The 57,671-nt window shown below is 35.7% G+C and carries 50 protein-coding genes (1 of these 50 running past the window's edge); 18 read left to right on the forward strand and 32 right to left on the reverse strand.

The genetic code is table 11. From position 1 onward, the window contains the following. Positions 1-163: 163 nt before the first annotated feature. Complete coding sequence (locus J7604_RS03995; RefSeq protein ID WP_293891401.1) at positions 164-1,477, forward strand: YgcG family protein; 1,314 nt, start codon at positions 164-166, stop codon at positions 1,475-1,477. A gap of 53 nt (positions 1,478-1,530) precedes the next feature. On the opposite strand, the gene J7604_RS04000 is transcribed toward J7604_RS03995, so the two are convergent. Beyond that, on the reverse strand, positions 1,531-2,292 hold the full coding sequence (locus tag J7604_RS04000) for a tRNA(His) guanylyltransferase Thg1 family protein (RefSeq protein ID WP_293891404.1): 762 nt from the start codon (positions 2,290-2,292) through the stop codon (positions 1,531-1,533). Continuing rightward, positions 2,282-2,728 carry an ATP-binding protein gene (locus J7604_RS04005; protein WP_293891407.1) on the reverse strand — a complete coding sequence of 149 codons (447 nt, stop codon included), beginning with the start codon at positions 2,726-2,728 and terminating at the stop codon, positions 2,282-2,284. The genes J7604_RS04000 and J7604_RS04005 overlap by 11 nt, the downstream gene beginning before the upstream one ends. 195 nt (positions 2,729-2,923) lie before the next feature. Between J7604_RS04005 and J7604_RS04010 the strand changes: the two genes are divergently transcribed. Both J7604_RS04010 and J7604_RS04015 read left to right on the forward strand, forming a co-directional pair. Continuing rightward, on the forward strand, positions 2,924-6,157 hold the full coding sequence (locus J7604_RS04010; protein ID WP_293891410.1) for a gliding motility-associated C-terminal domain-containing protein: 3,234 nt from the start codon (positions 2,924-2,926) through the stop codon (positions 6,155-6,157). A 28-nt stretch (positions 6,158-6,185) separates the two neighbouring features. After that, positions 6,186-6,944 (forward strand): 5'-methylthioadenosine/adenosylhomocysteine nucleosidase, encoded by a 759-nt coding sequence (locus tag J7604_RS04015; protein ID WP_293891413.1) that lies wholly within the window; start codon positions 6,186-6,188, stop codon positions 6,942-6,944. A gap of 39 nt (positions 6,945-6,983) precedes the next feature. On the opposite strand, the gene J7604_RS04020 is transcribed toward J7604_RS04015, so the two are convergent. From J7604_RS04020 to J7604_RS04030, 3 genes are all read right to left on the reverse strand, one after another. After that, on the reverse strand, positions 6,984-7,331 hold the full coding sequence (locus J7604_RS04020) for a four-helix bundle copper-binding protein (protein WP_293891416.1): 348 nt from the start codon (positions 7,329-7,331) through the stop codon (positions 6,984-6,986). 172 nt (positions 7,332-7,503) lie between these two features. After that, positions 7,504-8,001: a hypothetical protein gene (locus tag J7604_RS04025; RefSeq protein WP_293891419.1), complete on the reverse strand. Its 498-nt coding sequence runs from the start codon at positions 7,999-8,001 to the stop codon at positions 7,504-7,506. A gap of 118 nt (positions 8,002-8,119) precedes the next feature. Beyond that, positions 8,120-10,321, reverse strand: a complete 2,202-nt coding sequence (locus J7604_RS04030) for a PAS domain S-box protein (protein ID WP_293891422.1) — start codon at positions 10,319-10,321, stop codon at positions 8,120-8,122. Between the two features lie 220 nt (positions 10,322-10,541). Between J7604_RS04030 and J7604_RS04035 the strand changes: the two genes are divergently transcribed. The 3 genes from J7604_RS04035 to J7604_RS04045 all read left to right on the forward strand — a co-directional run bounded on the left by J7604_RS04035 (position 10,542) and on the right by J7604_RS04045 (position 13,058). Then, positions 10,542-11,786 (forward strand): ATP-dependent DNA helicase RecQ, encoded by a 1,245-nt coding sequence (locus J7604_RS04035; RefSeq protein WP_293891426.1) that lies wholly within the window; start codon positions 10,542-10,544, stop codon positions 11,784-11,786. Continuing rightward, positions 11,787-12,590: a M90 family metallopeptidase gene (locus J7604_RS04040; protein ID WP_293891429.1), complete on the forward strand. Its 804-nt coding sequence runs from the start codon at positions 11,787-11,789 to the stop codon at positions 12,588-12,590. It abuts the gene before it with no gap. Positions 12,591-12,815: 225 nt separating this feature from the next. Then, the gene (locus tag J7604_RS04045) at positions 12,816-13,058 is read left to right on the forward strand and encodes a hypothetical protein (protein ID WP_293891432.1); all 243 of its coding nucleotides are present in this window, start codon (positions 12,816-12,818) and stop codon (positions 13,056-13,058) included. Positions 13,059-13,079: 21 nt separating this feature from the next. On the opposite strand, the gene J7604_RS04050 is transcribed toward J7604_RS04045, so the two are convergent. The 6 genes from J7604_RS04050 to J7604_RS04075 all read right to left on the reverse strand — a co-directional run bounded on the left by J7604_RS04050 (position 13,080) and on the right by J7604_RS04075 (position 18,351). Further along, complete coding sequence (locus tag J7604_RS04050; RefSeq protein WP_293891434.1) at positions 13,080-13,895, reverse strand: hypothetical protein; 816 nt, start codon at positions 13,893-13,895, stop codon at positions 13,080-13,082. Positions 13,896-13,964: 69 nt separating this feature from the next. Continuing rightward, positions 13,965-14,714, reverse strand: a complete 750-nt coding sequence (locus tag J7604_RS04055) for a LytTR family transcriptional regulator DNA-binding domain-containing protein (RefSeq protein WP_293891436.1) — start codon at positions 14,712-14,714, stop codon at positions 13,965-13,967. Next, positions 14,711-15,766: a sensor histidine kinase gene (locus J7604_RS04060; protein WP_293891439.1), complete on the reverse strand. Its 1,056-nt coding sequence runs from the start codon at positions 15,764-15,766 to the stop codon at positions 14,711-14,713. The genes J7604_RS04055 and J7604_RS04060 overlap by 4 nt, the downstream gene beginning before the upstream one ends. Before the next feature lies 1 nt (position 15,767). After that, a complete protein-coding gene (locus J7604_RS04065) occupies positions 15,768-16,505 on the reverse strand; it encodes a LiaF domain-containing protein (protein WP_293891442.1) in 738 nt (245 codons plus the stop codon). 133 nt (positions 16,506-16,638) lie between these two features. Further along, entirely contained in the window at positions 16,639-17,142 is a 504-nt protein-coding gene (locus tag J7604_RS04070) for a DUF2721 domain-containing protein (RefSeq protein WP_293891445.1), read from the reverse strand. A gap of 45 nt (positions 17,143-17,187) precedes the next feature. Further along, positions 17,188-18,351: a metallophosphoesterase gene (locus tag J7604_RS04075; protein WP_293891448.1), complete on the reverse strand. Its 1,164-nt coding sequence runs from the start codon at positions 18,349-18,351 to the stop codon at positions 17,188-17,190. A 116-nt stretch (positions 18,352-18,467) separates the two neighbouring features. Between J7604_RS04075 and J7604_RS04080 the strand changes: the two genes are divergently transcribed. Then, positions 18,468-19,238, forward strand: coding sequence for a HepT-like ribonuclease domain-containing protein (locus J7604_RS04080; protein WP_293891451.1), 771 nt, complete (start codon positions 18,468-18,470; stop codon positions 19,236-19,238). A gap of 74 nt (positions 19,239-19,312) precedes the next feature. Here J7604_RS04080 and J7604_RS04085 read toward each other — a convergent pair whose 3' ends face one another. From J7604_RS04085 to J7604_RS04095, 3 genes are all read right to left on the reverse strand, one after another. Continuing rightward, positions 19,313-19,648, reverse strand: coding sequence for a hypothetical protein (locus tag J7604_RS04085; RefSeq protein ID WP_293891454.1), 336 nt, complete (start codon positions 19,646-19,648; stop codon positions 19,313-19,315). Between the two features lie 112 nt (positions 19,649-19,760). Next, positions 19,761-20,618, reverse strand: a complete 858-nt coding sequence (locus J7604_RS04090; RefSeq protein WP_293891457.1) for an RNA polymerase sigma factor RpoD/SigA — start codon at positions 20,616-20,618, stop codon at positions 19,761-19,763. A gap of 271 nt (positions 20,619-20,889) precedes the next feature. Next, positions 20,890-21,351: a YbhB/YbcL family Raf kinase inhibitor-like protein gene (locus J7604_RS04095; RefSeq protein WP_293891460.1), complete on the reverse strand. Its 462-nt coding sequence runs from the start codon at positions 21,349-21,351 to the stop codon at positions 20,890-20,892. 149 nt (positions 21,352-21,500) lie between these two features. On the opposite strand from J7604_RS04095, the gene J7604_RS04100 reads away from it, so the two are divergent. After that, complete coding sequence (locus J7604_RS04100) at positions 21,501-21,872, forward strand: hypothetical protein (RefSeq protein WP_293891463.1); 372 nt, start codon at positions 21,501-21,503, stop codon at positions 21,870-21,872. Between the two features lie 109 nt (positions 21,873-21,981). Here the strand turns inward: J7604_RS04100 and J7604_RS04105 are convergent, their stop codons facing one another. Beyond that, entirely contained in the window at positions 21,982-23,301 is a 1,320-nt protein-coding gene (locus tag J7604_RS04105) for an alkaline phosphatase (RefSeq protein ID WP_293891466.1), read from the reverse strand. Positions 23,302-23,427: 126 nt separating this feature from the next. Here J7604_RS04105 and J7604_RS04110 point away from each other — a divergent pair, with 126 nt between their 5' ends. The 5 genes from J7604_RS04110 (at position 23,428) to J7604_RS04130 (ending at position 31,163) form a co-directional block, all read left to right on the forward strand. Next, on the forward strand, positions 23,428-23,682 hold the full coding sequence (locus J7604_RS04110; protein ID WP_293891469.1) for a hypothetical protein: 255 nt from the start codon (positions 23,428-23,430) through the stop codon (positions 23,680-23,682). Between the two features lie 256 nt (positions 23,683-23,938). Beyond that, on the forward strand, positions 23,939-25,678 hold the full coding sequence (locus J7604_RS04115) for a DNA polymerase III subunit gamma/tau (protein ID WP_293891472.1): 1,740 nt from the start codon (positions 23,939-23,941) through the stop codon (positions 25,676-25,678). 109 nt (positions 25,679-25,787) lie between these two features. Then, a complete protein-coding gene (locus tag J7604_RS04120; RefSeq protein ID WP_293891475.1) occupies positions 25,788-28,739 on the forward strand; it encodes a pitrilysin family protein in 2,952 nt (983 codons plus the stop codon). A gap of 133 nt (positions 28,740-28,872) precedes the next feature. Beyond that, positions 28,873-29,673 carry a hypothetical protein gene (locus J7604_RS04125; protein WP_293891478.1) on the forward strand — a complete coding sequence of 267 codons (801 nt, stop codon included), beginning with the start codon at positions 28,873-28,875 and terminating at the stop codon, positions 29,671-29,673. 257 nt (positions 29,674-29,930) lie between these two features. Next, positions 29,931-31,163, forward strand: coding sequence for an isocitrate dehydrogenase (NADP(+)) (locus tag J7604_RS04130; protein ID WP_293891481.1), 1,233 nt, complete (start codon positions 29,931-29,933; stop codon positions 31,161-31,163). A gap of 135 nt (positions 31,164-31,298) precedes the next feature. Here J7604_RS04130 and J7604_RS04135 read toward each other — a convergent pair whose 3' ends face one another. The 7 genes from J7604_RS04135 to J7604_RS04165 all read right to left on the reverse strand — a co-directional run bounded on the left by J7604_RS04135 (position 31,299) and on the right by J7604_RS04165 (position 43,584). Next, positions 31,299-31,703: a response regulator gene (locus J7604_RS04135; protein WP_028981888.1), complete on the reverse strand. Its 405-nt coding sequence runs from the start codon at positions 31,701-31,703 to the stop codon at positions 31,299-31,301. Between the two features lie 23 nt (positions 31,704-31,726). Beyond that, a complete protein-coding gene (locus tag J7604_RS04140; RefSeq protein ID WP_293891488.1) occupies positions 31,727-34,456 on the reverse strand; it encodes a PAS domain-containing sensor histidine kinase in 2,730 nt (909 codons plus the stop codon). Positions 34,457-34,481: 25 nt separating this feature from the next. Continuing rightward, positions 34,482-38,207, reverse strand: a complete 3,726-nt coding sequence (locus tag J7604_RS04145) for a PAS domain S-box protein (protein WP_293891491.1) — start codon at positions 38,205-38,207, stop codon at positions 34,482-34,484. A 66-nt stretch (positions 38,208-38,273) separates the two neighbouring features. Next, complete coding sequence (locus tag J7604_RS04150) at positions 38,274-40,127, reverse strand: LysM peptidoglycan-binding domain-containing protein (RefSeq protein ID WP_293891494.1); 1,854 nt, start codon at positions 40,125-40,127, stop codon at positions 38,274-38,276. Continuing rightward, positions 40,124-40,765 (reverse strand): O-methyltransferase, encoded by a 642-nt coding sequence (locus tag J7604_RS04155; protein WP_293891497.1) that lies wholly within the window; start codon positions 40,763-40,765, stop codon positions 40,124-40,126. The genes J7604_RS04150 and J7604_RS04155 overlap by 4 nt, the downstream gene beginning before the upstream one ends. A 4-nt stretch (positions 40,766-40,769) precedes the next feature. Then, complete coding sequence (locus tag J7604_RS04160) at positions 40,770-42,002, reverse strand: pitrilysin family protein (RefSeq protein WP_293891500.1); 1,233 nt, start codon at positions 42,000-42,002, stop codon at positions 40,770-40,772. Positions 42,003-42,042: 40 nt separating this feature from the next. After that, positions 42,043-43,584: a S8 family serine peptidase gene (locus J7604_RS04165; RefSeq protein WP_293891503.1), complete on the reverse strand. Its 1,542-nt coding sequence runs from the start codon at positions 43,582-43,584 to the stop codon at positions 42,043-42,045. Between the two features lie 40 nt (positions 43,585-43,624). Here J7604_RS04165 and J7604_RS04170 point away from each other — a divergent pair, with 40 nt between their 5' ends. Together J7604_RS04170 and J7604_RS04175 are read left to right on the forward strand one after the other, a co-directional pair. Beyond that, on the forward strand, positions 43,625-44,920 hold the full coding sequence (locus tag J7604_RS04170) for an aminopeptidase P N-terminal domain-containing protein (protein WP_293891506.1): 1,296 nt from the start codon (positions 43,625-43,627) through the stop codon (positions 44,918-44,920). A 132-nt stretch (positions 44,921-45,052) separates the two neighbouring features. Continuing rightward, positions 45,053-45,925 carry a leucine-rich repeat domain-containing protein gene (locus J7604_RS04175; protein ID WP_293891509.1) on the forward strand — a complete coding sequence of 291 codons (873 nt, stop codon included), beginning with the start codon at positions 45,053-45,055 and terminating at the stop codon, positions 45,923-45,925. A 76-nt stretch (positions 45,926-46,001) separates the two neighbouring features. Here the strand turns inward: J7604_RS04175 and tsf are convergent, their stop codons facing one another. The 10 genes from tsf to J7604_RS04225 form a co-directional block, all read right to left on the reverse strand. Further along, on the reverse strand, positions 46,002-46,832 hold the full coding sequence (tsf, locus tag J7604_RS04180) for a translation elongation factor Ts (protein ID WP_293891512.1): 831 nt from the start codon (positions 46,830-46,832) through the stop codon (positions 46,002-46,004). Between the two features lie 112 nt (positions 46,833-46,944). Further along, complete coding sequence (gene rpsB, locus J7604_RS04185; RefSeq protein WP_028981880.1) at positions 46,945-47,703, reverse strand: 30S ribosomal protein S2; 759 nt, start codon at positions 47,701-47,703, stop codon at positions 46,945-46,947. A gap of 30 nt (positions 47,704-47,733) precedes the next feature. Beyond that, a complete protein-coding gene (gene rpsI, locus J7604_RS04190) occupies positions 47,734-48,120 on the reverse strand; it encodes a 30S ribosomal protein S9 (protein ID WP_293891517.1) in 387 nt (128 codons plus the stop codon). Between the two features lie 16 nt (positions 48,121-48,136). Next, entirely contained in the window at positions 48,137-48,580 is a 444-nt protein-coding gene (rplM, locus tag J7604_RS04195; RefSeq protein ID WP_293891520.1) for a 50S ribosomal protein L13, read from the reverse strand. A gap of 149 nt (positions 48,581-48,729) precedes the next feature. Then, complete coding sequence (locus J7604_RS04200; protein ID WP_293891523.1) at positions 48,730-49,446, reverse strand: RluA family pseudouridine synthase; 717 nt, start codon at positions 49,444-49,446, stop codon at positions 48,730-48,732. After that, the gene (locus J7604_RS04205; RefSeq protein ID WP_293891526.1) at positions 49,433-50,494 is read right to left on the reverse strand and encodes an ATP-binding protein; all 1,062 of its coding nucleotides are present in this window, start codon (positions 50,492-50,494) and stop codon (positions 49,433-49,435) included. Before J7604_RS04205 ends, J7604_RS04200 begins: the two co-directional genes overlap by 14 nt. Beyond that, positions 50,494-51,180, reverse strand: coding sequence for a response regulator transcription factor (locus J7604_RS04210; protein ID WP_293891529.1), 687 nt, complete (start codon positions 51,178-51,180; stop codon positions 50,494-50,496). Before J7604_RS04210 ends, J7604_RS04205 begins: the two co-directional genes overlap by 1 nt. Before the next feature lie 15 nt (positions 51,181-51,195). Next, positions 51,196-52,542, reverse strand: a complete 1,347-nt coding sequence (locus J7604_RS04215) for a TlpA disulfide reductase family protein (protein WP_293891532.1) — start codon at positions 52,540-52,542, stop codon at positions 51,196-51,198. 57 nt (positions 52,543-52,599) lie between these two features. Continuing rightward, a complete protein-coding gene (locus J7604_RS04220; protein WP_293891535.1) occupies positions 52,600-53,400 on the reverse strand; it encodes a DUF3108 domain-containing protein in 801 nt (266 codons plus the stop codon). A 53-nt stretch (positions 53,401-53,453) separates the two neighbouring features. Further along, the gene (locus J7604_RS04225; RefSeq protein WP_293891537.1) at positions 53,454-54,503 is read right to left on the reverse strand and encodes an aminopeptidase; all 1,050 of its coding nucleotides are present in this window, start codon (positions 54,501-54,503) and stop codon (positions 53,454-53,456) included. Positions 54,504-54,802: 299 nt separating this feature from the next. Here J7604_RS04225 and recA point away from each other — a divergent pair, with 299 nt between their 5' ends. The 3 genes from recA to J7604_RS04240 form a co-directional block, all read left to right on the forward strand. Further along, positions 54,803-55,909: a recombinase RecA gene (gene recA, locus J7604_RS04230; protein ID WP_293891539.1), complete on the forward strand. Its 1,107-nt coding sequence runs from the start codon at positions 54,803-54,805 to the stop codon at positions 55,907-55,909. A gap of 248 nt (positions 55,910-56,157) precedes the next feature. Further along, complete coding sequence (queA, locus tag J7604_RS04235) at positions 56,158-57,204, forward strand: tRNA preQ1(34) S-adenosylmethionine ribosyltransferase-isomerase QueA (RefSeq protein ID WP_028981870.1); 1,047 nt, start codon at positions 56,158-56,160, stop codon at positions 57,202-57,204. Positions 57,205-57,257: 53 nt separating this feature from the next. Further along, positions 57,258-57,671 carry the 5' portion of a 2-C-methyl-D-erythritol 4-phosphate cytidylyltransferase gene (locus J7604_RS04240; RefSeq protein ID WP_293891544.1) on the forward strand. The gene runs 270 nt beyond the window's last position, so the window shows 414 of its 684 coding nt (coding positions 1-414); the start codon lies at positions 57,258-57,260; its stop codon lies beyond the right edge, outside the window.

A 57,671-nucleotide genomic window follows, 5' to 3' on the forward strand; every position in this document is an offset into this window, starting at 1 on the left:
TCTGAATTTATTATATCTCTAAAATTTCTCTAATTTAGAGATACAATATTCAATCATGACCAAATACATTTTTCTATTATTGCTTGCTTTACAATCTTTTCAACTTAAAGCTTAATACACCATTGAAACTGTCCCCAACCCTAAGGACATAGACGGAGGCTGGGTGAGCAATCCCGATGGACTTCTTAGCTCTGACGATGTTAATTCCATTAACCAATTGATTACAGATATAGAAAATAAAACTACCGCCCAGATTGCAGTAGTTGTGGTGCAATCCATCGGCGATCAGGTACCTAAGGAATTTGCGAACAGACTGTTTAACTATTGGGGAATCGGACAAAAAGATAAGAATAATGGTCTTCTGCTTTTGATAGTAATGGACCCCAAAAGATGGGAGTTTGAAACAGGATACGGACTGGAAGGAACACTTCCGGATGTAATACTTTTCAGAGTCGGACAACAGGAAATGGTTCCTCATTTTAAAGAAGGAGATTTTGGCGGTGGCATCCTTGCAGGCCTTACCAAAGTAAGCGAAATTCTTTTAAAACCAGAGGCAAAACAAAATGATTTAAAGAATGATGCAGCTACTGACCTATCAAATTTTTTTTATACTTTTTTTGGAATAATATCATTTATTATCACAATTCGCTCTTTTTTGGCCAGATACCGTTCGAAAAAGAAATTTAAAAAAGAAGGTAATAAAGTGGATATACCGATGAATAGTATACTTTACTATTTTCTGTTACTTTCAGTTCCGGCATTGTTAATAATAAACTATTCGTTTTCTGACTTTCTTTTTAAAAGTCAAAATCCTCTGAAGTTTATTTTAATCTTATATCTGCAGTCGCTTCTCCTGGCATTGGCCTCAAGAATAAACAGGAATATTCGTTTAAAGAAATCTGATCCTTGCAGGGAGTACAATGCACTTAGAGAAGATCACTCTTCAATCTCGCGTCACATACTCCTTTTTCCTTTTGCATTTATTCCTTATTACATCTGGTATCTGTTTCATCGAAGAGCTCTTAGACTTTCCCCGGTATTGAGTGCAACAGGAATGGTCATGAAAAGATTAAGGGAAAAAGCCGATAATGCCTATCTTGATGAAGGGCAAAGACTTGAGGAAAAGTTTGGATCTGTTGATTACGATGTTTGGATCACAGAAGATAAGTCTCAACATATTATTAAGTCATATACTAATCCATCCAGTAAATACACTATTTGTAGATCCTGTAACTATCATACTTTATATACGAAGAATGACATTATCACAGCTAAGTCTCCGAAATACGGATTGGCATGGGGTATAGAAACAGTCGTATGTAAAAACTGTAACGACGCCTATGAAGAAGAATATACTAAACCAATTAGAAAGCGAGGAACGTTTTTCGGGTTTTCCAGTGGTGGCAGCGGAGGTGGCTCCGGAGGTGGTTTCGGAGGTGGATCATCTGGAGGTGGCGGTGCTGGAGGAAGCTGGTAATACTAAAATGACAAAGCCCTGATAATAAACAGGGCTTAATCATTTTAACCTACTTAATTTAGTTCAATAATATCCGAAATGAAATTTGAATATTCATCTTTCATTGGAAGGTCCATATCTACCTTTAACTGTCGTCTTGGGGAAATCACCTGCTCATTTGTCTTGGGATTAAAGCCTTCTTTATTGATTATTTCCCAATAAAACCCAATCCCCCTCTTCTGCCATACTGGCAAATCATTGAAATTTATATTATAAGAAAATAATAATTCATTCTTTTCGGCAACACTTATACCTTCTATCCTTTTAGTAGCTACGCTCTTAGAAAAATTATCTTTTCTCAGCCTCCAGTAACAGTGGGCATTCAAAGAGTTTCTATAAGCATCTTCATTTCTCCATCTGAAATAATCTATCACCAGTTGTTCATTTGGTAACTCGCAGATCCTACAATCGAACGCTGCAAGATCACCAAGAAGCAGAGAAAATTTAGCACTTGCTTCACCTGCAAGAATTGAATTATACTTTCTGTGTTTACGTGAAAACAAAGATTCGTTTAAATCAAACAGCAGCGATATTTCATCACTTTCGGTATATCCGTAAACAACCTTAAAGCCACAGTTCATAAGGTGCTTCACCGTTTCAATCATATAATCTCTAAACCTCACATCAAAAGGAGCTTCAAATTGATGTACTTCTTTGGTAAGTTTGGTAAAACCTCTTCCGTCAATTCTGGCAACCATGTAGATGCCAGGCAATACGCAAACATCATGAGTAGTTTCATAAACTCTCATCTTACTATCCAATTCATCAAACTTCATCTGACCAATCTTTTATTATAAATTCACCATTAATAATCTCAACACAATACAACTCATCAAAGCCTTCATCAAGTAAAGGTAGTTCAAACTTTTTCAAAGTGGCTTTTATACCTACCTCAGGCACACACTCCTTCCCATCTCTGCAATTGTTCCTTTCCAGAGCATCTTTCAAGTTTGTTTTGAAATAATAACCTATGACCTTATAGTTTCTTTCTTTTGACATTGATATATACTTCTCTCTTTCTAACCTTGTAGGATTAGTATTTTCAACCACAAAAGGCTGTTGCGTTTTCAAACAGACCTCCAGAAAAAGCCTTTCTCTGTTTCTTGTTCTGAGCAAATCCATTGAAATGCGGACATGCGTTTTAAAAAACTTTTCCTTGAAAAAAGTGGATTTTCCAGAAGCCTGAATACCACAAAATATAACTGCTTCCATTTACTTTAATTCAAAAAACTCTTGAAGTCTGTCCCTCACAAAACATAAAACACTACAAATCAACAACAAAACCCTCTAATCTTTCCAAAATCAATCTTTGAAGACTCTTTATAAATCTCATTGTCAAGCGGTCTAAAAATCGTATTTTTGAATATATAAAAATAGTAGATTTTTCTAATGACATTGCCTTTACAAATGAAAAGTAGATTTTTCTTAATCATCCTATTACTGCTTACCATTACAGGATTAAAAGCTCAACATAGCAAGTTTGACTGGGGATTCTCCATTTATGAAGGTCAGGGCTTACTTCAGCAAACAAATGACTTTGTACTTGATACAGATGGAAGTATTATAGCAACAGGCTATTATACAGGTTCCGGACTTGATTTTGATCCGGATAACACCAATAAATTTTTAGTAGGACGTGGTGAGAAAGATATCTTTGTTGCCAAATATAATCAGGATGGAAAATTAATCTGGGCCTTTGGAATCGGGTCTTCCCAAGATGATGAAGGTAAAAGTATTTGCATTGATAAAGAAGGAAATATTTACGTCACCGGTTATTTCCAGGGAAGTAATATAGACGTCGATCCTGGAGAAGGCATCCATAGCCTCTTTGGTGAATTTAATATCAAACAAACTTTTGTCGCTAAATATAAAGGAACCGATGGTTCATTAATCTGGTCTGGCGTGGTAAAATCCTCTTCAGATAATATGGGAATTGGTATATCATACGAGGAGTCCGGCAACATTACTTTAACCGGAAATTGGATATCTAAAAATCAGTTAAACCAGATTGATTTAGACCTTAACAGCAAAGGTTATTATAAACAAAGTAGAGGACAAACTTCTTCTTTCATTTCAATGTACAGCGGAACCACGGGAGAAATTAAATGGGGCGGAGTAATCACCGGTTTTAATGCAGAATGTGAAATTACAGCTCACACTTCAGATTCTAAGGGAAATATCTATACTACAGGATACTTTTCACAATCAGTAGATTTTGATATTAATGAAACTGTGAATGATCAAAAAAGCAACTATGGTTCTGTCTTTCTGGCAAAGTTTTCCCAGACAGGAACTTTAGAATGGATCAACACTTTCCAGAATAATTTTTCCGACAAGACCAACATGATCCATGATCTTTGTATTGATAATTCTGGTTACATTACCATTACAGGATCATTGGAAACACAGACAGACATAGATCCATCATTTGTTACTAATAACATCAGTCCAAAATCTTCCTGTAATATCCTCCTTGCTCAGTTTGACGCACTTGGAACTTATAGGTGGTCACTTGTCATTGGAAGTGGTGCAGTGACTCGTGGATTAAATGTGACTGCTTCATCATCAGGTACCATTTACCTTGCCGGAGTTTTTCAAAACAGATTAGATCCGGATCCGGTCAATTCAAATTCAAGTACATTAGATGGTTTAGCAACAGATATAGTAATGGCTAAATATTCTCAGGAAGGCAAATTTATCTGGGCTGAAAATATTGGAGGTAATCTCAATGATACTGTATCTGCTATTGCTGTTAACGGCAAAGGAAAAATATTTATCGGTGGAGCTGTCAATGGCAGCGGGAACTTCGATCCTGATCAGCAAAAACAGGCTTTTTTCTCTGGAAACAATGGTGACCTATTTATTGCAAAGTACGATAGCAGAATTGAACCTGTGTTTACTTTCAATCAACTTTTACAAATGACATATGGGGATAAGCCTTTTACACTGGAAGCTTCAGTTAATTCAGGTTTGCCTATAACTTTTACAAGCTCTGATACTTCTGTTGTGAAATTTTCAGGAGCAACAGCAAATATTACAGGAGCAGGCTTCACTATGTTAACAGCAAATGCAGGAGGCGATGAAAATTATTTTCCTGGTTCATCATCACCCAGAGATTTTACAGTTAACAAGGCACAACAAGAATTAACCTTCCAAGATATTCCCACAAAAACATATGGTGATGCTCCATTTGTACCTGATTTCAAGTCGAGTGCTGGTCTTCCTATTACCCTTTACAGCGAAATTCAAAGTATAGCTACTACCTCTGGAAGTGTTATTACAATTACCGGAGCAGGTTTTGTTACAATCAGCGCTTGGTGCGACGGAGACAAGAATTATTTTCCATCAAATGTTGTTTATAAAATCTTAAATGTAAACAAAGCTAATCAAATAATAACCTTTGAGCCACTGGCAGAGCGTACTTATGGCGAACCGCCTTTTAACCTTGTTGCCAAAGCTACATCAGGCCTTCCTGTTGTCTTCAAAAGTTCAAATAATACTATCGCTACCATTGAGGGTTCTGTAATTACATTAGTTGGAGTAGGCACTGTTGAGATTATTGCATCTCAACAAGGGAATGGGAACTATCAGGAAGCTGTTTCTGTCAGACAAACCCTAACAATTAAAGGTCCTGTACTATCAATTTACGGAAGAGAAACTGTAGCTGAAAACACATTACAAGTATACTCTGTTGGTCCTCTTTTAAGCGGACATACATACAAATGGAGTTATTCTGATAAAAACGTAATATTCACAGATTCCACGGGACCGAGCGTGGTTATCGGCTTTAACAAATCATCTGTTGACGGCACACTAAGTTGCTATATTTATGATCAGGAGGGCATTCCTTATGATACAGTGAAATATGCATTGAGAATAAACAGAGGATCAACAGTAATTCTTCCCGGAACCTCTTGCCCTACTTCTACAGCATTTGAGCCTTGTGCCGGAGGGCAGATTGACTATTTCAGCCTGGCATCCATAGGCAACAAAGATTCAGGATGCAATCCCACCGGATATTCAGATTATACCCAGTCAGAGATAAGTACAAAAATCTTCCTCGGAGATATTTATAGTGCAGAGATACATTCATCAAGTTATAAACTATCCTCACCTACTTACTACACTGCCATCTGGATTGATTATAACAACAATGGTGAGTTTGATGATGCAGGAGAATTTCTTACTTCATCTTTCGGTAAAGATTCAGTGATTACACTTCAGAATCTTTCTATCTCCAGCAATGCAGATTTTGCAGGAGCAAGAAGGCTCAGAGTGCGTATGCGTACCACCGGTGCATTCACTTCTTCACAGGGTTGTATCTCACAAGGTGAAACAGGAGAAACAGAAGACTACTTGGTACACCTAACCAGCCACGATCGTTTGGAAGCTCCGAGTATAATTACTCCGAATAACGATGGAATGAATGATTTTTTCGTTATTCGTGGAATCAATAACAAAGAAGAAAACAAACTGGAAATATTTGATCGTTTTGGCCAGGTGTGGTATAGCAGAAAGAGCTACGCAAACAACTGGAACGGCACAACTGATGAGGGACAGCAGCTTCAGGCCGGAACCTATTATTATGTTTTCTACAATGGAGACAGTATCATCAAAGGATTTGTTGAATTGAAATATTAATTTTTAAATTATTTAAATATAATTGACTATGCTAACGGGAATACTTGTACCAATGCCTGAGGAAATAGAGCTGATCATTTCCAATATGAATATAGAATCAGTGTATGAATCGGGCCGTAGAAATTTCTATAAAGGAACACTTAATGGCCATGAATGTGTGGTAGCACTTTCTCGTATTGGTAAAGTTGCCTCATCTGTAACTGCTGCAATTATGATTGAGCGTTTCGGAATAGATCGTCTTATCGTTGCAGGTGTGGCAGGCGCTATTAATACAAAATTAAAAGTCGGAGATATAGTAGTAGCAACAGAAGCAACCCAGCACGATCTTGATGCACGCCCTTTGTTTCCTCAATTTGAAGCACCTTTGCTAGATAAGGCAATATTCCCATGCCATGATTCCCTTGTCTGCTCTGCTGTTTCCTGTTGCGAAGAGTTCCTTCAGGATGATTTTCAAAAGTATATTGACAGGGAATATATCGATCAATTTTCACTTAGCAGCCCTGCTGTTTATAGTGGACAGATATGTTGCGGAGATCAGTTCATTGGTTCTGCACAACAATTGAACAAGATACAAAAGGAGTTGCCAGATGCTTTATGTGTTGAAATGGAAGGCGGTGCTGTAGGACAAATTTGTTATGAATTCAACATTCCTTATATCGTCGTAAGAACCATTTCAGATTCAGCTAATGACCATGCTCCAATAGATTTCTCCAAATACATTGAAAATGTTGCCAAGTATTATACTCTAGGAGTAGTAAGCAAGATTCTTTCAAAGATAAATGAATAAATAAAGGCTGTTTAAATCATTAAACAGCCTTTCATACATTTACTTTTGCAAAATAGGTTCATGCAGCTCATGGCAGGCTTCTGCACAACGCAGACATTCTTCCGCGCATTCTTTGCAATGACGCATGGAAGAGTGTTTGCTGCATTCAGCAGCACACATTCTGCAGATTTCCTCACACAATAAAAGATATTGATGTGCAATCGTAGAGTCTCTTCTTAAAAGTGCTGCTGCGGTTCTGCATATATCCGCACAGTCTCTGTCAAGCTCAACGCATTTTGTCAGCATTTTTACACTATCTTCTCTCAGGCAAGCTGTTGCACACATTTCACAGACTGCTCCGCAGTCATTTAAAATTTCTATTAAAGCAAGGTCATTTTGATTTAACATATTGTTTTTCCATTGGTGGCTTACTAGATAAACCATCAATACTTGGTAATGTTAACTTTGCGTTAATGAGACCTTATGCGATTTATAAATTCAAAAGCATTGAAAATCCGGATATCATAAAAAAAGCTCAATGCCTTTTAGCATTGAGCTTAATAACTTTTATTTTATAACATTATCTCCGTCTTCCCTTTCCCTTACCATTTCCATGGCCATTCCCTTTACCTCTCCCATTTCCCTGATAATCTCCGTCTTCATTACGATCTTTATTCCCCTTGCATTTATACTTTAGATTCTTTTTCATGGCATGGAATTCAGGTGATCCAGGTTTAATGCCTAAGCCTTTAGCTATTTCCCCCCAACCATGCCCCTTATTTCCCTCATAGCATTCGATTACTTTTTCAACAGGTTTACTACAATGACGGGAGGTCTCTAAAACTAGTAATAAATCGGATGGTTCCATTTTATAAGAAATCAGCAAATGATCTATTCGTCCTTCAGACAAACCAAAGTCAACACTGATTTTCCTCTTAAACAAACTCAAATCAGTCTTTGAGTGAATATTAAAATCTCTTAAAGCTGCATCTATATTTGCATCTCCAGTCTGAAAACTTTGGGCATCAGCAAATTGAACTATCAAGCAAAATAAAACGAACAGTTTAAAAACTCTCATAATCGTATAAATTAATTATTGAATTATACGATTATCTTTCAAACCGGTTTACTCACTGTAATCCAAACGCTTAGTATTAATCATTCAATAACACCGACTCAAAATTGTCCTTCTGATATTAAGATCTGTTTACATCTCTTGGAAGGATTATATGAAATTCTGCTCCACCGGATTCAATATTTCGGACAGAAATACTTCCGTTAAACTTCTCAATCCCATTCTGAACAATATATAACCCTAATCCTGACCCTTTGGAATCAGAATCTCCACGATAGAACATATCGAAAATCCTGTTTATAATATTTGAATTAATCCCACGTCCATTATCTTCAACGAATATCTCAATACCATCATCATTAGTGTCTCTCACTGTTACCTTAATCAGTAACTTCCTCAGCAGAGATTTATATTTTATGGAATTTTCAAATAGGTTCTGAAAAATAGATACCAGTAATTCTTCATCAGAAAAAAAAGGAGCTTTAAGATTTACATTCAGCTCAAATTTAGGAAGATCATACGCCTGCTGATAAATTAGAGTATCCAGCACCTCCGGCACCAGCTTGTTGAAATCAATTTCTACAAACTCAAATACATTCCCTTTTATCCTTATTATCTTCATCAGGTTAAGCAAAGAGCTGTCAAGCTTTTTAGTACATTTTTCTATAAGTGAAAAATATTCAATAGCTTTTGCATCTGTTACTTCACCTTTAGCGACCATGGTAAGGCCAATCACAGACGCCAGCGGGCCTTTAAGATCATGAGAAGCCATGTACAAAAACTTTGAAAGCTCCTCCGCAATCTTATTAGTCTCTTCTCTACTTTTCTTTAACTCCGAAACATCTATTACAAACCCTACACCAAGATTCTTGATGCCTTCAAGTTTAGCAGAGGCTATAAGTACTGGAACCTTGCTACCATCTCTGCGAATATATACTTTTTCATAAGGAGTAATAAAACCGTTTTTCATAAACTCTTCCACCGCAAGTTCATCTCTCCACAAGTATTCTGTTGGAGTAAGATCCATCCAATACATTTCTTTCTCATGAAACTGTTCCTTCGTGTATTTGATAATTTCCAGGAACTTTGCATTTACTTCCACAATCTTTTGCTGTGAATCCGCGAATGCAATTCCAATCATCTGTGTATTAAATAAGCTGCGAAACTTGGCCTCACTATTCTTTATCTCCTCTTCTGCTAACTTTTGAACCGTGATATCCTTTATTGAGATATGTGTGGATTTTCCGTCCTCCAATTCAAAATATGTAATTTCAACCTCTCCGGGAAATTCTACACCAGCCTTATCGGAAAAAATCAATTCAAACGTTGGTTCAACTTCTTCCTGATTATCTATTTTGGTGATTCTTTCATTGATCGTTTCTACTGACTGTGGAGAAAGAAGGACAGTCGGTGATTTTCCCCTAAGCTCATCGATTGAGTCGTATCCAAACTTCTTCAATAACGCATCATTTACAAGAGTAATCTTCCTGTCTTTTGATATCAGATTTGCTCTGTGAGATTTTTCAAAAAGCATTCTAAATCTTTCTTCAGAATTTTTTAACTCTCTTTGATAGTTAATTTTGGAAGTAATATCCGTAAATGTTCCAATATACCCCTTTACCTTTCCACAGCTATCAAATATGGGTGAACCGTGGATCATCACATTTAAAATATCGCCATTCTTCGAAATCAGCTCTCCCTCAAAAACAGAAGCAACATCAGATAACCTTGCCTGATGTTGGCTCCTCATAGCTTCAATACTCCTTTGAGTAAAGAATTGATAATATGTTTTTTCCTTTATATCATCAATAGACGAAAGATTTAACATGGCACACATACTTTTATTGAGATATAATGTATGCCCCGTCATATCCACCTCCCAAATCCCTATATCTATTTCATCCATCATAAATTCAAACTTTTTTCCAGCAGGATTAATGGCTTCTTCAGCTTGTGTCAGATTCTTGACAAGCATAAGAACACCTGTTCCCTCATCATTATCAGCCATAAATGGAAGATAAGAGAATCTGAATACCTTGCGGGAATTAATTGAAAATGGATTTAAATTGGCTTCTGTTAATTCTTTAGAATTACCATTTAAAGCTTCATTGATACAAATAAAATGTTCCGAATCCCTGAGAGAAGGAAAAAGATCTGTAATCAAGCACTCCAATACGTTATGCTTTGCAATACAGAAAATATCCTCTGCCTCTGAATTTATATTATAGATTCTCAAATCTGAATCCAATAAAAGGTATCCTAATTGCTCATGCCTGGCAAGCATTTCAGCCAATTGTACTGAGGCATTGTTATTTCGGATCATTGAATTCTCGTATCGTTAGAGGAGTTTTAAACAGAAAAGCTTTGGAAGTATTAATACATTTCAATTTACTTTTCAACTAATGCAAATATAAACAACTGCAAATCAATAGAAAAAACACCTTACAATTGTTAATAAGTTGTTCAAAATTAGCTATGTTAGCAAACAAAAAAAACTCTTATTTTTAAAATTAGCATTTATAATTTTCTTTTGATTTTCACAGATGGATTCATTGCAGGTTCTCCAGGAAGTATTTGGGTATTCCAGTTTCAGATTTGAGCAGGAAAATGCAATCAGGAGTATATTGTCGGGAAGAGATACATTTGTCCTCATGCCTACTGGTGGTGGCAAATCCCTTTGTTATCAGGTACCTGCGTTAGTATTTAAAGGATTAACAATTGTTGTTTCTCCCTTACTTGCTCTTATGAAAGATCAGGTAAATACGCTTAGGGCTAAGGGCGTGGAAGCTGCCTGCCTGAATTCCACGATTGGCGTAAGTGAACGATTGGATACCCTTGAGAAAATCGAAAATCAGCAATTAAAAGTTTTATATCTGGCTCCTGAAAGGTTCTTTGGCGAAGAAAACGAACTGATGGAGTTATTGAAGTCGGTAAAAGTTTCCCTTATAGCCGTAGATGAAGCGCATTGCATTTCCCAATGGGGACATGACTTCAGACCTGAATTTCTGCAACTAGGAGAACTTCGTAATAAATTTCCCGGAGTGCCTGTGATAGCTTTAACTGCTACAGCTGACGAACTTACAAGAAAAGACATCATTCAGCAGCTGCAACTAAGAGACCCTGAAATACTGGTGGCCGGATTTAACCGGCCCAATATTAAATACCACGTAAGAGCAAAAAAAGACGGCTATGCCAAGCTCGTTTCTTACCTGAGACCAAGGAGGAATGAATGTGGAATCATTTATGTTTTCTCAAGAAAATCAGCGGAAGAACTTGCTGCTAAACTTCGCCTTGAGGGATACAATGCAAGGCCTTACCACGCCGGACTTGACAAATGGGTAAGAGATCAGAACCAGGATGCATTTATAAAGGGAGAAGTAAAAATCATTGTTGCTACCATTGCCTTTGGAATGGGAATAGACAAATCAGATGTCAGATATGTGGTACATATGGATTTGCCTAAAAATATTGAAGGGTACTATCAGGAAACCGGAAGAGCCGGACGAGACGGTAATCCAAGTGAAGCAATACTTTTTTACAGCAGCGCAGATGTGTCAAAAATGAAACGTTATGTTGAAGTTGAAAACAACTCAGAACAAACAGCTCTTATGTTTAAGAAATTGGGTAGAATGGCAGAGTTCTGTGAGATAAATACCTGCAGAAGAAAATACCTTCTGGAATACTTCGGAGACACATACAACACCGAAAATTGCGGTTCCTGCGATGTTTGCATGAATGCAAATGAAAACCCCCAAACACAACTATTTTCGCCTTATACAGCTCAATAAATGGTTCCTACTTTTTATCTGTTCCTCTTTCTTTTTCTGGTTCTTGCAATTTCGGGGATTGTTTTTTTTATTTCTTATTGGATAAAAAGTGAGAAAAAGAAAAAGGAGAAAATTCTGAATGCGCCTTTTCCTGAAAGCTGGAAGAAATACCTGATTAAAGAAATATCATTCTATCGTGACCTTGACGAAATTCAAAAAGTAAGATATGAAAACAAGGTTAAATTATTCCTCAACGACATCAGAATTACAGGGGTTGAGGTAAAAATAACTGATGAACTCAGGCTGCTGGCTGCTTCCAGCGCTATTATTCCTATTTTCTATTTTGATGAATGGGATTATTTCAACCTGGTTGAAATTTTGATTTATAATGAAGAAGTCAACCCCAATCAGGCAAACGACCCGGAGCGTGGCGGCACTTTACTCGGACAGGTTAGACCCTTTCAAAGCAGACATGTGATGCTTCTGTCTATGCAGTCTCTCATTCGTGGGTTCGCATACATGAATGGCAAAGACAATCTAGGCTTTCATGAATTCGCACATCTGATTGATGAGACAGATGGATCTATTGATGGAATTCCAAAATCCATTTTGCCCCCTTCCCTAGTCAGACCCTGGACAGACCTTATGTTTAAGGAAATCGAAAAAATTAAAAAGGGTCGCTCGGATATCAATCCTTATGGAATTACTAATTCTGCTGAATTCTTCGCTGTTGTGTGCGAATACTTCCTTGAAAATCCAGATAAGTTTAAGGTTAAACATCCTGAACTTTATTCTATTCTAAGCACGGCTTTTAAAAGATCATGAATATGAGTTAAATACAGATTTGTCCCCTAAAATTTATTTTTTCAAGAACACCATCTTTGTATAATCCAAACAAAAAGTATTTCATACCGGTTATTTACACACATGGTTAATCAAGCCAGAGAGGGGTTTGATTTCCTGAATATTAAATCTGAATAATTACAGAAGACTAAGCTCAGGAGACTCATCTCAACCTTCATAATGACTAACAGAAATGATATTACTAAAATGGAAGAGAAAATTTTAATTACCGAAGCAATTGAACTGAAACCTGAAGATATATTAAGAAATCCTAAAGGAAGGGTATATAGGATTAATTCATACCATCAAAATAAAACCAGTTTCAGACTTAGCCCTTACCCAGTCGAGCAAGAGAATGAAAATCCGGTCAGCCTTATCATTACTAAAGAAGCACTGATCGCGAAAAAATGGGAACTAATAACAGAAAAAGACATCAAGCTTTCAGCCTAATGAAAGCTTGATTTTTTTCAATCACTCCTTTTTCTTTTCAACGTCCTTTTTTAATTCGATCAGACTTTCCTGACTCACCCTTATCAACCCTCTCCTCGGCCTGTCCAGATCCATTATCACTAAGAGAATGGTACACACACAAAAGGAAAATATAATGGTGAAAAAGATATGTCTGTCTGCCGCTATTCCGCAACTATAGCCGACCGCAACATTAGTTAGTACAGATATGAGAAACAATAGAAAAAATATCAGTTCGGGAACATGATTTTCCATTGCTATATACCGTTTATTGCTTACGTTGATAAGATGATTCAGAGATTCCAACACACCTGCTGCCAGATAGTCAGGAAGCCCCTTTGTAATCTCAGGTGCATAGGACCATAATCTATTCTGAATTTTCCTGGTCTGCCTGTTGACGTTCAAAACCTTAGATTCATCAAGTCTGGGCTGATAAAACAAAAGTCGAATATCAATATATTCTCTGAGTACATTGTGCAATTTCATCCTTGTGGAATCAGGCAAAAGATCGCATCTGAAATAAGCTGTTTCCAATGCATCAGTTTCTTCTGCCATAAGAGTACGTCCATCATCAAATCTCGCCACTGCCATAGCAAATGTAAATGCAATCATAAGTCCAAGGAGGCTTATCAAACCTACCTGAAAATTTGTAACCACATTTCGCCTCTTTTCATCGTTCACTGCAAGACTTTTAATACCCATCCTGAAACCTGCTTCAAAACCAGCAAACATTAGTATCAACACAACCAATGCTATATACCATTCGCCAATCCAGAACAGAAACATTTTAGTCAAAAGAATAAAATCATCTGGCATCATAAGCATCACAATTACATCAATGAATACTCATTGTATTTACTGATGTTTAAAAGAGACTGATAAAACAGACTAAAAATTGAGCGTCTTTTTCAATTCGGAATAATTGCTTCTGCTTACAGGTATCTTTGCACCATTGCGTAAAACGATAAGGTGACTATCCTTTTCATAAGGTTCAATCTGAGTAATTTCATTAAGGTTGACGATGTAGGACCTGTGAACTCTCATGAACATTTCAGGATCGAGAGCATCTTCGAAATACTTCATCCTTTGCTGCTTTAAAAATTTTCCAGCAGAACAATAAATCATAACGTAATCATCCTGTGCTTCAAGGTAAAAAATATCTTCTACCTGAAGGACATTGATTTTATTGCCTGTTTTAACCGCAATCCTTTCTAGCGTCCCTTCCCTTTGTTTTAGGCTGTTGTTAATTCCTGAAGGATCATTGACTGATTCATTATGCTTAAGTCTTGCTTTTGCTTTTTTAACAGCCTGTTCAAATCGCTCTCGGGAGTAGGGCTTCAGAAGATAGTCAGCAGCATTCATTTCAAAAGCTTTCAATGCATATTCGTCATATGCAGTTGAGAAAATAATCAAAGGAGGATTTTCCATCAGCTCAAGCATTTCAAAGCCTGTAAGCTTGGGCATTTGTACATCCAGAAAAAGAAGATCAGGATGCAGTTCCTGAACGGATTTTAATGCTGAAAAACCGTCACCGCACTCAGCTATTATTTCCACGTCAGGATCATCTTTCAGATATGATCTGATAAGACTTCTTGCGAGAGGCTCGTCATCCGTAATAATTACTTTATATTTAGTCATATTTGCTTTTGTGGAATAAGAACATCTACACGGAATGTATGATATTCTCTATGAATTTTTAACAGATCAGATCTACCAAAGCTGAGATATAGTCTTTGTGCCACGTTCCTCAATCCTATTCCTTTGCGGCCTTCTTTTTTTATTTCCTGATCACATGAATTCTCAATTGATATATGTAAGTCACCATTTTTTAATTCTGCATTGATTGATATTTTAATATTTTCAAGACTTTCATATACACCATACTTTACAGCATTTTCAACCAAAGGCTGAAGCAACATAGGAGGTATTAAAGTACCATTCACAGAATCATTAATATTTAATTCTATTTGTAACTTTTCACTGAAACGTATCTTTTCAATATCAAGGTATAAATTTATAGTTTCAAGCTCTTCTTCAATATCCACAAGGGGAGTTTTACCTTGATCCAGGGACTTTCTAAGAAAGGTTGATAGTTTAACAATCATTTCACCCGCTGCTTTGGGATCCAGTATTGTCAAGGCATTAATAGAATTGAGACTATTGAATATAAAATGAGGATTGAGCTGAGACTTAAGCATAGACAGCTCTGTTTCCTGAATTGCTGACTTCAGCTCAGCTTCTTTTAATTGTTTTTCCTTTATTGTCCTGGAAAACATGATCAGATAATAAGTCAATATGAATGCCAGGAAATAAAAGACAGCCAGTATACACCTCCAGGGTATTGAAGCATCAAGGAAGTCTAGATATTCATAATTACCATCGCTTACTGCATTCAATACTAAATAACCAGAGCCTACAGAAAATAATACATATATCAGCGCGGCTCCCAGATAATTCGTACAGATGAAATAAAAAGTCTGGTTTTCAAAATTAAGATATCTGACCATATACCAGAGGCTCAAGCCAGTGAAGGAAAATAAAAAATTAAAAACCACCGCGTCCAATAATGCCGGGGGAAGAGGCTGGTCATATAAAAAGAACAATATCTTTGTATGGGCAACTGTAATAAGTACCCATACAGAGATATAAAAATAAAGCTGCTTAAGTTTTCCGGTAAAGGGATGAATCATCTTATCCTCTTTTAATTTCTACTCCTCCCATTACCAGAGTGCCTTTGAGCACAATCTCAGCGGCTGGATCTATGTATGCATTTTTATCTTTAGAAGCTGCTTTATCTTCAAAGCCAGCCAAAATTGTCACCAATTCAGAACGAACATTCCATTCATGTGGCACAACCAGTGTTACTCCTCCGCAAACTACTTCAACGTTAATAACGTTGTTTTCTTTTGACAGATAGCAATTGGTAAGATCTATTTCAGCACCTCCGAAGATTGCAGTAACTTTTCCACCTTTAAAATCATATGAGCTAATTTGCTTTTCAGCTCCGCTAAAGATTACAGTTGTTTCCATATAATTTTCCTCTGTTATTTCTATTGTTGAATCTCGTTTAAAATCTATTAATACTTTTTTTTTGGGAAAGATCATTTTAAAGAAAATGCCTAAGCCTATTAGTATAAGAATCGCTGGCCATACTTTACCAAATTCTAACTTAGGAATGTTCAATGCTTCAGGCAATATAAAGAATGTTCCTATTGCTGCCACAGTAAGCCCAAACATCCAGTTTCTAAGAAGAATATTATACACACCAAATGCGATCAATAGCATTTTCCATGTATATACATAAGGAGGCAGTATCAATAATTCGAGGTTCTTAAATAACAGAACTGCTCCGATACCAATAAAAAACAATGCTGACCAAAAAGCATCTATAGATGAGTTTTTCATATTTGAATAATTATTTTTTTTCATATCTTTTCTGCTTGATGATTCAAAAATAGAAAGCACCAAAAAAAATAAAAATTAAAAATCGGTGAGCTGCAAAAAAATACCGGTAAATGGAATAAAAATATACTTAGTACTGAACACCAAACATTAATGACATTCAGATATCTTCTTCCTCATGTCTGGAGTTGAATTTTTCAGTTCCCACATCTAAAACATAGTTCATTTCTTCTCTTACCGCAATCAATGCGATGCCTGATTCTGAGATCAATAACAATGTTGCATAGAATACAAGTCCTGAACCAAATATTCCAAGAACCAGAGGTAACCATGTAAAGCGGATATTCAGTATTTCCACAACACCTATGCAAATACTGGTAGCCACGAAATCACTGAGAGCTACATAGAGTATAGTCATAGCTCTCTGCAGCAATCTGGTTCTTCTTGTAACCTTATTTAACTGATTATAAACATGTTCTTTTTCCGAAAGTGCTTTTTTGCTGAATAAATTTCTGATAAGTCTTTCGGACAAGTTTCGAGCTCGATCAATATTCCTTCCCAAACGCTGGCTCGTGGCCACAATGAGCGAAGTTGTAGCCAAGATCAACACCGCAGGTGTGATCATAGCTGTAAGTATAGTTAATGCAAGAGATACATCTTTCATAAGATTCAGCCAAACTCTCTTTTCTCTTTTAATTCAAACTAAAATTTAATCCTGCAAATTCCACTCTTTTCTAAAGTCCACAAAATCAACTCCGGGATAATATGGATCAAAGGAATTTACTGATATGAGCTCATTCTCCGGGTATCTTAATGCAGTAAGCTTTCCTCCGAAAACACATCCACTATCTATATCTATTGAGTTATTAACCCAAAAAGGTTCTTTTACAGGCGTATGTCCATATACAACTTTAGCCTTCCCTCTATAATTGCGGCCCCAATCTCTCCGCTCAGGAAGGCCATCATACTTTTTCTTTTCCCCCGGCTCGCCAAAAACACAATAATCTTTAATTTCCCTTGAATCCTTTCCTTGCATATCTTCTCTGATTCCAGCATGAACAGCTACGACATTTCCATTATCAAAAACATAATGCGAAGGCAGACTCTTTAGAAAACAAATAATATTGTTTTTAAACTCTTCCGATTTTCCCTCAACTTGGCTTATTGTTTCTTCCAAACCGCTATTAACGGTAACAGGATTGCCTTTCAGATAGCGTAAAAATTTTTCGTCATGGTTTCCAAGCACAGCATAAGCCATATTCTGATTATTCAACTCAAGTATAAGTTCCATTACTTTATCGCTCGCAGGTCCTCTGTCAACCATATCACCAAGAAAAACTAATTTTCTTTTCTGAGGATGGAAATATCTCTTATGGATAGAACCATTTATTATTGTCTCTGAAGCTAGATAACCTAGTTTATTAAGAAGAGCAGTCAACTCATCATAGCAACCATGAACATCTCCAATAAAATCTAAAGGACCGTGTTCATCTAACATTCTTGTATGCTTCTTTTTAAGACTGTACGAAAGATTATCCCACCCCTTTTTATCATCAGTAAGATATACATTCTTTACCCCTTGCCTCCGTAGCTTCTTCCTCATTTTTAAATTAATCACTTTGTCCGGATTATTGCGATCTACTTTGCCCAAAACATGAAAAGGCACAAAGTTTCTTTTTGCAATCTTAGCCAACTTCATGATTTCATCGAAAGCAGGTCTTACCAGGTGAAGAAAGGTCAACAATCCCTTTTCTAATCGTCCTGAGAGCTTAGGGTCTTCTATACCGGTGACATCATTCTTCTGTATCCATTCAGGCAAATGCTCTGTCCCGGTAATTAAAATCAATGCATCTTCTTCAAAAGATAACTGCATTCTGTTTAGATTTAAATTCATTTACTCTCACTCACATGATAACAAAAAACTTAAAGCAATCAGTTTTAGGAAACGTAAAGGATGAATTTTCTTGTTAGATATAAAAGGAATGGATTATGGCAATGGTAAGTGAAGATAGAATCAGGCTTCTGGATATGGCCGATTCCATAAGAGAAATACAAAGTTATATCGGAAGAGATGATTTCGCTGAGTTTAGCATCTCAGATAACGAGAGACAAGCTGTAATAGAACAACTTGTTATGATAGGCGGAGCCTCTGCTATGCTGAGTGATGAATTTAGAGAGAAATATGGGGAGATAGATTGGGATATGTTAAAAGGATTGCAATATGCAAACTTTGACGAAACCTTAGAGCTTGATTTACATCCACTATGGAGAATAGCTCAAGAAGATCTTCCAGATATCATGAATCAGATATTGGACCTTGCTGCGGTAGTTGAGGGAGAAGAAGATTTATCGGATGTTACTCTTAATGAAGAAGATCTTAAGGACAATCAATCCATACAGGAAGAAATTACGTCCAGGATAAACGTTGATAAAAATGTACGATTGGAAGATGAAAGCTTTAATCCTCCCCTTGAGAAGGATATGGTTGTAAATAAAATCCGTCCAAGAAAAATCGGTAGCAACAGAGATTCCCTAAAAATGCCTAAGCACATGAAAAAGAAAGAAGCTAAAAAGGTTTCCAATGAACCATCTTCTTCTCTTGAACATCATGAAGAAGAACATTTACCCTTGGGAGCAGGAATTGCAGATGAAGAAATCAGAAGAAACGTTGAGACAATCCATAAAGGCTCAAAGGGAACAATCGATGACAATGAAATTGAAAACACAGATCTCAAAGGCTTTGACCGATCCGACGATTAAAAAAATTCTTAATAAATACTAAAAAAAGATACTCATCAGAAGCATCTTTTTTTAGTATTCAGTATCATATGAATCTACACCCTCTGCTTTAATACAATCTTATGTTCAGCATGGCTGTCTACAGTTAATCGCCAAGGTTTCATCTCCCTGCAAAGCTTACCATTAAACAGGCAAGGAATATCTGCCTGCTCAATTTCTGTTAAATGCTTCTTAATCTTGAAAAAACCTACAGACTTCCCTACTACAGTTTCCTGATTGGGATATAAAATCATCACATTCGTTTCCTTACTATCCTTTTCACACTGTCCTTCAGAAATCAGAATTACAGCACTTTCGTCTTCCAGATAATCTGCTATCCACTTTTTCATGGATTCAATCTTTTCTGAACAGACGTTGTATTTTTCATTCATGACTACTTCCTTTATTTAAAAAACCCACATTCATGAATTTTGTTAACTCTATAACTATAAGCAGATTATATAAACTAAAGATAAATCCTTAGGGAAAAATCTCGAAATACTATTAAAAATATGCTGTTAGCAGCTCTGGTTTTACCCCTGATCTCAGCTTACGCAGCGCACATTCTTTCAACTGTCTCACTCTCTCCTTGGTAAGCCCCATGGAGGCTGCAATGTCTTCCAGAGATTCGCTATATTCCCTTCCAAGTCCAAAGAATCTAAGAATAACTTCTCTTTCCCTATCTGAAAGTTTTCTTAAAATCCGTTCAATATCTTTTCTAACCGAATCAAACATTAAATCTTGATCAGGATTAGCTGAATTTGAATGCTTCAGGATATCCAGCATACAACCTTCTCCATCATCGAACTCAGCCTGAAGTGATGCTGGCTTATCCCCTATTGGATTTAAGTCTACAACTTCCTGAGGTTTACAATCCACGTGTTCGGCAACTTCTTCAGGTGTTGGCTCACGTTCAAATTTTTGTTCAAACTCTGAGCTGAATTGCTTTATTTTAGATCGCTCCATTATCTTATGTAATGGTAACCTTACAAATCGTCCGTTTTTAGATAAAGCATCTAATATAGATTGCCTGATCCACCATACAGCATAAGAGATAAATTTAAACCCCTTTGTCTCATCAAACTTCTGAGCCGCTTTAATAAGACCAATATTACCTTCATTAATCAAATCATTAAGCGGAATATCTCCATAGTGATATTGTTTCGCCACTGATATAACAAAGCGAAGATTTGCTTTTACCAATCTTTCCAGAGCGGCTTCATCTCCCTCTCTTACTTTCTTTGCAAGAATTGCTTCTTCATCCGGCGTCAGAAGTTCTGCTTTAGAAACTTCATTGAAATACTTCTCTACCGTAGAACTGTCTCTGTTTGTTAAAGATTGTGTAATTTTAAGCTGTCTCATCGCGCCTATAAATAAAATTTTACTCTCAGCACCCTGCTGAAAAAGTATTTTGAAAATTCTCTTTTAAAATTGAGTCAAATATCATACAGAGATATTTTAAGAAAAGTTCATTAAGGGAGAACAAATTAGAACTATAAAAAAACAGCCAGCTTCTCACTTAAAAGATTCTGACTGTACCATATTTTTATTGCTTTTAAGAATAAAATCTTTCTGCTTTTTCAGTGTAAAAAACTTCTGAAAAAATTTCAACTAAAGCTATATTCTCTTGCAACTATCTTCTGTCCTTTTGTTTCACCTTTAGTCTTTCATAAGTTCCGACAAGAGTGGCTTCCTCTATGACATGTCCTTTAATATAATTCAAAAGCATTCTTCTATCTGACTCTTCTGGTATCGAAGGTATATTATTAAGTGCAAACAGGCGAAAGATATAATGGTGTTCTCCTGTAGGAGGACAAGGGCCTTCATATCCTAGAGTACCACCTGAAGATATTCCTTCAATTCCGTCTGGTTCTGAATTTTCAGCTATGCCTTTGCAGTCTGCAGGCATATTAAAGACTACCCAATGAGCCCATATTTTTGTGGGTGCATCCGGGTCTTCAACCAGCAACACAAGACTTTTCGTACCTTCTGGAACATCCAGAAATTGTAATTCAGGATTAATGCTTGCTCCCTCACAAGTAAATTCAAGAGGTATCATCTCTCCGTTTCTAAAAGCCGGACTAATTATCTCCATATTCTATAATGTTTTACCCTATATCTTTTAACATCTTATCAATGTACCCTCGTTCGGTTAATCATGGAAAAATTCAAAAAAAGACTCTATAAACTATCCTTAAAATATCAATGTTCTTCTGATGATTAGAACACAATAAGGAATTTAAAATGAACAGATTGATTCTTTTGGAAAATAGCAAGACAAGCTTTGGCAGCTTACACAGAGAACTTGAAGAGAGAGGTTTCCTGGAATTCCGTGTATACAATACAATGAGTGATTTTATTAATCATTCATATCAGAAAAAAGAAGATTTATACCTCGTTGTAATAGACTCACTCCTTGCAGACTTTTCAATGCAAACATTACAAGATTTGAAAGAAAAATTTCCGGATGACTACCTACTGTTAATTCATAATATTGATGATAAACAACAACAAAAAATAGCTGACATCGTGGGAGTCAATAAATCTATCATTAAAAGTTCCAACACGGCTGATCAAATAAAAAATATTTTCGTTTCATTAGGGCAACCTGCATAAATGGGAGAGCTAGACTGCCAAAAACTTTACTAGCTCTCCTCTATAATTCTTTGATACGAAATAATACGTTTCTAAAAAATAACTTCATCTCTGTTTAATATTTTATTCTTTATTCTTTATATATCTCTGATTTATAAATCTTCTTTTCCCATAAAGGCTTTCCGCTATTTGAATAGATAATCATATTGACAAATCGCTTTTCACCTTCCCCACCTATAGTAATGATGCTGAAGTTTCTTTCTCTAATTAATGATCCTTCAACTCTTAAATTATTATGACCAAGCTCTTTCTTCAGAACACTGGAGGTAAGAGGTGAGCAAGTCAACTCGAATAAAGGATAACTATTTTTTCTAGGCATCATGGTGGCTTCCGAAAAATGCCTGTCGCCTGTTAGAAGCATTATTCCTCCTACTCCGCTTTTATCAAGCTCACTGAGCAAATACTTCCATTCCTTCTTATACCTTGAATAATTTTCGAATACCTTATCAGGATTTAGAATCTGTCCCCCCATGGCAATGAACTTAAATGTAGCATTACTTCTCTTTAGTTCCTTAATGAGCCAGTTTATCTGTTCTTTTCCTAATAATTGTTTATTGGCTCTTGCATTCTTTGCTGGAGCTCTGAAGGTTCTATTATCAAGAAGGAAAAAATCAACATCATTCCATGAAAATATGTTAGCTATGCTATTTCTTTTTGGGAACTCTGTTAAATTATTATTGCACCAGAACAATCGGAATATCTCATTGCTGTAAGCTTTATTATTGAAAGAACTATCAGCATCGTTAGGACCAAAATCATGGTCATCCCAGATAGCATAATGATGAGAAGTTCTTAAAAGATTTTGTAGGTAAGTATTACCTCTTGAAAAAGTATATCTGTGCAGCATACCTCTTCTGCTTGTAACATCAGCATTTTCAAAGTAAACATTGTCGCCAAGCCAGAGCATGAAATCGGGCTTAAGTGCTGCAATAGAAGTATAAACTTTATAGATGCTTTTATCTTCATCACTTGCTGTATCTATTTCTTTAGTATATGCACAGCTTCCGGTTGCAAAAGAAAACTCCTTACCAGCAGTTGCATCTGGCTGAGTTCTGAAGAAAAGAGGCTCTTTAAACTCCTGTTTTATATCATTAATATAAACTTCATACTGATAGATTTTTCCAGGTTTGAGATTGCTGATAGCAAAATGAAAAGTATTACCATGCTCAGCATCTGATAATATTTCAGGACTTGAGTAAATATCGTTTTCATCGTAAGGTATCCAATATTTGATTTTTGCTTTGGCGGGTTCATTAGTTTGAAGCCAAACGTTTACTCTGTCTTTTCCGGAAAAGCCCGGCATAGGTCCCGAATGCAATAGGCCGTTCTGAGCAAAGGCAATTGGTGAAAAGGATAATATTAAAAGAAGATGAACAATGAAGACTTTCATGAGTAAGTGATTTTATAAATGAGAAATTAAAAAATATTTATTACCTGCAAGTTAAATCTTAAACCTTTTTTGAAAAATGGTGTTTTGAAATTAAAATCATCACAAATAGAATAACACACTACAGATATGAACAGATCAATAAGCATTGTGCCGGCTGGCTCTTGCTGGGAAGCAAAAGAAGCCATTTCTGACAGAGTTATTTTCAGAAGCCCTACTAAAAGAGACATTGTACTGAGAACTTTTGAATTTGCCAGAAAAGAGCAAAAATGCAAGGTGACTATTCTTAACCATAGTGGACATGTTGAAGAAGAAAGACTTTTTGATGAAAATCCTGAAAAAAAATTACAAGACTTCTTAAAATATTATCAAACTAACCTTTAGTAAATTATCAGACAAGCTGTTGTCCTTTCAGACAACAGCTTTTGATTTATTAATAGATATTTCAAAATCATCCTACATTTATAAGTTAAAAAGCTTTTAACTTTAGACTTTTAACTTTTTGCATTCCGAATTAAGCTTTTAGCTTTCAGCCTCATAACCTCTTTTGAATCAGAACCAATGAAATTTTCCGCATAAAGTATCCAATTTAGACGTTCCTTCCGTTTAAAAACTACCAGAAATTATCTAAATTGCGAGGATGGAAAATTTTGTTGTTTCGGCAAGGAAATACCGCCCGACTACTTTTGAAACAGTTGTCGGTCAGTCTCATATAACTACAACGCTAAAAAATGCTATTAAAAATAAGCATTTAGCACAGGCATTTCTCTTTTGCGGACCAAGAGGAGTTGGTAAGACTACCAATGCCCGTATTTTGGCCAAAACAATCAATTGCGAAAACATTACTTCTGAAATTGAAGCATGTAATGAATGTGAATCCTGCAAAAGCTTCAATAACAATGCATCATTTAACGTACACGAGCTCGATGCCGCCTCTAACAACTCTGTAGACGACATCAGAAATCTTGTAGACCAGGTGCGATACCCTCCACAGTATGGAAAATATAAAATCTATATCATAGATGAGGTTCACATGTTATCAAATGCGGCTTTCAACGCATTTCTTAAGACCCTGGAAGAACCTCCTAAATATGCCATCTTCATCCTGGCTACGACTGAAAAGCACAAGATTATACCAACTATCCTTTCACGTTGTCAGATATTTGACTTTAGCAGAATCTCCGTAAAAGACATTGCCTCTCACCTAGCAAGAATTGCGGAGAAAGAAACAATCAAAGCGGAGGCTCAAGCACTACACCTGATCGCTCAAAAGGCAGACGGAGCCTTAAGAGATGCTCTTTCTCTATTTGACCTGATTGTCACATTTTCTTCTGACAATACTGTTACATACAAGTGTACAATTGACAACCTGCATATTCTTGATTACGATTATTATTTCAAGATGACAGACCTGTTGAATCGCCAGGATGTAGCCGGTGCATTGCTTGTATATGATGAAATTCTGAGAGATGGATTCGACGGACATAACTTTATTATAGGATTAGGTGAGCATTTGCGTAATCTCCTTGTATGCAAAGATGCTGCGACACTCAAACTTCTTGAAGTATCAGATGAAGTGAAACAGAAATATGGTTCTCAGGCAGAAGCAGCTTCTATTTCATTCCTTATGTCTTGTCTGAATATTATCAGCGGATGCGATCTTCAATTCAAAAACAGCAAAAACCCGAGGCTACTCATTGAGCTTGCGCTCATGAAAATGTCCTTTCTCAACCAGGCCATAAATCTTGGTGCTGAACTCCGGGCAATGCCTGAGGAGTTAAAAAAAAAAGCTGATACAGTAAATATTAATGGATCCGGGGCGCCTGCAGAGGCGCCATCCGAATCCAAAACCAATACAGGACCAGCGGCTCCCAAACCTGCTGCTGCTGAAAAATCAGAGCTTAAATCCACCATCAAGCTTCCGAGTCTGAAAGACCTCCAAAAAGGAGCAGACACTAAAATGCCGGAAAAGAAAGTCGAAACGGTTTCCGCCTCCGATCTGATTACAGTAAATAAACCCATTGACCCGAAAGAACTCATGAAGTACTGGCAGGAATATGCCATGATGCTGAGAAATGAAGGTAAAATGAACGAATACTTTATTATTGATAGAGTATATGATTTGGTAGATGGTAATATTATCAAAATTAAACTTGATAATTTCATCCAACAAGATCAGATAAATGAAATGAGATCATCTCTACTTGATTTTCTTAGAAGTAAGATTAGTAACAAAACCCTTCAGCTTGAAGCTGAACTCTCTTCTCAGGATGAAGTTAAACTAATCTATACTCCGAAAGAAAAGCTTAACTACTTAACTCAGAAATATCCTATCATTGATGAGCTAAGAAAAAGATTCGGCCTTGAATCTGAATTCTGATCAAGCTATCATTTTTATTTTTTAAATTTCGCCGGAAATAACTTTTAGAACCACTAAGGGGTTTCCCTATAATATCAATAATTTTTAAACCATAGTTCATAATACTCCAATGATCAGGAAAATTTTCCTTTTACTCCTACTCCCTTTATGGGTATTGGGGCAACCTTCTAAGTTTGTTACAGAGAGACATTCTTCGGGAGAATATACCTTTGAAACAGTTACCAATGATCCTCTGAAAACAAGGATCTATACGTTGAAAAACGGACTAAAAGTATACATGACTGTATACAAAGACGCTCCAAGAATTCAGACTTACATTGCAGTAAAAGCCGGAAGTAAAAATGATCCTGCAACCAACACCGGTCTTGCTCATTATCTCGAACATATACTTTTCAAAGGCACTTCAAAGATCGGAACAAACGATTGGGCTAAAGAAGAACCTTTACTGAAAGAAATAGAAAACCTTTACGAGGTATACAGAACAACCAGAGATGAAAAGCAAAGAATAAGACTATACCAAAAAATAGACTCTACTTCTCTGCTAGCAGCTAAATTCAGCATACCAAATGAATACGACAAGATGCTCAGTAATATTGGAGCCACCGGTACTAATGCTTATACATTTCTAGAGCAAACTGTCTATGTAAATGATATACCTTCCAATAGCCTGGAGAGATGGGCAGAAATAGAAAGTGAGCGTTTTAGTATTGTTGTTCCTCGTTTATTCCATACTGAGCTGGAAGCCGTTTATGAAGAAAAAAACAGGGGGTTGGACAATGATAAGAGAAAAGTATATGAGGCTATGATGTCCGGACTTTTCCAAAGACATCAATACGGAACCCAGACCACTATAGGTACTGTTGAACATCTGAAAAATCCTTCTATAACAGAAATAAAAAAATATTTTGACAGGTATTATGTTCCCAATAACATAGCAATATGTATGAGTGGGGACTTTGATCCTGAAAAGGCGATCAGAATCATAGATAAAAGCTTCAGCAAACTAAAGGAAAAAGCGGTCCCTGCTTTCATTCCTCCTACAGAGAGTCCGATTAAAAGTCCTGAAAAAATCAATGTTTACGGACCTGATGCAGAAAACCTTACAGTAGCTTTCAGATTCAATGGCATAAAAGGACAAGAAGTAAAAAATAACTTTGTTCCTGATTTTTATTATTTAAAACTAATAAGTCTCCTGCTCACTAATGGACAGGCTGGCCTTATAGACTTAAACCTTAATCAGAGACAAAAAGTACTTTCTGCCTTTGCCTATGACATGGCATTAAATGACTATTCTATCTTTGTAATGGGAGGAAGACCAAAACAGGGACAGACACTGGAAGACCTTAAGGTTTTATTACTTGCCCAACTGGACTCATTAAAAAAAGGAAAATTTGAAGATTGGCTCCTTAAAGCCACCATAAATGATATTAAGATGTCACAAATGCAGTCTTATGAAAGCAACAAAGCGCGAGCTGATGCATTTGTCGAAAGCTTTATTACGGGAGAACCATGGCAGAGAAGTGTGGCAGAAACAGACGTCCTTTCCTCTATTACCAAAGAACAAATTGTAGAATTTGTAAAACAAAGGTTTGATTCAAATTATGTGGCTGTTTATAAATTTACAGGGACAGATACCACAATCAGAAAAGTACCCAAACCCCAAATATCTCCTGTACCTGTAAACAGAGAAGATCATTCTCCATTCTTTGAGTTCGTGATGAATCAGCCAAGTGATAGCATTAAACCTGTCTGGATAGATTTCAATAAAGAACTGTTACAATTCCAAACTAAGAATAACCTACCTGTTACTTATAAAAAAAATACAGAAAATGACATATTCACTCTTAGCTACGTTTGGGATATAGGAAGAGAACATTCACCAAAATATGGGCTTGCTGTCGGTTATCTTGATTACTTGGGAGTAAAAGGTTTATCAAGTGAAGAGCTGAAAAAAGAATTCTATAAAATAGGATGCTCCTATTCATTCTCCATGTCTGCAGATGCCATGTATTTTACGCTTACAGGACTTCAGGAAAATTTCAATCAAGGACTAAAGCTTTTTGAAAAAATACTTAAGACACCTCAGGAAGATCTTGTAGCTTATAATAACCTTGTAGAAAGATCATTAAAAGCCAGAAAAGACAATAAACTTAACAAGGACATAATATTCCGCTCAGGACTTGTAAGCTATGCAAAGTATGGGCCCCACTCACCTTTTACAACAATACTTTCAGAAGAGCAACTGCGCGCCATGAAGCCTTCAGAGTTAACTGACATAATAAAAAGTCTTAATTCTATAAAGCATCGTGTACTTTATTATGGACCAACAGACGCTATGAGACTCAACAAAAGTCTTTCATCCAACCATAAATGTGGTACTGAAGTAAAAGCACCTCCTGCCCCTGAAAAATTTACCCTCAAGGAAATAGATGAAAACGAAGTACTATGGGCAAATTATGAAATGGTGCAAGGTGAAGTTATCTTCTTATCAAGGTCGATTACCTATGATAAAAGCATACTTCCGCAGGTAGCTCTATTTAACGAATATTTTGGGGGTAGCATGAGCTCTATTGTGTTCCAGGAACTAAGAGAATCAAGAGCTTTAGCATACTCTGTAAAGTCAAGATACGAAAATGCCTGGAGAAAAGGTGATCCCAATTATATATCATCATATATAGGAGCTCAGGCAGATAAAATTAAGGAAGCCATTGACGGAATGTTAGAACTTTATGAAGACATGCCTCAATCAGAAGTGTTGTATACAAATGCAAAGTCTTCAATCATCGAAAATGTAAACACACAAAGGATTACCAAATTTGCTGTTATATCAGAATATGAAAGATTGAAAAAGCTTGGTATAGACTACGACATTAGAAAAGAGGTTTATGAAAAGATAAAAACTCTGTCCCTCTCTGATCTTAAAGATTTCCATGATAAATTCTATAAAGGCCAGAAAATCGCATATGTTATCATCGGATCTAAAGACAGAATTGATTTTGATAAACTTTCAAAGTACGGAAAAGTAAGAGAGCTGAAGTTAGAAGAGTTATTCGGGTATTAAAATTCTTGATTACTAAAGACTCACAGAGGCAGCACATAAATGAATGAGCTGTCTCTTTTTATTATCATTGTTTACCCTGATTTTTCTTAGTATTTTTATTACTACCTTTATACAACAAACCATTTTTTATAATATGAAATATAAAATTTTACTATCTGCATTATTATGTAGTTCACTCCTTTCATGTAAAAAAGATAAAGACAATCCTGCACCTTCGGCAGAATCCCAATGTTATGTAAAGTCGGTATCATATAGCGAAGATGACCAAACATACCATCTTTATTATACTCAGATAAGGTCTCAGGATGGTAAGACTGCTGATTTTACTTATTCTGATGATAGTGACTTAAGTAGCAGTCAGATAAAATATGCAAAAGCAGTTATCTCAGATAAATACATCATCGGAAGTTTATTTGATAAAAATAAAAACCCGTTTGGTATAAATGATACCATCTGGATTAATGAAAAAAAACTTCCATTTAAGGCAATAGAACATTTCAATTTTGATAATGGGAGTATTATTGTTGACCGTACAGATTATTATTATGAAAATGATGTACTTGTCAAAACCATCACTCAAAGAAGTGAAGATGGTGAACCGTCTGAAAGAATAAAATTATTTACCTATACCAATGGTAACTGCAGCCAGACCAGGGAATTTGAAAATAAAGGTGGCGTTGATGTACACGATACTACCTATGTAGATTTTGAATATTACCTGGATAAACCAGCTCAGAAAGAGTTAATGTATGAATTTGGCAATCCAGGAAAATATCTGATAAAAAGAGTAATAGAAACTCGTAAGGGACAATTTGAATTTAAACATTCAGTCAATTATACTTATGAGGTTAACCCCAACGGGCTTGTAACAAAACAAACCGTTGAACGCGATGGTGAAGTGTATTTCACAAAATACGAGTATACGTGTCAATAATACTATAATTTTAAAGAAAAAACTGATCAAAATTTGGTCAGTTTTTTCTTTAAAATTAATTTTTCAAATACCCTTTCTACTCCGTCGTTCCCCACTATATCATAACGAAATCTGCATTTCTTCTCCTCTTCCTGCACGTTCTCAACCAAAATTCTTGTCTCTTGACACTTACCTGCTATATTTGCACCTCAATATAAGGCAGGGATTCCTGCAAAGACTATTATTCAACTTAAAATAACCATTTAATTTTTGCAAAAATGAACAAGATTAAAGTTGCAAATCCAGTAGTGGAACTTGATGGAGATGAAATGACCAGAATCATCTGGAAATTTATCAAAGATAAACTTATCACTCCTTACATTGATGTTGATATTAAGTACTACGACCTTGGTATCGAGCACCGTGATGCGACCAACGATCAGGTAACTGTTGATGCTGCTGAAGCTATAAAAAAATATCAGGTTGGTATCAAATGCGCGACCATCACTCCTGATGAGGCTCGTGTAAAAGAGTTCAACCTTAAGCAAATGTGGAAATCTCCAAACGGAACAATCAGAAACATCCTTGATGGTACCGTTTTCCGTGAACCGATCGTAACGAACAACGTTCCAAGACTTGTTCCAAATTGGACTGCACCTATCTGTATTGGCCGTCACGCTTTCGGTGATCAGTACCGTGCAACTGACACAGTAATCAAAGGAAAAGGTAAATTAACATTAACTTTTACCCCTGAAGGTGGCGGAGAGCCTCAGACATTTGAAGTATACAACTTTAAAGGTGATGGCGTTGCTCTTGCAATGTACAATACAGATGAGTCTATCAGAGGTTTTGCTCAATCCTGCTTTAACCTTGCTCTTCAGAAAAAATGGCCTCTTTATTTCTCAACTAAGAATACTATCCTTAAGAAATATGACGGTCGTTTCAAAGATATCTTTGAAGAGACTTATGAGAAAGAATTCAAAGCTAAATTCGAAGCTGCAGGCCTTACATATGAACACCGTCTGATCGACGACATGGTTGCTTCTGCACTTAAAATGAATGGTAACTTTGTTTGGGCTTGTAAAAACTATGATGGAGACGTTCAGTCAGATATCGTTGCTCAAGGATTCGGTTCTTTAGGTCTTATGACTTCTGTACTTATTACTCCAGATGGAAAAGTACTTGAAGCAGAAGCTGCTCACGGAACTGTTACTCGTCACTACAGAGAGCATCAGAAAGGTAAACCAACTTCTACCAACCCAATTGCTTCTATCTTCGCATGGACTAGAGGTCTTGCATTCAGAGGAAAACTGGATAACAATCAAGAGCTAATCAAATTCTGCGAGGCGTTAGAGCAAGTTTGCGTTGAGACAGTAGAAAGCGGTAAAATGACTAAAGATCTTGCTGTTTCTGTTTACGGAAGTAACGTAAAACATGGGGAGCATTTCCTTTACACAGAGGAATTCCTTTCTGCCATTGATACCAATCTTAAAGCTAAACTTTCTAAGTAATATTATATTTACTGAAAGTATAATACAAAAGGGGCTGTTAGTAAACAGCCCCTTTTTTATGTATGTTTTTAAGAGAAAAAGAAGAAATAAAAAAGCCTCTAAAGAGAGGCTTTTACAATAATCTTTCTTAGAATATTACAATATCGTTTTTAAATCATCCAGAGCTTCTTCGGAGAGTGGTTTAGTGATAAAATTGATCACATACTCATTATCGACAATTCTATCGATATCTCTTTTACTATCTGAACTTGAAAGGATAACTATTTTACATTTGTCTTTAACCGGATCAGGAAAGTTTTCATATTCAAAAAGGAAAACAAAACCATCAACTATCGGCATGTTAATATCAAGAAAAATCAGATCAGGCAAGACATCAAGGTTAGATTTATTGGATTCCAAAAATTCCAAAGCACTCTTCCCTGAATTTTTAACAATTATATTTTTTGCAAATCCGGTTAGCTCGATTACTCTTTTATGGATAAAATTATCTGTATCATTATCATCTACCAGCATTACAGAATTTACCTGTACCTCTTTCATAAAATCTAAATATACTTTTACTTTTAGTTTATATCATTTACCAGATTTGGGATAACAACTTTAAATGAACTTCCTTCATCAAGCTCTGAGGATACATCTATAGACCCTCCGAGTTTTTTCACTGCATTCTTTACAATATACAATCCCAATCCGGACCCGTACGAATTTTCTGAAGCTCTGTAAAACATATCAAAAATTTTATTGATATGTAAGGGATCAATTCCGCTCCCATTGTCTTCTACAACTATCTCAGCCTTCTCGTAGTCCGTCTTAATTGAAATGTTAATATAGGGAATATTATTTTCAAATCTATGGTATTTTATAGCGTTTGAAATTAAATTGTTTACAATGGTACTTAAGCGTGTAAGATCTGAGTAGAAATTTACATTTATATCAACACTCTTATTTATTCTGATTTTTTCAGCATGTTCCATGTACTTAAGATTGTTTAATGACTCTTCGAGTACTATGCTGAAATCAATAATATTTGCTTCTATATCAAGTCTGGTATTACGTGAAAAAGTGGTAAGGTCTTTTATAAATGTATCCAGACTATTTACGCTTTTACTCATCATATCAAGATACATATGCTGAGTAGAATCTTTGCTTTCAAGCTTAGCAAGTTTAATAAGTCCCATCACTGATCTCAATGGCGCCTTCAGATCATGAGAGGCTTTATAAACAAAGCTATCCAACTCAAAATTTGTATTTATTAGTTCATTTTCGGTATTCTTTCTCTTGGTAATATCATGGCAGTTAAGAACTATACCCTGGATTACAGGATCACTAAGCAAATTAACTGCAACAATTTCAACGATTTTCGAAGAGCCATTGCGGGTAAGAATCTTAAGCTCTTCTGCTGTCTGATTCTGGCCTGGGCAAGCAATCGTCTCTGATAAGAATTTAGAAATCTTATCTATTCCTTCATGATCAAAAAGATCAAATATAGTCTTGCCCACAAGACTGATATAGGTGTGTCCCAAAATACGGGCTACAGAAACACTCACATAAGATATCTTAAAATCCTCATTAAGGATCATTATAATATCGGAGGAGTTTTCAATTAACGCTCTAAACTTTTTCTCATTATCCTGAAGTATTTTTTCCAACTTCTTTCTTGCTGTAATATCTCTTATAATTCCTTGCAATAATCCTCCATCCAGCCTTGTAGCACTAAGTTCGACCGTAAATTCTGAATTGTCTTTTCTTTTACATACAAGTTCAGTAATAACAGGCTCATTATTAAATAAAGCAAAGATGAGTTCCTCTTTTACACTTTTCAGGTCTACCAAGCTTCTAACGTTCAATTTCTGAAACTCCTGATCCGTGTAGCCAAACATCTCACAGGCTTTGGCATTTACGCTCAAAATATTTCCTGACTTATCAGTAAGATAAATTCCGTCTGATGCCTGCTCCATAAGCATTTTATACTTACTCTCGCTTTCTCGTATAGCCTTTTCTGCTTCTTTTAGATCCGTTATATCAATTGAAATACTAAGCACTCCTGGCTTTGTAGCATCTTCGAAATAAAAAGGAATTTTGATAGTCTGATAGGTATAATTCCTATCAAGGAAAGTAAGAGATTCTTCGGGAATAAATTTCTCTCTCGCATTTTCAATCACCTCTCTGTCATCTTTCAGCAATTCCACAGATAATATAGGATCTATAAAATCACTGTCTTTTTTACCTACCATTTCTTCCGGAACTACTTCATATCTGTCAGCCACTGTTTTGTTGACAATAACAAACCTGCCTTCATTATCTTTTAGGAATATCGGGTGTGGCACTAAATCTATGATCTGATTAAGAATTTTGCGGCTTTCTTCTATTGTCTTTTTATCTTTAACTCTTTCAGTAATGTCTGAAATTCTTACCAGCCAGTAAGCTTTTGTACCTACCTGGATTTCAGTGATTGCTTCACTCCCCCAGAAAGTTTGACCAAAAACTGTTTTAAATTCAAGTTCCTGAACAAGGAAACGATTTTTATCAACCTTCTTTTTTAAGTTATTCCAGGCTCCGGTGCTGTTAGGATACTTCAAAAGAAAATTAAGATTATTGCCAATCAGATCTCTTCTATCCTGAATCTTAAAAATTGAGATAGCTCTTTCGTTACAATTCAAAATAATAGAACTTGAAGGATCCGCAATTAGCATGGCATCCGGAGATTCATTGAAAATGGTATTCAAAAGATTTTCCCGGATTTCAAGTCGCTTTTCTATTTCAAACCTACTGTTAAAGAAAGTGACGATAGCGACACAAAAAATTCCTATCAGGCTGGTTTTAACAAATATATCAAGATAGGAATCCAGATACAGGAATGCTGATATAAAAAAAGCAATAAAGATACAAGCCAGGTAGATCTTAAGGTGCAGACGATTCTGAAACGCCAAACAAATAATGACTATCAGTAAAATAAACTCAAGCAGGTAATTCGTTGCGAAATAATTCCTCCGGATAAGGAACAGAATATAAATGGAATAGGAAAAAATAACCAAATAATTCAAATAGGCTATCTTATCCCTATACTTCCAGATAAAAGACAGGACCAAAATGAGAATTAATCCTGAAGAAAGTACAAGCCTGATAGAAAGCGGATCAAATGCCTCCGGGTTTTCCTTTACAAATAAATACCTTAAGAGTAAAGTAAAAGCAGTTGTAAGGAATAAAATAATCCTATAAACAGAAATATCCGACTTTCTGCTTTTTATATTTCGTTCGTCTTTTGCAGTTAATATCAGATCTGCAATTTCCATCCTATTCTAAAAACTTAAAATAATACTAATAATAATTATTATTTTCCAAATTAGGAAGATTTAAGCGGAATGTTGTGCCTTTTCCAAATTGGGAAAAAACTTCAATTTTCCCATTTAATTTTTCAACAACCTGTTTTGTAATATAAAGACCTAATCCTGAGCCATAAGAGTCTTGAGAAGCTCTAAAAAACATATTAAATACTTTATTCAAATATTCTTCCCGAATACCTCTTCCATTATCCGTGATTGAAATTTCAGCTCTATCCGGAAAGGTTGTTACCGATAATTCTACAAAAGGTTTTACACTCTTATGGTTTTGATATTTAATCGCATTACTTAACAGATTCTGAAAAATAATAGCGATTCTTCTTGAATCTGAATAAAAAGGCACATTTGTCATAAAATTTTTCCTCATATCTATCTCCTCTGCCTTTTCCATATATTTCAGATTCTCTATACAATCTGCAATTGTGGCATTAAAATCAATTTTTTCAACTTCAATTTCAGTCCTGCTGTTTCGAGAAAAATCTGTTAAATCAGAAATAAAGAAATCCAGTTTATCTATACTTTTCTCAGCCAATTTAAGATAATAATTTCTTTGATCTTCATTCTCTTCAAATTTCACAAGTGAAATAAGGCCTAACACAGATCTTAGAGGTGCTCTGAGATCATGGGATGCCCTGTAAACGAAGCTATCAAGTTCAAAATTGGCCTGAATAATGGCATTTTCCGATTTTTTTCTTTGTGTAATATCTCTGGCAAACACACTAGCCCCACTGATACCATCTTTATCTGAATAAATCGGATTAAAATTGATTTCGAATGAAAGGAAATCACCCGGTATTTGCAATTCCACTGCAAAACGCTCTCCTTTCAAAGCCCTTGTATGTTGTTCCTTCCAATAATCTCGTACTTGTACAGGAAATATATCAGATAATTTATCACCAACCCGGGCTTCATAATGAAAATATTTTCTTACAAATGCCTGAAATGCATTGTTCATTGTTGTGAAATGATACTGAGTATTTACAGACCAGACTATATCACTTGTATTCTCAATGAGCGCTGTAAGCCTTGCCTGATTTTCTCTTAATGCGTCTTCTGCTCTTTTCCTATTAGTTATAACGGTAATATTCAGAAGCACATTCAAGGGTTTCCCTCCTGGATCTCTTTCTATTATTACATGACGATTGTTTATCCATTCGTAATAACCATTTTTGTGACGCAACCGATACTCTATTGAAGCACTATCAACCCCTTTAGATTTGAGGTACTTGTTCCAATGCCGGGCAACTTTATTCACATCATCAGGATGGACAATTTTTTCCCAAGCATCAGAATATATAAGATCTTCAGAGGAAAATCCGAGAATTTTGTCTCTGTTAAAATATTTAATTTTCCTTTCTTCAAGGTTTATAATGTATATGATATCCGGGGAATTTTCCGCAAGACTTCTGAATTTCCCCTCACTTGATAATAAAGCAGAAATATTCCTGTCTCTTTCAAATTCTGCCAGCAGACGTAAAGACAAAAGATTTAATATTATTTCAAGAAAAGGTAGATTTAAAAATTTCCCTTTTCTCATTAATAAAATAACTCCGATCAAATTACCGGAACTTTCTATTAAAGGTAATGCACAAAGATTTTGAATACCCGTACTATAGATTTCAGGAAATTCTTTTAATTCCTCATCATAATGAAAGAATGATGTTTCACTAAATACTTTCAACCAGAAAGGATTCTTTAAGTCATTTGAAATCGGGAATTCTGGTTGTGCTCCCCATTGACCTTTGATTATAATGTCAACATCCTCTCTCTCAACGAACAAAACCTGATCAGCTGCAAAATGCTTTCCTAGGTGTTCTGCAAGTGATGCATAAAAAGCGTTAGAGTTATTATCTTCAATGCCCTTCGAGACTTCCAGCAGAGATTCTTCCGAAATAATTCTTTCAGAAACATCATTTAATATCCCAATAAAATTTGTTAAAGTCCCATCTTTATTAAAGACTGGAGAGATAGATAATTCTTTATAGAATACTGTTCCGTCTTTTTTATAGCTTTTTACAACCGTTTTTACCGGTGCATTTTTGTCTTCGGTTATCCTTTTCAGCTCTTCCTGATTAGGATTCAGCCCCAGAAGCAATTCACTATTCCTACCCACCACTTCATAAATCGAATAACCTGTAATTGTCTCAATAGCTGTGTTTGCATAGATGACTGGATTATCAACCTGTAAAAAATCTGTTATGATAACACCGTTTTTACTATTGTCTATAGCCCTTTCAAGTAATAAGAGATATTCTTCTCTACTCTTTGATTCTGATACATCCCGCATGTTCACTACAATTCCATGAACATATGGATCATCAGTCAAATTATTGAATATGCAATCTACATATACTGTTTTCCCGCTTTCAGAAATGAATCGATGCTCAATAGAGACCTGAAGTTTGTTAGATAAAATGTCTTCAAACTTTTCAGTAAAGTTTTCCTTTTCTTCGGGATGAATAAATGACAAATATTTTTTACCACTTAATTCTCCTGCATCCATCTGTATGATTCTTCTGCTGGAGGGACTTGAGTACTTTATAATCCCAAATTCATCCAAAACCATTATGAGGTCTGATGAATTAATAAATAAAGAACGGAACCTGGCTTCTTTTTCTTCAAGAACAACTTGTGATCTTTTTCTTTCTGTAATGTCCGTTATTTTAATACAAATTCCTTGTACTACATCATTTTCAAAAACAGGAAAATAATTGACTTCTACCCAGCTTAATTCATTCTTTGCCGAAGAAAGATTATACTCCTTTTCTAATGTTAATCCCTTTTTTACTTCTTCAAAAAAAGGAATAGAAAAAAGCGACAGCCCCTTCCTTCCTAGGTCTTCAAGAGATGTACCAATTGCAACTTTAGTCTTGAGTAAATCTTCAACCCATTCAAAGGCTTTGGTATTGGCAGTTATTATTTTAGCATGAAGGTCGAACAGAAATATAAACTGATTACTATTTTCAAAAATTGCATTAAGGCTAGCAGCTGAAGAACGATAAGCTTTTCCCGTATTTGTCCTTTCGGTAGCATCTTCAAATACAGCAAGATGTATACCCGGAAGAAAATCTGCTACTCCTCTGAACTGTATATATCTGACTTCTTCTTTGCTGACTTTATATTTATAAAATCCATCAATGAATTTATTCTTCATAAATCCATTCCAGTAGCTGTTTTGATCTTCAACAGTCTGGTGAGGAAAAAGATGCTTAATATTACTATTCCTTATTGTATCTATAGATAAATTATAGATTCTTGCCGCGGCTGGGTTTGCTTCGAGTATTATACCATCATTTCCTATTAAAAAAATTCCTTCCAAAACTGAATCAAAAAGTTTGTTAAATGCCCCTTTCAGGAACCCTCCCTGTTTTTCATTCAGCCAGAAGTGAAGCATTTGATCATCGCCAGATTTGTCATAGATGAGTTCACACTCATAAAACATACCTCGCTTTCCGTATAGCGTGATAAGCACGCGGGAAGGGCTGTCCAGCAAAGTATTAAAAGAAGATATTGATTTTAAATCCTGAGAAAAAACTTCAAGGGCACTATCTTCCTTGGCCGCAAAGTAGTCTTCTCCAAACAGATCTTTTGCCTTTCTGTTAAGGTAGACTACTGAAAAAGTCCTGTCTGTAATAATTAGTGGAACAGGAGCAGATTCAAGGACAGAGGTTAAACCTTTTTTATCTAGATTTTTGATATTCAAGCTTCTTAATGAATCTTAAATCTAGAGAATTTGTACAAAACCTGCTGTTGAAGTTAAGTCAAAATATTACTTAACCTTCAAAATTTTCAATTCCTCACCAATTGAAACCGCATTATTAGTTTTGCTATTCCACTCTTGAATTTCCCTTACAGAAACACTATATTTTCTTGAAATACTGTAAAGTGTTTCTCCTTTCTCTACTTTATGAATGAAAAAATTACCTGAACCTTTGATTTCTGTATTTCCAGTTTTACGACCAGTATTGATCTCTCTGATTTTTAATTGATATCCTGGCTTTAACCCACCTTCAAGGTAGTTAAAATATTTGAGAGAATCAACAGTCGTTGAATACATTTTAGAGATTCCATATAAAGTTTGACCTGGCTCTACTATATGAATCTGATAATTTTTCTCCGTATCCAGATCGGTCGTTTTTATATAACTTTCTGTAAATATAGATTCCTCTTTGGGTTCAGGAACCTGATTTTTAATCTCAGGCTTCACCTCAGGCTTTGCATCCACAACCTTCACCTCCGGCTTTTCTTCAGTTCTTACATCTTTGTTTATCCCAGTATTATCAACCGTAGGCTTTATTGTCTCAGGAGCCTTTTCAATAACAACAGGCTTAATTTCAATAGCTGTATCTTTAGGACGTCTTTTTTTCAGCCATAACACTCGCCCAGGTTTGAGGCCATTTTCAGACAGCTTCATTCTATTTTTCCGTTTAATATCATTGACTCTTATTCCATATTGATCGGAAACATCCTGCAGGGTTTCTCCTGGCTTAACAGTATGAAACATGACAATAGCTCTACTTCTTTTAGGTTCTAGGTAGTATATCTTTCCACCTTTTACCTTGTCAAACGTATTCAAATCGTTATAGTCCAATAGCTGATGGGTTGTGATTCCACCCTGAAAGGCTAACTTGGCAAATGAATCTCCTTCTTTGGCCTTGATAACCTTAAGTCCGTTGATCTCTGATAAGATTGCAATCTCACCTACTGGTATGTTAGGAACAACTTCTTCCTGTTTTCTTCTGAATATTCTCCATCCTCCTCTTCTTTCTGCATCATCACTTTTCTTTTCATTTTGAGAAGCAATCAAAGCTTCCTGATCAGCTTTGGAAAGCAATACAACTACATAGGGTTTGTCGTCAGGTATTCTTTTGCATAAAACCCATTTATTATGGTTTAAAACATCCTCTTTCGCAATGCTTGTTTCATCCGCAATTTCTTCAAGCGACTTACGATGACAATTGGTATATTCCACAAACTTGAATGAAGGTTTGATATTTTTACCAACCTTGTCTTGATAAGCTATTTTATGAGCAAGAAATGTTCTGAAATACCAGTGGATATCACTGTCAATTTCCATTTTACGACTTCCTATGTATTTTTTATCAATATGAGACTTGACCCCACCCAGTCCGGTATTGTAGGCCACTAAAGCATACACCCAGTTATCCAGTGTCGCATTGTGTCGTTTTATATAGGTAGCTGCTCCTCTGCTTGCTGAAATAATATTCATTCTTTCATCTATATCCCGATCCACTCTTAAGCCTACTTCAATAGCTGTTTCCTTTTTAAATTGCCAATACCCAACAGCATTGGATGAAGAAACTGCATCAGGTAGCAGACTGCTTTCCTGTATGGCCAAATATTTAAAATCGTCAGGAAATCCTTCCTCTTTAAATACTTTTTCTACCAAAGGAAAATATAGATCAGCCCTATCTACTTTAATCTGTAAATATTTAGGAGTTCTACAGATACCATCTACTTCCGATTGTATAGTCTTTCTAGCCTTATCCGTAAGTCTCAGCTCCATATCGGCGAAATAAATTTTTTCTGGCACTTCAGGTATCTGACCAAGTACAAGCTGATGAATAAAAATTAACCAGACAAACAATCCTTTTTTTATCATTTTTTTCTTATCAATAAAAGTCCATCTCTTATAGGGAGCATTACATTTTCAACCCTGTCATCATTCTGAACCATGTCGTTAAAATCCATCAATGCTTTCGTATCTTTGTCCATCTTCGGGATATCTTTAAATACCTTGCCACTCCAAAGCACATTATCTGCTAATATATATCCACCTTGCTTGACCTTGTCAAATACCAGATCATAGTAATTCTGATAATTGATTTTATCAGCATCAATAAATACAAGGTCAAATTGCATCTCAAGCTCTGGAATTATCTCAAGAGCATTTCCTATTCTTTGTTCTATCTGCTTTCCCCTATCTGACTTTTCAATGAAACTACGTGCAAAAGATTCTATTTCTTCATTAACATCTATTGTAATGAGTTTCCCTTCAGGAGGTAATCCTTCGGCAAGGCATATAGCTGAATACCCAGTAAAGGTGCCTATTTCAAGCACAATAAGGGGCTTGATCATATGAGAAATCATTGAAAGAAACCGCCCCTGAATATGCCCGGAAACCATCCTTGGCATTAAAATCTTGGCATGCGTTTCCCTGTCAAGTCTCTTTAGTAATTCTGACTCAGGAGTAGAATGCTGCTCTACATATTGCTCCAGATCTTTAGAAATAAATTCCATTATTTTATTCAGGAAGGTAAGTGAGGTAACTAAACTGATCTTCATCAAAGATTTCTTCTGCAATCTCCTGTAGTTCCAGAGCAGAAGTTTTTCTGATCTTTTTGAATATCTCATTCAGATCTTCAATCTGGCCAAGGTCAAGTAAACTCTTCCCCATCATTTGCATGAAAGAAATATTGCTTTCCTCCGCCATTGCAAGTTGGCCTATCAGCTGTTCCTTGCAGGTATGCAATTGCAGACTGCCGAGCGGACTGTCTTTAAGTTTTCGTAGTTCTTTCTTTACCAGGTTAAGACTTTTTTCTACTTGTTTTTTTTCAGTTCCAAAATATATTGAAAGGTTGCCTGTGTCTACAAATGAATTGTAATTGGCTTCCACATTGTATACAAGGCCATGTTTTTCCCTCAAAGACATATTTAACCTTGAGTTCATGCTTGGTCCTCCTAAGAGGTTTATTAGCATAAAAAAGGGTAGCCTTTTTTCATCTTTTATGGAATATGCTTTATTCCCCAATATACAATGCGCTTGTTGGATTTTTTTGTTAACCACTAAGGTTTTGGGCTTGTAAGAAATAAATGGACTTCTCTTTTTCTTAACTGACCTAAGTGGAATTTCTGAAAAATACTTTTCTGCAAGCTTCTTTACTTTACTCACAGGAATATTTCCGACAGATGAAAATATGATCTTCCTGGTATCAAGATTATTTCTTAGAAAATCAATAAAATGCTTTTTCTGAAATGATTTAACAGTTTTATTCTTCCCAAGGATAGTATGAGCCAAAGAATGCTTACCATAAATGAGTTCTTCAAAATCCTCATGCACTGACTCTTCAGGAGAGTCTTCATACATGGACATTTCCTCCAAAATGACAGTCTTTTCTTTTTCTATTTCTTTCTCTGGAAAAGTAGAATTGAAGGTAATATCAGCCAATAGATCTACTGCTTTTTCGTAGTGATCATCAAGGATTGAGGCATAAAAACAGATTTTTTCCTTGGTAGTATAAGCATTTAACTCGCCCCCGAATACTTCAAGTCTGTTGATAATGTGAAAGGATTTGCGTTTTTGAGTTCCTTTGAAAGCCATATGCTCCCAAAAGTGTGCGATGCCATGTTCCTCCGGATGCTCGTCCCTGCTGCCTACATCCAAAACAAATCCGCAATGGGCTATTTTAGTATGGGATACAAATCTATGAACAACCCTGAGCCCATTGCTCAGGGTAAAAATTTCATAATCTTTCATTAAACAAATTAACTCATAAGTACTGACAAATCGAAATCAACTAGTCCCAGATGATCTCCAGCACTTCCTGACCGAAAGCAACTGTAGTTCTCGCTATGCCTGGTATTCTCTTGATTTTCAGTTTGCCTCTGTGTACAGTTCCGATTTCCTGATATTTTACAATCGTTTGATTCTTTTTATGAAATAAGACAATATCTGCATTTAGATCTTTGTCTATTTTTATCTGGACCTTAGATCCTGAAACATGTTTTTCATCAGAATGGGTTAATTTTAAATCTGGGTTTTCCATGAGAGCTATAGCTCTTGAAGCTAAAGGAACTCCATAACCTATAAAATTATTTCCATAAGGATATAAATGTCCACTTTTTTCCATTATTACTTTTAGTTCCTTATTAGATTTATTTGGATCCATTTGCATCAGACAAGCCACAAACCCTGCTACAGCAGGAGCCGAAAATGATGTACCATTAGGTGAAAAACAGCTTACATTAGGTTTCATATAACTTAAAAACTCCGGACCAATGCTGCTGTATGATATTTTATCCCAATATCTGTCTCTTGTTGCTCCTACAGATAACACACCTTCAGCATCAGCAGGAGATGATATGATTCTCCATCCAGGGTTGCTGCCTTCATTTCCGGCGGATACTACTACAAATATTCCTTTATCAGCTACTGCTGTCTGAGCTGCTTTACTTATCCTGGTGGTTTTACCATTCATTTCTTCTGGTTTGTAATTTTCCTTTGGATCATCCATGTTTATGGCATATCCCAATGAAGTATTCACCAACCTTACACCTAAACTATCCAACCATTCAATAGCTTCGACCCACTTATCTTCCTCTCCTCTATATTCTTTTGCTCCGTTTTCAGTTCTTGCAAGGTAAAAATTACTATTTACCGCAAGACCTGTCTGGGTTTTCTGCTGAGAATAATATCCGCTTATCATTTGAAGTACGGTCGTTCCGTGCGAATCAGCATCTGTAGCAGATTCACTCATTATATCCTTTCTGGAAGGATCCTGAAAATCTCTTTGTCCTTTAATTTTTTCTTCCTCAAACAAATGAACAAGGTATCTATCTGAATTAGCCTGAAGAAAGCCCGCATCTATTACCCCTATAGTAATTCCTTCACCAGTGAGATTTTTTGCTAACATAGCACCTGACTGCATCTGCATCATTGCGATATGATAGTTTTCTGGGTTTAGATTCGTTTCCGTACCTGTAATGATAATATCCCGGTTCACAGGTTCTACAGATTCAACAAAAGGCATATTTGATACCTGCTTAAACTGATCTTCGGTAAGAAATGCAGAGACTGAATTAAACCATCTTGATTTGCTTTGAATTTCTATTCCTGAATTTTTGATAGTTTTAATATATTCCGGATTAACGGGCACATCAGAATATTGGTAAAGTGCCAGATTAAATCGTTTTCTGTTTTTGATCGTTTCGGCACTTAAATACTTTTCGTAATCATAATTCTGAATATCTTTATCTTTAAAATTGACCCAGTATTTATTCTGACCAAATGAATAAACTGAGATGAAACAAAAGAATATGGTTTTTATTACTTTATTCATAAATATCAATTTTCAAAAACGATTATAAAATTACTTTAAAATGAGATACCTACCTATTGATAAAAGCCTTTTTGTAAAAAACAGATCAAATTTTGTTAGTCAACTAAGGCCCAACTCCATTGCGATATTTGTCTCTAATGATATATTTCCCACAAATGCTGACGGTACTCTCCCTTTCCGGCAAAATAACGATTTATTTTACCTCTCAGGTATAGACCAGGAAGAGACTATTCTTGTTTTATTTCCTGATGCAAAAAATGAATCTTTAAGGGAAATTCTTTTTGTCAGAGAAACAAATGATCATATTGCGACCTGGGAAGGAAATAAACTTACTAAAAAAGATGCATCGGAGGCATCAGGGATTCCCACCATATACTGGTCTTCTCAGTTTGAATCTGTATTAAACTCCATGATATTTGATTGCTCTTCGATTTATTTAAACTACAACGAACATACCAGAGCAGACAAACAGGTATTGTCAAAGGAGGAAAGATTCGCAAAATGGTGTAAAAAACAATATCCATTACACACTTACAAACGGTCAGCTCCTATCCTTCACAAACTCCGTTCAATAAAATCGGAAATAGAAATTGCTCAGATGAAAACCGCGGTGAATATTACAGAAAAAGCTTTCAGAAGGGTTTTAAATTTTGTAAAACCAGGAGTAATGGAGTACGAAATTGAAGCAGAAATTGCTTACGAATTCCTTAAAAACCGGTCACGCGGACCTGCTTATCAATCTATAATAGCCTCCGGACCTAATAGTTGCATTCTGCACTATGTTGTCAATGACCAAAAATGCAAAGATGGTGACATCTTACTAATGGACTTTGGGGCAGAATATGCCAATTATGCTGCAGACCTCACTAGAAGTATACCAGTAAATGGAAAATTTACATCCAGGCAGAAAGATGTTTACAACGCTGTTCTTAAAGTTTTGAAAGAAGCTAAAAAACTTTTGGTTTCAGGAAATAACTATAAAACCTATAATGAAACCGTTGGAAAAATAATGGAAGAAGAGTTAATAAAACTAAAACTTCTGGACACTCAGGAGGTTAAAAAACAGGATCCAGCCAATCCACTATATAGAAAATATTTTATGCACGGAATCAGTCACTATCTTGGTTTGGATGTTCACGACGTGGGAAGCAGAAATGCTACATTTGAAAATGGAATGATTTTCACTGTTGAACCAGGTATATATATTAAAGAAGAAGGATTAGGCATCCGAATTGAAAATAATATACTGATTTCAGAGAAAGGCCCGATTGATTTTATGGAAAATATTCCAATTGAAACTGACGAAATCGAAGAACTGATGAATTCCGGTAAATAATTTTTGTACCTTTGTCCGCTCCCAAAAAAATCTTCCTCTGACAATGAGGAGGAAGCGTTTTTTGTGAAAAACTTAGTGTAACCTTTGTTTAAAAGCTCAAGTACAAATCAAAAAGGAATAAAAACTACTCCTATGAAACAGTTTTTTACCGTAGGCCTTATTTTCATTCTTATAACGCTTTCCAGTTTCAATCAGCCTGATGCAAAGACTTATTATGAAAATGGTTTAGCCAGCCTTAACAGGAAAGAATATATACAAGCAATTGGAGAATTTACCAATGCAATTAGTTTAAAACCTGATTTTGCTGATGCCTATTACCATAGAGCATATGCAAAAGATCTTTTAGGCAAAAAAATGGGATTCTTTAGCTCAGAACTTTGTACAGATTTTGTCAGTGCAATGAAACTAGGCAAAGAAGATGCCGCTGCAAAACTTGAAAAAAGCTGCATGGGTGAATGTTTTGACCTGGATGGTGCATTTTTTGAGCCTGAAGTAGTTTATTGTGCGGATTTTAGCTCGAAAACTTTAACAGATCTTCCAGCTAACAGCGATCACCTGATCTACCTTGTAAAACTTAACTTCTTTAATAATAAAGCAACCACTGTCTCTGATAAATTCGGTAAACTTACAGCTCTATTATCATTAGATCTCAATAGTAACCAGATAACTACCGTGTCTCCATCGATAGGAAAACTAGTGCATCTCAAAGAGTTGAGCTTGAATAAAAATAAAATTACAACGCTTCCCTACGAATTTGGGAATCTTAAAAGTCTTAAAGTTTTAAATCTAAGACAAAACGCATTAACAGAGTTACCAAAATCTGTAGCAACTTTATCTTCTCTGGAAACCCTGGATCTTGCACTTAACAAATTGACCAGCCTTCCAATAGAAATAGCAAATTTAAAAAATCTTAAAACCCTTGTTCTAGTTGGAAATGAATTGAGCAAAAAAGAACAAGATAAGATTAAAGCATTACTCCCAAATGCTACGATTCATTTCGAATAAAAAAACTAAAAGATATGAAAATAAAAAAGTCCCGAAATTCGGGACTTTTTTATTTATTTAAAACTAAGTTTTTAAACTAGTTAACAGAAATTCTTCTGAAAGCAGAAACTGTCAGACCTTTCTGAACACCATCAAGCATCTGGCTGATTGTTTTAGAGTTGTCTTTTACGAATTCCTGGTTCAACAAAGTATTGTCTTTGTAGAATTTATTCAATTTGCCAAGAGCGATTTTCTCAAGCATAGCTTCTGCTTTTCCTTCAGCTCTTGCCTGCTCTTTACCGATCTCGATTTCTCTCTGAACAACACTTGGATCTACATCATTTTTGTCAAGAGCAATTGGTTTCATCGCAGCAATTTGCATTGCAACATCTTTACCAACTTCGGTAAAGTTTCCACCAGCTACACCTTTAAGTGCAACTAATACTCCAAGTTTAGCACCACCGTGGATATATGGGATAACCTGATCTCCAGAAACTCTCTCGTAAGAACTTACTTCTACCTTCTCACCTATCTTACCTACTAAATCAGTTATGTGCTCTTGAATTGAAAGGTTACCAGATTTTTGGCTAAGTAACTCATCAATTGATGCAGGTTTATTTTTATCAGCAACTTCAAGAATCATCGATCCAAGTTTCTGAAACTCTTCATTTTTCGCTACAAAGTCAGTTTCGCAGTTCAATGCAACAATGATTCCTTCATTGCCTTTGTCGTTTGTTTTTACAAATACGGAACCTTCTTTAGCTTCTTTATCAGATCTAGAAGCTGATACTTTTTGACCTTTTTTTCTAAGAATATCAATGGCAGCTTCAAAATCGCCATTTGCTTCAGTAAGTGCCTTTTTGCAATCCATCATTCCGGCACCTGTCATTTGTCTTAGCTTATTAACATCTGTTGCTGATATAGACATCGCTTTAAGTATGTTTAAATTTTTTATTAAGTTTTGATTGTGAACACCCTAAAAAAAATTGAACATTGAAGGAAGTCCAATGTTCAATTTTATAATTGATAAGAATCTTTAACTATTCTTCGATATCTGCTGATCTCTTAGTCTCTTCTTCCTCTTTCAGCTTTGCATCATCTTTATCTTTCTTTCTCTCAACCAGACCTTCTTCGATTGCCTGACCGATCGCCTGAGTGATAATTGCTATTGACTTGTAAGCATCATCATTTGCAGGGATTGGGAATTCAACCGTATTTGGGTCAGAGTTGGTATCAACCATTGCAAAAACTGGTATATTTAATTTTTTCGCTTCTTTGATTGCGATATGTTCTTTTTTAGCATCTACAACAAAAAGAGCAGCAGGAAGACGAGTTAACTCAGAGATACCTCCAAGTACTTTTTCCAATTTTTCTCTTTCTCTTGTGATTGTAAGTTTTTCTCTTTTAGCAAGAGCTGTATAAGACTCGTCTTTCATCAATTTATCGATAGAAGACATCTTTTTAAGAGATTTTCTTACTGTAACGAAGTTGGTTAGCATTCCGCCTAACCATCTTTCAGTAGCATAAGGCATTTTAAGTCTTTTAGCTTCTTCAGCTACTACTTCTTTTGCTTGCTTTTTAGTTGCTACGAAAAGGACTTTTCTTCCTGATCTTACAACACCTTTAATAGCAGCACAAGCATCATCAAGACAAGCAAGCGTTTTATTTAAATCGATCAAGTGGATTCCGTTTTTCTCCATGAAAATGTACGGAGCCATTTTAGGATCCCACTTTCTGGTTAAGTGACCGAAGTGAACACCTGCCTCTAATAAGTCTTTATATTCTATTTTCTTTGCCATCGTCAAATCGAGATCTGAATTTCTATAATATTAACGTTTACTGAACTGGAATCTTCTTCTAGCTTTTCTTCTACCATATTTCTTTCTCTCAACCATTCTTGGATCCCTGGTTGTAAGACCTTCCTTCTTCAGTGGCAGACGACTATCCGAGCTAATTTCGATCAATGCTCTGGTGATTGCAAGTCTGACAGCCTCAGCTTGTCCTCTTATACCTCCACCCTGAACATTCACATTTACATCATATTTACCAAGGGCATTAGTAAGTGCAAATGGCTGATTTACTGTAGTTTGAAGTATTTCATTTGGAAAATACTCTTTTAAATCTCTGTCGTTTACAGTAATATTTCCTTTGCCCGAAGTTAAATATATTCTTGCTACGGATGTTTTTCTTCTGCCTATTTTGTTAATAGTTTCCATTAACTATATTTCTTGATTATAGATTGATGACTTTTGGTTGTTGAGCTGCATGTGGATGCTCCGCACCTTCGTATACATACAGATTTTTGAAAATTGCTCTTCCGATTCTGTTTTTAGGTAACATTCCTCTTACAGCATTTTCAATAATATATCTTGAAGATTTATTTTTTAATTCACGTGGTGTAGTGAATCTTTGTCCACCTGGATGACCAGTGTGTCTTGTGTAAATTTTATCTTCGAATTTCTTTCCGGTAAAGCGAACTTTATCAGCATTAATAACAATAACGTTATCTCCACAATCCACATTGGGAGTGAAACTAGCTTTATGTTTTCCTCTGATGATTTTTGCAATCTCACTCGCAACTCTACCTACAATCAGATTCTCTGCATCTACGATAACCCAGTCTTTCTTAACTGTTTCATTAGTCGCAAAACTGGTTCTATAACTTATGCTATCCATTTTTAATATTTATTCTGTTTACTATACAAAGCATACTTCCCCTTAAAAAGGGACACAAAGATATAACTTTATATTTTCAAAAACAACTTTGTCCAAAAAATTTCTAATTCTTTATCCACACTTGGTAAAAACCATTAAAAATCACCTCTTTAGGCATATTTTTTTAATTGTTTTACCAAAACTTCAAAATCCTTAGGATAAGGAGCTTCTGCAAAGATAGTCTTTTCTTCACTATTTTTAAACTCTAAAGATCTCGCATGGAGTGCCACCCTCTGTATAAGGGGCATTTCTTCTGTATCCTGCTTTAAATTAAAATTTTTCTTCAATGAGGATAAATATAAAGGTTTGCCACCATATTGCGCATCACAGGTTATCGGAGCTTTTAAACATGTCAGGTGAATTCTAATCTGGTGCATTCTCCCCGTTATAGGATAACAGGCTACCAATGTATGCTTTTTAAATACCTCTATCGTATTAAATATTGTCTCTGCAATTTTACCTTTTTGCCTGTCGATCTTCACTATCCCATCTGAGCTTGCATAAATCGGTAAATAGACATCCACTCCCTCAAACTCATGAACTCCGTCAACAACGGCATGATACTGTTTTGTTACATTTCTATCCTCAAACTGGATTGACAAGTGACGGTAAGCTTCCGGAGTTTTTGCCAATGCCAATACGCCAGATGTTTCTTTGTCAAGTCGATGACAAACTTTTATATCTGGATAAATTTCTCTTGCCATTTCAAGAATATTTGTCTTTGTGGCATCTCTATCTTCCAGAGTAGATATATATGGAGGTTTATTTATCAATAAATACTCCTCGTCTTCAAAAATTATCAGGTCTTTAAAACTAGCCCTTTTCATTAATTACTTTTCCTTTTCTTAATTTAAAAGAGAATATTGTACCTTCTCCCATTATACTTGACACATAAATTTTTGACTCATGAGCTTCCAAAATATGCTTTACTATGGCCAACCCCAGTCCCGTTCCACCTTTGTCTTTTGATCTGCTCTTCTCCACTCTGTAAAACCTCTCAAAAATTCTGTTTAAATGCCTTGATTCTATCCCTGGTCCATCATCTTGAACAGAGATGAATACATAATCATTCTGGTAATTAAAGGAAACAGTAATGTTTCCCCTCTCTTTGCCATACTTAATGCCATTTACAATTAGATTAGTGAGTACCTGACCAATCCTGTATTTATCTGCATAGATGTAACATGACTTTGGCGTGTGTTTGTGAATTCGAAGCTTCACTCCTCGTCGTTCTGCAGTATCCTCCAGCTGTTCAAAAATATCTTCAGTAAGTCTGTGAATGTCAAAATTCTGACATTGCATCTTTATTTCCCCTATTTCCAGTTGAGAAATTGTAAGAAGGTCTTCAACCAAAACATTAAGACTGTCCAGATTATTTGCAGCTTTAGTAAGAAATTTATCCCTCACTCCTTCATCCTCAATAGCTCCATCGATCAAAGTATGAATAAAACCTTGGGCTGCAAAGATAGGGGTTTTTAATTCGTGGGAGACATCTGCCAAAAACTCTCTTCGAAAGGTTTCCAGCTTTTTTAATTCTGTAATTTCCTGCTCCTTTCTTGAGGCAAAATCAACAATTTCTTCGTGGAGCCTGGAAAGTGGGTCGTCCACTTTTACAAGCTCGCCTTTGGTCAGCTGATAATCCTTTTTTTTTACTTTCGTAAGCAGCGTATAAAGCTTATGAATTTCTGTAAAAATCAAGTGCTCAAACACCAGATAATATAACACATAAGTTATTATAAAAACTATCAACGCTCCCCCCAAGATATAGAGCTGGCTAGTATCAGAATTACTGTAGAATGAAAAGAAGCAGGCCGTTATTACTCCGGTCCATAAAGCCAGTAGGGCTGGAAGGATTTTAGAATTAGATAATATCATCAATCTATGTTCTCAAATTTGTATCCGATGCCTTTGACAGTCTTGATATAATCCTCCCCAATTTTCTCACGAACCTTCCTGATATGCACATCGACTGTCCGAGGAACAACAAAGACATCTGTACCCCAGATTTTTTTCAAAAGATCATCTCTGCTGAATACTGTATTAGGATGCTGTGTTAAAAAATAAAGCAATTCAAACTCCTTTTTCGGCAGTACTATTTCCTCATCATTCTTCTTTACAACGTAACTTGATCTATCAATAATAAGTCTTCCAATTTTAACAGATTCATGTTCAATTTTATTCTTTGAATCTCGTCTGAAAAAAGCCGAAACTCTGCTCATTAATGCCCGTGGTTTTATGGGCTTTGTAAGATAATCATCAGCGCCCGCATCAAATGCTGCCACTTCTGAATATTCTTCTGACCTGGCAGTTAGAAATATAATAAAAACATCTTTTAACTTAGTAATTTCCTTTATCCTTCTACATGTTTCAACCCCATCCATTTTAGGCATCATGATATCTAAAAGAATTAACTGAGGAAGAAATTCCTTTGCCACTTCTATCCCTTTCATACCGCTGGGAGCAGTACGAACTTCATAACCTTCCTTTTCAAGATTATACTGAAGAAGTTCCAGTATATCAGGCTCATCGTCTACAATCAGTACCTTATTATTCTTACTCATATCAATTCATATAAATCATTTACAAAGTGATTCCAGCATATTTACGAGGCTTTCACCCCTTAAATTAGTTGCTACAACCTTGCCATCTTTGTCTAAAAGAAAAGTAGCGGGAATACCTCTTACCCCATAAAGCTGAGCTGCTGATGATTGCCAGCCCTTTAAATCAGAAACATGAGATTCCCATTTCAACCCGTCTTTCAGAATTGCCTGAGTCCAATTGTCTTTATTATTATCCAGAGATACACTGTAAACTGTAAATCCTTTATCTTTATATATATTGTAAGCCCTGACAACATTGGGATTTTCATGTCTGCATGGCCCACACCAGGATGCCCAGAAATCAAGTAATACTACCTTACCCTTAAGAGATGAAAGAGGAATTACTTTACCAGTTGGATCAGTAAGTTTAATATCAGGAGCATCCTCTCCTACTGCTGGTGCCCCTTTGGGAATGGTTTTGATATATTTTATAGCGAAAGGAGATTTAGGAAATTCCTTTTCATAAGCCACAGCAAGCGATCTGGCTGTAGACTGATCGTGTGGCAAAAATATTTTTATAAATGTACTATAAACAATTTCTCTTTGTGGTGAGCCTGGAAGAGTGAGAGACATAATCCTGTTTGCTGCAAGTTTATACTCTTCTATGTTGGGCTCAACAAAACGCTGTAAGTACATAGAAATCTTTGACGAAAGCATATCCCCTCTAGATAATTCATCGTCTTTAAAATCTGAAGGTTTAAAAAAGTTTTCTCTGGAAGTAGAGTCGTCTGTATGGAAAACATTACCTAACTTTCCAATAAAATATCCATCATAATCCTTAGAAATTTCCTTATAAAAATTATTTAGATCTCTGTTTAAAGAATCTAGCTTTACTTGCAATTTTTTAATTTCTACAGAATAATTTTCAGAATTATAAGCATTTTGGGCCATTATATGCTGAGCTTCTTTATCGAGCTTAGCTAGATATTGCTGATATTCGTTGTTGCGTTTCAGAAAAAGAATATATCCTTCATTTTCCTTACTTTTATCTATATGCAAACCAGCAGGAAGATTATTCAAATCTGCTGATAAAGAAAGATTTTCCTCTCCTAATATACATACAAATGAATTTTCTTCGGAAACACCTATTCTGTAAAATCCACGGGGAAGGGCGTTTTTAAACTTAAAAGAAAACTGGCCATTGTTCAGTTTGACAGAATCTAATTTTGCTATTTCATGGCCAAATATTCTGTAAAGGAAAACATAAGGATTTTTACCAGAATTTTTAAAATCCCCAGTAACTGTCACTCCTTTACCCATACATAAATGACTGATAAATAGAAAAAACAGCAATAGACTCGTATAATATTTATTGAAATTCATCGAAGTTCACAGTAAAACTTTTGCATAAATTTAAGCAATTGACTGGAGAAATCAGTGTTACTTAAAACAAATAGGGTGCTTAAGACCCTCATAACCTTTTAAATCAATCTCTACAGCTCCTACAACCATATCAGCCTCTACCTTCAGAGGTATTTTATTTTTATCATCTGAAAGCCATAACCTTATGGAATTACCTCCCTCAAACAATTGATTTTCAGGCATTATTGGAGACAATTTTATAGCATTAATAGAACCAAATTTTGTTTTTACCTGCCCCTTTCCGAGATACTTTACGGAAAAATTATAAAGCTTATCTTCAAAAAAAGCATTCACTACAATAGTATCATTTAAATGTAGAGCATTATAATTAACTGTCCTGAGAAAATAATAACCACTTATTATATCTTGCACATCATCCGTAATAGAATATACTCTTGTTTCTTTTTTATTTCCCTTTGTCTCTCTTTCAAGGTTAACCTGGTTACTTTTGTAATCAAAGTAAGCATATTCCTTTAATCGATATTTTCCTTCTTCAATTGTTCGAAACGCTCTTTGTGGATTCTTTGAAGAGGTATCAATATAAGTTCCCCATTGATCTCTGATCCTTAATGCAAAATCAAATGCTCCGGTTGATTTACCCGTAACGGTGGCCTTATAGCAAACCTTATTATTTACCAGATAAAGTTTGGGGTGAACCTCAATCCTCGCCTCACCTGCATTCATAAAACCATAATGAATTCTGTATTCCAACACTTCATTGGGACCATAAGGCATTTCCCTGGAAATAGGCAAAGAAGATCCTATAAATCCGAACAGGAAAGGGATAAGACAAATCAAAAAAAGTAATTTATTTTTCATGCTACTTATATGGTAAAAGAACCTACGAGATCTCTATTATTTACTCCTACAATTTACAGTAGAGGATATCGCTTTTTCAAATGATCCAAATACCTTTTAAAATTACCATTAAATTTGGTATTCAACTCAATTTTAAATTCATCCTGTTTGGATAAATATCTTTGATAATCCAGGAAGAAAGTATTGTTGACATTTTTCTTCTTCCTTATTTTTTTTCCATTAGAAATTAAAAAGTCTCTGAAAATAGTTGTTACTCTGGTCAGATAGATTTCCTTTCTTTTTGTTTTTTCCTGCAAAGACATTGCCGATCCTAACGTTTTATAAAATCTTTTTAGAGAATCCGAATGAGCAAGGACAAGGTCCGCAAACTTATCCGAAACTTCTTCCGACTTTTGAAAGTCTTTCAATTCAGGAGAGTCAGGTCCATATTTAGATTTCAGAAATAATAAAGCGCCCTCATATCCAACGAAACTAGCAAGGTTTTCATTGAATTCCACATTATCTTTTGCATATAACGTGCTATGCGTAAGTTCATGAATAAACAAATCGGCTAGTGCTCCCGGACTTTTATCCAACATCCCGGATAAAATAGGATCACTGAAAAAACCCAGAGTAGACCATGCACCGACTTCATCTATTGATGTGTCAAATCCTTTTTGCCTCATTTTTTTTTCTTCCTCCACAGCCTTTTCGTAGTCAAAGAAACCTTTATAAGAAAAACTTCCGGCAATCGGAAATGACCATTCAAAGGCCTTCAAATCAAATGGTTCAGAAGCCGTTACAATCCATAAAATAGGTTTTCCCTTCTGATCATAAAATGATGTATACTGGTCTTTAACATCAAGCCCAAGAGAATCTTTGGCAAAAGCCTTGATCTCATCTATAAGCCTGATTTTTTGTTTAATGGAATCAGGCACATCAACATCTCCCAAAACTTCACTCACCGGCCTTGTATTCCAAATTATGGAGATTTGTCCACTGGCCTGACCAATGCCATAAATCAATTCTTTATAATAAAAGGTCAGAAACAGTATTAGGATACTGATCCCCCCCCAAAAAAAGTACTTGAGAACTTTTTTGATCTTTATTGAGCGCTTATTCATTTTCGTTGTAAATCTAAAAAATCGATTAATAGTTTCATTGAACTGACCATTTTACATTTTCTCCCTTGTGAATAACTTTTCATGACAAACCTTAGAGATCCGGACTAAAATTTTTAATTTTCAATTATAAATAAAAGATCTTCATTTAAGTGAACTCTTATATTTAGTTAATTTGTTAAAAAAATTAACAAACATATCTAATTAATAACCAGCCACTTTAAAACAAAAAATAAAATTTTAAATATTTCTTGCTAATTATTTTAGCAAGATGTAATATTGCATAAATATTAATCATTCACATGAGCAAAGCCGAAAAACTAAAAGCCCTGCAGCTGACAATAGATAAGCTGGAAAAAACTTACGGAAAAGGTACCGTAATGAAGTTAAGTGATGAAAAAGTTACGGATGTCCCTGCAATCGGAACCGGTTCACTTGGACTTGATCTTGCTTTAGGTATCGGAGGGTTGCCTCGTGGAAGAATAGTTGAGATATACGGACCCGAATCTTCAGGAAAAACAACTCTGACAATGCATTGCATTGCAGAAGCACAAAGGCAAGGTGGTCTTGCTGCATTTATAGATGCAGAACATGCTTTCGATAAAGTTTATGCAGAAAAGCTGGGAATAGACACTGAAAACCTTCTTATTTCACAACCTGACAATGGTGAGCAAGCTCTTGAAATTGCTGAGCACCTTATCAGATCAGGAGCTATTGATATCATTGTAATTGACTCAGTAGCTGCGCTAGTTCCAAAGGGCGAGATTGAAGGAGAAATGGGTGATAGTAAAATGGGCTTACAGGCACGATTGATGTCTCAAGCACTTAGAAAACTTACTGGAGCTATTAACAAAACTGGTTGCTGCTGTATATTCATCAACCAGCTGAGAGATAAAATCGGTGTTATGTTTGGTAACCCTGAAACAACAACAGGTGGTAATGCACTTAAATTCTATGCTTCAGTAAGACTTGACATCCGTCGTATAGGTCAAATTAAAGAAGGTGCTGAAAATATTATTGGTAACAGAACCAAGGTTAAAGTTGTAAAAAATAAGCTGGCACCTCCTTTCAAAGTGGTTGAATTTGATATCATGTATGGAGAAGGTATTTCTAAAGTGGGAGAAATAATTGACCTGGGAGTTGAACTTGAAATCATTCAGAAATCTGGATCATGGTTCTCTTACTCAGGAAATAAATTAGGTCAAGGTAGAGATGCTGTAAAAGAAATTCTTTCTGACAATCCTGAACTAATGGAAGAGATTGATGCAAAAATCAGAGCTAAAATTATGCAATCCTCTGAGGTTCTAGACGATAAGTCAAAAGGAGAAGAAGAACCAGCTCCTGCTCCTGCTAAACCAGCGAAAGCTGAAAAGGCAGAAAAAGCTGAGAAAGCCGAAAAGGTTAAATAACAAGAACACCTATCTATTTATTCATAATCAAAGCTGAGCCATTGTGCTCAGCTTTTTGCTTTTATAGAAAATTAGTTAAATCACTCACTTCCATCAATTTCAATTTCTCTACGATTGATATATATTATTCAAGAATTTACAGCCTGTTAAAGTTAATGAAACAAAAAAAAATTATGGCTGAATCGAAAATCAAAACAATTGTTATCTTTGCAGGCCCTATTTTAAATTTAATACCGTAATATTAACAAATGAAACTCTCAGAATTTAAGTTTACCCTACCTTCAGAATTACTTGCTCTTTACCCTGCAGAAAACAGAGACGAATCTCGACTAATGGTCGTAAATCGTGCTGACGGAACTATTGAGCATAGAATTTTCAAAGACATTGTTGACTACTTCGGCGAAGGCGATGTAATGGTCATCAATAACACTAAAGTATTCCCTGCCCGTCTTTATGGAAATAAAGAAAAAACAGGTGCTAAAATCGAGGTCTTCCTTCTTAGAGAATTAAATCAGGAAGCACATCTTTGGGATGTACTTGTAGATCCTGCACGTAAGATCAGAGTTGGAAACAAACTTTACTTCGGAGATGGTGATCTGGTAGCAGAGGTTATCGATAATACTACATCAAGAGGACGAACTATCAGATTCCTGTTCGATGGTACAGATGAGGAATTTTATAAAACTATAGACAGCCTTGGAGAAACTCCTCTTCCAAAATATATCAAAAGAAAAGCTGAACCTGCAGATCGCGACAGATATCAAACAATCTATGCTGAACATACAGGTGCTGTAGCAGCTCCGACTGCCGGTCTTCATTTTACCAAACAGGTAATGAAGCGTCTGGAAATCGAAGGTGTTAATTTTGCTCCGATAACTCTACATGTTGGATTAGGTACCTTCAGACCTGTAGATGTTGAAGATCTAACAAAACACAAAATGGACTCTGAAAATTTTGTAGTGAGTGAAGAAACTGCAAAATTAGTGAACGGTGCACTTGATAATAAAAGACGTGTTTGCGCAATAGGAACAACGTCTGTACGTTCTCTTGAATCATCTACTTCCGCAAACAACAGACTAAAACCAAATCAAGGATGGACAGATAAATTCATCTTCCCTCCTTACGATTTCAAAATTGCAAATGCTTTGCTTACGAACTTCCATATGCCTGAGTCTACTCTCCTTATGCTTACATGTGCATTTGGTGGGTACGACCTTGTAATGAAAGCTTATAAAACTGCCATCAAAGAACGCTACAGATTCTTTAGCTATGGTGATGCAATGCTTATTTTGTAAGTAAAAACTCTTAAAAATATACATCCGACAGCAATGTCGGATGTTTTTTCTTTATGGAAGCTTTGCCAAAATATGCCATCATTGTCGCCGGAGGGAGCGGCACCCGAATGAACAGCGAAATACCCAAGCAGTTTATTCCACTGAGCGGTCTTCCAGTCTTGATGCATACCGTCAAAAATTTTTTTTTCTACGATTCTAAAATCACAATCATACTGGTACTGCCCTCATCGCAAATTTCTGCATGGAACCATTTATGCCAGGATCACCATTTTAACTTGCCACTGGAGATTGTACATGGAGGGAATACAAGATTTCAATCTGTAAAAAATGGTTTAGTCCATATTCAGGAGGAACGCGGCCTCGTTGCTATTCATGATGGAGTAAGGCCTTTGATACGTAAAAATATTATTCAAAATGCCTTTAAATCAGCTGAAACCTATGGTAGCGGCATTGTTGCAGTAAACTCC

This window comes from Sporocytophaga sp., assembly GCF_017745095.1.
Classification (GTDB): Bacteria; Bacteroidota; Bacteroidia; order Cytophagales; family Cytophagaceae; genus Sporocytophaga.

Coding starts and splice junctions, on each gene's coding strand:
- J7604_RS04000 (WP_293891404.1), bottom strand. CDS start 2,292: ATGAAGTTTGATGAATTGGATAGTAAGATGAGAGTTTATGAAACTACT.
- J7604_RS04005 (WP_293891407.1), bottom strand. CDS start 2,728: ATGGAAGCAGTTATATTTTGTGGTATTCAGGCTTCTGGAAAATCCACT.
- J7604_RS04010 (WP_293891410.1), top strand. CDS start 2,924: ATGAAAAGTAGATTTTTCTTAATCATCCTATTACTGCTTACCATTACA.
- J7604_RS04015 (WP_293891413.1), top strand. CDS start 6,186: ATGCTAACGGGAATACTTGTACCAATGCCTGAGGAAATAGAGCTGATC.
- J7604_RS04020 (WP_293891416.1), bottom strand. CDS start 7,331: ATGTTAAATCAAAATGACCTTGCTTTAATAGAAATTTTAAATGACTGC.
- J7604_RS04025 (WP_293891419.1), bottom strand. CDS start 8,001: ATGAGAGTTTTTAAACTGTTCGTTTTATTTTGCTTGATAGTTCAATTT.
- J7604_RS04030 (WP_293891422.1), bottom strand. CDS start 10,321: ATGATCCGAAATAACAATGCCTCAGTACAATTGGCTGAAATGCTTGCC.
- J7604_RS04035 (WP_293891426.1), top strand. CDS start 10,542: ATGGATTCATTGCAGGTTCTCCAGGAAGTATTTGGGTATTCCAGTTTC.
- J7604_RS04040 (WP_293891429.1), top strand. CDS start 11,787: ATGGTTCCTACTTTTTATCTGTTCCTCTTTCTTTTTCTGGTTCTTGCA.
- J7604_RS04045 (WP_293891432.1), top strand. CDS start 12,816: ATGGAAGAGAAAATTTTAATTACCGAAGCAATTGAACTGAAACCTGAA.
- J7604_RS04050 (WP_293891434.1), bottom strand. CDS start 13,895: ATGATGCCAGATGATTTTATTCTTTTGACTAAAATGTTTCTGTTCTGG.
- J7604_RS04055 (WP_293891436.1), bottom strand. CDS start 14,714: ATGACTAAATATAAAGTAATTATTACGGATGACGAGCCTCTCGCAAGA.
- J7604_RS04060 (WP_293891439.1), bottom strand. CDS start 15,766: ATGATTCATCCCTTTACCGGAAAACTTAAGCAGCTTTATTTTTATATC.
- J7604_RS04065 (WP_293891442.1), bottom strand. CDS start 16,505: ATGAAAAAAAATAATTATTCAAATATGAAAAACTCATCTATAGATGCT.
- J7604_RS04070 (WP_293891445.1), bottom strand. CDS start 17,142: ATGAAAGATGTATCTCTTGCATTAACTATACTTACAGCTATGATCACA.
- J7604_RS04075 (WP_293891448.1), bottom strand. CDS start 18,351: ATGCAGTTATCTTTTGAAGAAGATGCATTGATTTTAATTACCGGGACA.
- J7604_RS04080 (WP_293891451.1), top strand. CDS start 18,468: ATGGCAATGGTAAGTGAAGATAGAATCAGGCTTCTGGATATGGCCGAT.
- J7604_RS04085 (WP_293891454.1), bottom strand. CDS start 19,648: ATGAATGAAAAATACAACGTCTGTTCAGAAAAGATTGAATCCATGAAA.
- J7604_RS04090 (WP_293891457.1), bottom strand. CDS start 20,618: ATGAGACAGCTTAAAATTACACAATCTTTAACAAACAGAGACAGTTCT.
- J7604_RS04095 (WP_293891460.1), bottom strand. CDS start 21,351: ATGGAGATAATTAGTCCGGCTTTTAGAAACGGAGAGATGATACCTCTT.
- J7604_RS04100 (WP_293891463.1), top strand. CDS start 21,501: ATGAACAGATTGATTCTTTTGGAAAATAGCAAGACAAGCTTTGGCAGC.
- J7604_RS04105 (WP_293891466.1), bottom strand. CDS start 23,301: ATGAAAGTCTTCATTGTTCATCTTCTTTTAATATTATCCTTTTCACCA.
- J7604_RS04110 (WP_293891469.1), top strand. CDS start 23,428: ATGAACAGATCAATAAGCATTGTGCCGGCTGGCTCTTGCTGGGAAGCA.
- J7604_RS04115 (WP_293891472.1), top strand. CDS start 23,939: ATGGAAAATTTTGTTGTTTCGGCAAGGAAATACCGCCCGACTACTTTT.
- J7604_RS04120 (WP_293891475.1), top strand. CDS start 25,788: ATGATCAGGAAAATTTTCCTTTTACTCCTACTCCCTTTATGGGTATTG.
- J7604_RS04125 (WP_293891478.1), top strand. CDS start 28,873: ATGAAATATAAAATTTTACTATCTGCATTATTATGTAGTTCACTCCTT.
- J7604_RS04130 (WP_293891481.1), top strand. CDS start 29,931: ATGAACAAGATTAAAGTTGCAAATCCAGTAGTGGAACTTGATGGAGAT.
- J7604_RS04135 (WP_028981888.1), bottom strand. CDS start 31,703: ATGAAAGAGGTACAGGTAAATTCTGTAATGCTGGTAGATGATAATGAT.
- J7604_RS04140 (WP_293891488.1), bottom strand. CDS start 34,456: ATGGAAATTGCAGATCTGATATTAACTGCAAAAGACGAACGAAATATA.
- J7604_RS04150 (WP_293891494.1), bottom strand. CDS start 40,127: ATGATAAAAAAAGGATTGTTTGTCTGGTTAATTTTTATTCATCAGCTT.
- J7604_RS04155 (WP_293891497.1), bottom strand. CDS start 40,765: ATGGAATTTATTTCTAAAGATCTGGAGCAATATGTAGAGCAGCATTCT.
- J7604_RS04160 (WP_293891500.1), bottom strand. CDS start 42,002: ATGAAAGATTATGAAATTTTTACCCTGAGCAATGGGCTCAGGGTTGTT.
- J7604_RS04165 (WP_293891503.1), bottom strand. CDS start 43,584: ATGAATAAAGTAATAAAAACCATATTCTTTTGTTTCATCTCAGTTTAT.
- J7604_RS04170 (WP_293891506.1), top strand. CDS start 43,625: ATGAGATACCTACCTATTGATAAAAGCCTTTTTGTAAAAAACAGATCA.
- J7604_RS04175 (WP_293891509.1), top strand. CDS start 45,053: ATGAAACAGTTTTTTACCGTAGGCCTTATTTTCATTCTTATAACGCTT.
- tsf (WP_293891512.1), bottom strand. CDS start 46,832: ATGTCTATATCAGCAACAGATGTTAATAAGCTAAGACAAATGACAGGT.
- rpsB (WP_028981880.1), bottom strand. CDS start 47,703: ATGGCAAAGAAAATAGAATATAAAGACTTATTAGAGGCAGGTGTTCAC.
- rpsI (WP_293891517.1), bottom strand. CDS start 48,120: ATGGAAACTATTAACAAAATAGGCAGAAGAAAAACATCCGTAGCAAGA.
- rplM (WP_293891520.1), bottom strand. CDS start 48,580: ATGGATAGCATAAGTTATAGAACCAGTTTTGCGACTAATGAAACAGTT.
- J7604_RS04200 (WP_293891523.1), bottom strand. CDS start 49,446: ATGAAAAGGGCTAGTTTTAAAGACCTGATAATTTTTGAAGACGAGGAG.
- J7604_RS04205 (WP_293891526.1), bottom strand. CDS start 50,494: ATGATATTATCTAATTCTAAAATCCTTCCAGCCCTACTGGCTTTATGG.
- J7604_RS04210 (WP_293891529.1), bottom strand. CDS start 51,180: ATGAGTAAGAATAATAAGGTACTGATTGTAGACGATGAGCCTGATATA.
- J7604_RS04215 (WP_293891532.1), bottom strand. CDS start 52,542: ATGAATTTCAATAAATATTATACGAGTCTATTGCTGTTTTTTCTATTT.
- J7604_RS04220 (WP_293891535.1), bottom strand. CDS start 53,400: ATGAAAAATAAATTACTTTTTTTGATTTGTCTTATCCCTTTCCTGTTC.
- J7604_RS04225 (WP_293891537.1), bottom strand. CDS start 54,503: ATGAATAAGCGCTCAATAAAGATCAAAAAAGTTCTCAAGTACTTTTTT.
- recA (WP_293891539.1), top strand. CDS start 54,803: ATGAGCAAAGCCGAAAAACTAAAAGCCCTGCAGCTGACAATAGATAAG.
- queA (WP_028981870.1), top strand. CDS start 56,158: ATGAAACTCTCAGAATTTAAGTTTACCCTACCTTCAGAATTACTTGCT.